The sequence below is a fragment of the Arthrobacter sp. OAP107 genome (assembly GCF_040546765.1).
GTDB lineage: Bacteria > Actinomycetota > Actinomycetes > Actinomycetales > Micrococcaceae > Arthrobacter.
Map to the genome: position 1 here is coordinate 1 of NZ_JBEPOK010000003.1, position 52644 is coordinate 52644.

The following is a 52644-nucleotide window of genomic DNA, read 5'->3' on the forward strand; positions in this document are numbered from 1 at the left end:
TAGGCGAGGACGAATAGTTCTTGCGAAGGGGCGTAGAAATCCTCGTTCGGAGTCCATGCCGCCTTAGCCTTGCTATCTGCCTGGTTATAGTCCAATGTGACCTGCGGCTCTGCCCACCGCTCCCGCCACCACTGGCGCCGCGGGCGCTCGTCCTCACGGTCCTCTGCCATGACCATCCCTTGCATCGCCCACCAAAGGTCGAGCAGGCCATCGGCGTCTAGTTCCAAAGCGTCAGCATAGGCGCGGACGATCGCTTCGGTCTTGGGTGGACGGTTCCCGCTTTCTGCCATTGAGACCGCAGCGATAGACAGCTTGGGGCTGAAAAAGCCAGCGACATCAGACTGGTTCTTTGACCTGTCCTTGCGCACGGCCTGCAACACGGCTCCGAATGCCACTGCCGAACTAGATCCTGGTTTCACTTCTCAAAATCCTCCTGAATCGGCTAACGTTGATTTCACAACACGAGCAACTCGTGAAAGTGAAATATATCATGAGGCGTCTTCTCGACCAGCGAGTCCGACGCCCTCCCGCAAGAGAAGGAAGTTTGGACATGAATCACGGGTTCTCATTCACGCGACTCGTCGACAGCATGGAGCAGCTGTCTCACGAGCTGCCTCGGGCGGTCACCTCAGCGAAGGCAATCGTGGGTGAAGTGAGAGAAATCTACTGCCTCGTATCCCCGCTGCTCGAGCGGTTCAACGCGAAGTAGGCCGCGGGCAACACCCGCCTAGATGCAAGCCGCCTGCGGACGACGGCACGCCGTAAGCCATGAACTTCGGTCGGTTCCCTCTACAACCCAACACCGGCTACTCCTGACAAGGAGTCATCATCACCTGCGGGCGGCCGAAAGTTGCCGAAGCGCGGTCGTTGTGGTTGCTAACGCTTGCTGGATACTCTGTGCATTCACAAGCGCGGTAACTGTTAACGGAACTACGGATCACTTCGAGATTTCACAAGATGATTCGAGTTACTAACCAGCGAGAGACTAATTAAAATTGCCGAAGCGCGGCCGCTCTGGTTGCTAACGCTTGCTGAATAGTCTGTACATTCACAAGCGCGGTAACTGTTAACGGAACTACGGATCACTTCGAGATTTCACAAGATGATTCGAGTTACTAACCAGCGAGAGACTAATTAAAATTGCCGAAGCGCGGCCGCTCTGGTTGCTAACGCTTGCTGAATAGTCTGTACATTCACAAGCGGGGAAATGATTGAAGGAACTACGGGTGGTTTTGAGATCTTTAAATACCGATTGGACTCCGTAGTGATACTCTTAGATTGTTCATACGGTTCAAACGGATTGATGCCACTGATCCGTATGGATTGACTTCTACGGAACCTCGGCCACGCTAGTTGTGGTGCAGAGTCCAAGGAAGGATAGGTGGGCGCCGACCAGGAGTGCTAGTCCGGCCGACGCCCGCAAGGGGATGATTGGCTAACGGAAAAGCCAGTTGTTCACTGACAGGAAAATAGAAATTGCCACGATGAGACGCTCGCAGGCCCTGAGAAGCTGCACTATCGTCGTGGCGTTTCTATGCGATCCAGAGCGCCTCGCCTTTCTCTTCTTCTTGCTCAATCCTTCTCCCCCCTTTCCTTACCACTCGGTACCTGCACTGCCTGATGCAGTGGAAAGTACGACCCGGAAAGTGGGTTGTTAAGATGTTACTGCACATTCAAAGACAAATTGATTTTTGGGGCTCGAATTTTCAAACTCGACCCCCGATGATGCAGCGGCCCTAGCCGTATTAGTGACTGCTCATATCTGCTTTTCCGAGCCCATGCACTGATCTGCTTGGCGCTGCCCAAAACTTGCTCCATCGCGGTAGGAAGGGCCTACTACAGCGGACGGCTCTGAGCACACCTATCCTGCGCGTTCGCCACGGCCATCCCTTCCAACCCAACCGAACACGACACCGCTTTGAAGAAGGCGAACGCGACAGGTTCTCAAGGAAACCGGAAGATAGCCTGCCGCGCCCCTGCCCCAAAGGGGCCGGGGCGCAACGCGAAGGCGACTTCAGGCTAGCTGGGTTCGCACGTCAGGGAACCAGCCGATCGGTGCCTTTTTCGGTTCCAAATGGACCGGGTCGCGGTGTGACTTCATGTCGCATTTGTGGAAGGGGCCGCGTGGGTCCAGAAGAACGCTCATGTGGTGGTCTGCGTGGTCTTTCCACCAGACACTGATTCCTGTCGCACCGTCGAGTCTTAGGTGTTCCCAGGCCCGCCACAGCGCTTCTATGCGGGAGACTGCTTCAGGGTGGAAGTACCATTCGATGCACCACTGCGCCGAGCGGCCGTCGACGCTGCGCACATAGGTTGGCAGCAGCTGCTCATGCAGGAACTCCTCGGCCGAGCCGTAGACCAGTTTCAGTTGCTTCTGTTCCTCCCCTGCATTGTCGGCGGGCTCGGTGCTGGTGCTGGCGACTTCGCCGAATCGGCCAATTTCGATGGTCATGCAGAATCTCCTACCCGGTTACCCAAGGATTAGCCGAAGGTGCCGCTGCTACCGTTACGGGTTCTTCCTCCGGCCGCGGACTGTACTTCTCGATTGACGCCTCCACAGCGTCCTTGTGCGTCCCCGTGTACCAGGGCGTGGTGCGGACCAGCGTGGCCGGCGCGCCTGATGCGAGGACCACGGCGCGGCCGCGGTCCAGTTCGGCGAGGTTGGAGACATCGAAGATGCGCTCCTTGCTTTCCTGACGGGAGCGGCTGGAGCCCGACTTGCCGGAGGAGACCGAGACACTGATGTAGCTGTAGTCCCCGATCAGGTCGGACAGCGCTCGGAGGAATCCTTCTTCGGCAACGCCGCCTCCGTAGACCTTGACGTTCGCGGCCGACCAGATTTTCCGCATGTTCGCCTCGCCCCACAGCTCCACACCCTGGGACCAGGACTGCAGGATCCCCATCACGATCAGGCCCTTGGAGCCGTAGTGGCTGAACTGGTCTGGCAACCCGGCCCATCGGACAACGTTGGCCAGCTCATCGAGAGCGAACAAGGCAGGCTTAGGAAGCCGACCGCCGCTGCGTTCGGCGCGTTCTTCCATCGCCTCAGCGATCGCCACGGTCAGGGCCGTGGTGAGAGGGGCGGCGGAGCCGGCCCCTTCCTTGGAAAGGATATAAATGGTCTCTTGGGACGCGGCGAAAGCGTGCGGGTTGAACTGGCGGCGGGTATCCGTGGCCACCGTCGCCCCACCAGTGGGAGCGACCCATCGCAGCGTGTTGCGGCTCTTGAGGCACTGGATCATTTTCTCGGCGGTGCCGAAGATCCCGTCGCGCTGCTTGTCAGCGAGCTTCAGCGTGGACTCCAAGCCCTTGTACTGCAGCTCGTAGTCATGCTGCCGGAGGATTTCGATGGGTTCCTGGCTGACCTGCTCCGTCACCCACAGGTAGATCTGCGTGATGGGAAGGTTCCCGAGAGCGGCGGCGAGGAAGTAGGAGGACAAAATGTCCTCGGCTTTCGGGTCAAAGTAGGCGTCGGGCTTGGATCCAGGAACACGGGAACCCATGGAGAAGTGCTGGGTGAGTTTGTAGGCTTTCTCTTCATCGGTGACGTAGGAGAGCGGGTTCCACCACCAGTCCGGATCCTCCTGAGCGATCTTCTGAGGATCGAACACCCACACCGGTGCGGTGTTCTCACGGACCCCGCGGGTCCCGTCCACGACGTCGCGCTTATTCGACGTCGAAACCACCGCACCGGGTGCGTCCAGGATGGCCGGTATCACTCGTGATGTTGATTTACCGGTACGGGGACCCCAAATGTCCAGGGACAGGTCTTCCCAGGACTGAAGGAACTTTTGCCCGGTGGCGACGACTTTGCCCACGACGATGCCTGGCGTGTCCGTCACGCCCAGACGCTCGGCGGTCGCTTTTGCTCCCTTCTCGGTGAACGCGGCCAACGCTTTGCCGCGGCCCAGGTAGCGGGCGGCTTTGTCGACGCGGGCACGCTTGGACGCGCCTTGCCGCCACGCCACGAGCACGACGATGGCCAAAGTCAGGACGAGCCCGGCCATGACGCAGACAACGACGGTAGCCTCCGTAGGCCACGGCACGCGGCCTTTGATTAGACCGGCGATCAGATCGATCGGGTGCGCCGGTGGGGCGGCGATGCCAGCCATCCACGAGCCGACGTGCAGGGCGGCGTAGGTGCCGCCGACGAAGACGACGATGAAACCGATGACCAGCCAGACCAGCAGGGCATCACCGACGCCGATTCCTTTGCGATTGGGCGCGCTCATTCTGATGCTCCTTCACTGGGCAGGGCCCTGGCCGCCGGTTCAAGCAGGGCCTTCGATGTGGTGCTCCACTTGGCATTGGTGTCGTTGATGCCTTCTGGGCCTTTCTCCAAGGATGTGAGTCCGACCTGAACGGGGATTCCGGGACGTCCGCCGACCTTGATGAGGAACTTTCCCCGGCCCGGAGGCTCAACATCGACGCCGCGGGAGTCCCACGCGGGCGGGTCCTGCCAGCAGATGAGCTTTTGCTGCTCCTGGCGCGAAAGCGGGATGGCGGAGGTCAACTGGGGCATTTCCGAGGCCGGCAGGCCGCCGCAGATCACCATGCCGGAGCGTTCGACGAATCCGCGGGCTTTCATCCGGTCCTCTTCTGCCGGCAAAGCCAGCAGGTCGGACATGGTGTGGGAGATCATGATCTGCCCGACACCGACGGAGCGGTTGAGCCGGGTCAGAGCGTCCACCCGGTCCACCATGCCCTTCCCGGCGCGCAGGGCCCGCCACAGTTCATCCAGGACGACGAAGTAGTTCCTGCGCGGTTCAAGCCCGGCGTCTGCCAGGGCATTGGCAACATTCACCGTGCCGAAACCGTAGGACCAGCACGCCAGCAGTACCGCGGCCTGCAAGTCCGTTTCGGTCTCATCAATGCTGGAAACGTCAAAGACCACGGCACGGTCGCGCACCATCGGCTCTGAAGTGTGGCGGGAGAAGATTTCCCCGAGCTTCCCGCCCCCGGTCAGCCCCAACAGGGTGGCCTCCAGCGCACGGGTCTCGCGCAGGTAGACAGACTTGTCTCCCCTGTCCAAGGCGACCTGACGCAGCTCGTCAGGCGCGGACACGATCACGTCCAGCAGGTCTTTCAATACCGGAACACCGTCAAAGCGTTCATCGAGGATCCGCAGGGCACGATCCAGGATCGTCTGTTCCTGATCGGTGGGTGGGCTGTTGCGGCTGATCGTGATCAGCGAAACAACCATGGTCAGGCGGCGGCCGTGCGCGTCAGCGCGGACCCGTGCCGCGTCCTCAGGATGGCCGTTGTCTTCCAGGATCTGGGCGGCTTCCACGGCCTGGCCCGGGTCAAGGATGTTCAGGTAGCCGACGCCGCGGCCAAGCCGAATCACCTGCCCGTTCAAGGCCTTGACGGCTTTGACGTGCTCGCCCTTGAGGTCGCCCAGGATCAGCGGGTGCACACCTTGGGCGGAGAGTCCGATGAACATCCGCCGCACCACAGTGGACTTCCCCAGACCGGGCTTGCCCAGGATGAACGCCGAGGGGTTGGAAATCAGCCGGGCCCGCTGGAACCAGCTGATCGGGTCGCAGCAGACCGTGGCCTGGGTTTCCTCGTGGCGTCCGAGCGGGATACCGATCATGGGTGAGGACGCACCGGAAGAGAAGGGCCACAGCCCGCACACCTGAACCGTGGTTCCCCGGTATTCCTTCACGGACGGAACCAGCTGTGCCATGCCCCCGCCCCGGCCGGGCCAGCCACGGGCACCCGGCGCAGCCTCGCGAGGCTGCTTCGCCGTCTTCTTCGGGCCGGCAGCGGTGTTGTGCTTGAAGGGGCGGGTGAAGAGCTTTGCTCGGGCCATTACAGGGCATCCTTAATCTCGGACGGAACCATGCTGTGCTTGGGCAAGACCAGCCCCAAAGGGAGGGACGCGGCGAACGCGGTGTCCTGGGATCCATAAGCGCGGCGCAGCAGCACCCGGGCGGTGCCGGAGGTCTGCTCGATGGCAGCGACGGCATCAGGGAGGCGTTCGGCGTCGGTGACGGTGGCCGTGACGACCATGCCGAAGTTCACCAACCCTGCGCCCTGGGCTTCTTCCTGGGCGGTTTGGGCCGCTGACCGGGCATCGACCAAGGCGCGGGCCGATGGCCGCGTGCCGGAAGTGACGCGGACATTGGCGTTGTTCTGGTCCCGCTCGACCACGGCTGCGGCGCGGGCCGAGTCCATGGGCCGGTACAGCAGCGAGATTCGCTTGCGGTCAATGTCCCCGTGGGGTGCCAGCAGGCGGGACAAGACGGAAGAGTTCACCGATCCCCGCGGTGCACCAGTCATGGTCCAAGATGCGGAGAAGGCGGAATCGTGCCGGTAGTCATCCCAGCTGGCCTGCGTTGCTGTAGGGCCGACTTCGCCCCAGGTCAGGGACACCGGGGAACCGGCGGCGTGGGCTTCATCAATGATCAGCGCCGCCGGAGGATCGTAGGCGACGCGCACGACCTCGCACAGCTCCTGGGCGGACATGGGACGGGCGATCCCGGCGCCGGTGGATTGAAGCCGTGCCGAGAGGCCCGGGATCCGGGACGCGAGGTCGCGGGCAACGTCTTCCGGGGTCCGCTTCTTGGCCCCGGCCCGAATGGCGGAGTTAAACGTCAAGGACACCCAGGCCCGTACCGTTGCCGATCCCTCCGGGTACGTGTCCACGACTTCGCCCAGCATGGCGCGGGCGAACTCGGGGGCGTTCGGGTCGATGTTCATCATGACTTCATTCCGAAGTCGGTAGCCGGAGTCAGGAGCGGTCTCTACCGTGACAGCCGCGGCGTCCAGGCCTGCTTCATCGGCCAGGGAGGCGAGCCAGCCGCCCCAGTTTGCCACCCAGGCATCGACCTGTTCCGGGTCAACGAGGGAGGCTCCATCAGGTTCAGTCGAGAAAATCACGGTGAAGTGATCCGTTGCGGGGACGTGCAGCAGGGCGAAGGGCCGCTTGTAGGAGTCGGTGAACTCGTACAGGGTGGACTTCGCTGCCAGCCCGGGAAGCTGGTACATGCCCCACTCCGTGACGCCCAGAGGGCCAGAACGGTAAAGGTTGGTTCCGGAGGACCGGGAGAGCTTGAACGCCATCCGGGTGCTGAACCGGTCAACAATGGACTGGCCGTGCTTGTCCTTGACTGTCAGCAGCAAAGCCATGACACCGGCAAAGGCAAGAACGCCCAGGCCCGCGAGCAACCCCCACAGAGCGAAGCTGACGATACCCATCAGGAGCCCGGCAAAGACAATGGCCGTACCGATCGCCCCAAGGTTGGCCAGGCCAGCTGAGCGCGGTACGCGCCAGTTGCCGTAGGAGGGTTCTTTGTACTCGGTGTTAATTGCTGCCACTGGGGCCCTCCCCTGCTGAATCCTGCGCTGTCTTTTCAATTGCCTGCGACGTCGTGGACGCCAACTTCGCGCCTGTGGCTACAGCCACTCCGGCTGGCCCAGCTGCCGCTGCACCGCCACCGGATCCTGCCGCTGACACCGCTCCACTGGAGCCAGTTGCTGCGGCCGTTCCGGTCCCTGCCTTGGCTGCTGCATCAGTGCTGGCGGCCCCGCCAGGTCCGCTGCTGCCCGGAGTGGGTTGCCCACCTCCGCCCCTAGGGCCGGCGGGTCCGTCGCTGCCCTTCGGCGAACTGCCGCCGTGCATGCTCTGCGTGTTTGACGTGCTCGTTGACGATGCGGGAACGGGGGATGCATTGCCCCTGCCGTTGCCGCCCCGGCCAAGTGAAACCGCGCCAGTGGCGATTGCTCCGACAGCTGCTCCCGCACCTGCGCCTCCACCGGAGGCAACCGCACCGACCATCGGTGTCACGAACCGCATCAACGCTGGAAGTGCGAACAGGGCAACGATCATCAGCGTGCATCCCGTGATCGAACCGACCAGAGCGTTCCCGCCGCCTTTGCTGTCCATGAGGAGGAATGCGACCGAGTACACGATCGCCGCGGCTGGCTTGTAGAGGATGAAGGCGATGGTCCAACTGACAGCCTTTTGAAACCACTGTCGGCCCATCTCCGTGTTCGTGAACGCGGCCGTGGTTGGGAGGATCCCGGCGAGGATCACCAACATACCGCTGCGCACCACCATCAGTACGACCTGGACCAGGGAAGCGATCAGTCCGATCAGACCCAGAACGATCAGGATGAACACCCCAACGCCGGTCTGGTTGGTCATCACCAGGATCTTCAGGGACTCCGCGAAACCCTTACCGTCGGTCGCACGATTGATGACCACCGCGGAAAAAGCGTCAGCTGCGACCACCAGAATGGAAATGACGCCCAAACCGAGGCCGGAGACAAGCGTCAGGGTGAGCAAGGACCGGAGCAGATCCTTCAGGGGCGCACCCCGCTGTTCCCAGATCAACCTGATACCACCCAGGATGACCGCCAAGACAGCAAGGGCCAGAGTCCACGGCATCAACTCACTGTTCACCACCGAAACAACGGGGCTTGCAGTTCCGTCCATGCTGGCCAAGTTCACGGTCGGCATCGAAACCCAGAAGGTCGACAGCGTGGTCACCATCTGGCTCATTCCCTCCATGATGGCTTTGGCGAGGTTGTTGATGGCATCGTCTGCAATTCCCGCGGCAACATTGCTGGCACCCTGTTGGGTCCAGCAGAGGGCGTTCCAAACTTCGCACTCTTTATCTGCCATGTCAGACGCCGGCCCAAGGAATGAATGAACTCAGGTCACTGATCTGCCGAACTCCATTTCCACCTGCGGCGGGGATATCCATCTTCCAGTCGCCGTTTTCCCACAGCAGGGAGGTTGAGAACGCGCCATATCCCCCGTCGCTGCTCTTGATTGCTAGCTCTACAACCGCAGCTTCAGGCGTATACGAGTGGATGATGAAGCCGGCGATCTGTACGTTCGGAGAGGTTCCCCCTCCGACGTCCTTGCCCTCCCTTATTGCCTGTACTGCTTTGTCCCGAGTGGGACTGTCAGCTGAGAGTTCCAGGTAAACCTGCTCCGCATAGCCATTGAACGAGGCAGCCCAGATGTTGGCCGTGGCGTAGAGCGCTCCTGTGGGCGACTGCGCGAAGCAGGACCTCAGCCCGTCCTTTCCTACCTTGCCGGGGCCTGCGGTGGATGGATCGGTCGGGACGGCCATGGTTCCCACTAACTCCCACTTGGACCTCGGTGCAGTACCCAGCGCTGTGTCTTTGCTGGCAGGGAGTCCGCAGGCACTCTCGTTAGAGGCAGTGGGCTTGCTGGGGCCAGCCGGGGCGGAGCTGGCCTGCGTGGGTGCTGGTTGGGCGTTTCCCTGTCCTTTGGGGAGCAGGAAGATGACGGCTGCTGCTGCGATCAGCGCGACCACCAGCGCGGCCGCGATGATGAAACCGGGCTTGGTGAACGGATTGCTGTCGGTGCTGCTCTCTGGTGATTGGCTCACGGTGAACCTCCCGTTGTTGGTGCTGGTTTAGACGAAGGCGCGGACGATGCCTGAGGAGCCGGTGATGATGATGCAGCCCATCAGGACCCAGCCGAGTTTGGCGATTGATTCGCCGCCTTCTCCACGACGGAGCTGGATGACCATGCCGATGCCGACGATGATCACGCCCAGGACGCCAAGGACGAGGCCGATACCGGAGGCCCAGTTCAGGACGGTGAGCAGTCCGCCGGCTTCGGCGGGCACGACGGGGGTCGGGTTGGGGATGACGCTCGCGGCAAGAGCGGAGAAGGAGTTCATGGTGAGACCTTTCAGTGGTTAGTGCTTTGGGTTAGGTTCCGTAGCCAGAGCAGCTACGTCGGTGATGAAGCGTTGATATTCCCTGCCCGTTGGCGTCGTCGTAGAGTCGCCGTGCCGCCATGCCTCGACCCAGGGGAGGAGCCAGAGGCGCGGTGCTCCCCCGCCGATAATCGCTGCGAAGTCGCGCAGTGCCTTGGGGGTCTTTCCGGGTGCGTCTGCCAGGACGGCGAGGCCGATAAGGTCAACTTCGGGTGTTGCTCCTGATGCCCATTGGGTCAGGGCGCTTTGCGCGGTGGTGAGGCCGCGTATATCGTTGCGGCAGACCAGCAGCACCCGAGGCTTGCTGCCGTCCTGCAAAACAGGCCAGCAGTGCCCGGTAGGGCGTGCCCCGTCGATCAGGTCTGCGGTGCGGCTCTCACCTGCTCCCCCGTGGCTACCAACAATCCACAGCAGCGCTGACCCGGACACTACGCGGTTGGCCAGTCGGTCTGCGGTGTCCGGTTCGACCATGCCCCTCAGCGGTGTGCTGATAACGGCAGTAGGCGGGACGTGCACCTCGGGTGCCTCCTCGTCGGAGCTTTCGGCTGAGCTGGTGATCCATGGGTTCAGAGACAGTTGCATGGTTCCTCCTTCCTTTCGTTCGCTGTTGGTTGTTAGAAGCCCTTGGCGACGGCCGCGGCCGCAGCCAGCCATGCCCGCTGGGTCGCGGGCTGGAGCGCTTCGTAGCGGATAGGACCGTTCACCAGGGCGGGGTCGTACGGGATACGGACGACGGCCCGCACGAACGGCTCGAAGCCGTCTGCGATGCGCTGTGCCTCGGCTTTGGCGCGCTTGAGGGCGTCCCCTGTCATGCTGCGTTTGGCGTCGGTGGATTCGGAGACGATCACGACGGCGTTGCGTGCCAGTTCGGCGTCGTGGCCACCACGGGATTCGAGGGTCTGCAGCGTCAGACGGGCTGCTTCTGCACGGTCCTCGATGGCGGTGACCGGGACGACGAGCTGGTTCGTGTGGTCGATCATCCGCCGCCAGTTCGCGGCGCGGGCGGTGTTGCCGGAGTCCATGATGACCAGGCGGTAGTAGCGGGTGAGGACCTGGTGGGCGATGTCCACTTCCTCGGCGGTGACTTCATGGTCGCCTTCTTCGTTCTCATCCGAGCGCAGCACGTCGAACTTGTCGGCGGTCTGGTGGTGGACGAACTTGGCGATTTCGGCCGCGTTCGTGGAAGGGGACAGCAGCTCTGTGGAGGAATCGATCAGGTCCAGGACGCTGCGGCCGTGGGCGCCTTTCTCGGTCCGCCATCCCAAGGTCCCCTGGGATTCGTTGTTGTCCCATGCCACCGTTGCCGCGCCACTGTACCGGGCGAGGATCGCCGAAAGCATCACAACGGTGGGCGTCTTGTTGGCCCCGCCCTTGCGGTTGACCACGGCGATGGTCCGCGGGCCGGGCCAGTGCTGGCTGACGGTGCGGATGTCTTCGCGCTCGGACAGCTCCTCCGCTGAGGGGTCCATCCGCAAGCCCAGGCGGGTCAGGGTCCCGCGCCAGCCCTGCGTGGCGGGCTCCAGCACCGGGGCGCTGACCAGGAAGGAGGTCTCCTTCAAACTACGTCGGGTCACCGGAGCATCGGCTGCAGCAGCCTGCTCGGGTGCCGCGGCCTCGGCCAACGTCGTCTCCCCTGGAAGGGGCGGCCAAGGCTGACTGTCCGCCATCGGCTGGGCAGCTTCAGGCTTCGCCACAGGCGCTGCGATGGGAGCGTTCTGAACGACTTCCGGTGCGGCCGCTGCTGGCGTACTGGCTGCACTGCCGGTGCGCCGGCGGGCGGCCCGGGGCTCGTAGGAGACGGATTCGACGTTGCCGTCCGGGTGGACAATCAGTTCCCCTTGGCCTTCGGGATCCTCGATGCGGACCCGGACGGGGCGCTGTAGCCTCCTGGCTTCGGCCACGACAAGGGCCAAGGCGTTGTCGCGCAGATCCTGCAGCGTCTTCCCTGCCGGGACGACGCGGGAATTTCCTGCGACGACGACCTCGGCAGTGCCGTTGTCACCGATGATGGCCTTGATGTTCGGGAAGGCCAGGACCTCTGTTGGTGTGGTGCTCATGAAACCTGATTCCTTACGTTGACGGGGTCGGTGAAGTGCGGGCGCTTAGGAGGTGGGCGGAGTGAGCCGGTTGACCTTCCACGGAGCCTCCGGGCCGGTGCGGAGCAGCTGCAGGGTGTAGGTCCCGGCATCGGTGGGAACGGCTGCCATGACCCCGTAGCCGTTGGCCTCATCGACCGTCAGCCTCGCGGGTCCCGTGACCCGGGTGGCGGGGACATTGGCCGGATCCACAGCGGAGTAGTCGGCGGTGGCCTGTGGTGTGAGCCACCGGGCGAGGTCGTTGGCCCACTGACTGTCCTCCAAGCCCGGGCGGGCGTAGTCCGACATGGCGTTCTGGGCGATGTCTACGGCGGCGTCCTTGCTGGCCTGATCCCAGCTGATGCCGATGGTGGCCGGCACGGTGCCACCGGGCGCCTGGGGGCCGCTGCCCGCGCTCAGAGAGACCGGAGCGGAAGCAGTGGCGACTGTGCTGGTCGCCGGGGCCGGTGTGGTGTTTGCTGCCGGTGCGCAGGCCGTGCACAGCAGCACCGCCGCCGTCAGTGCCAGTGATTTCTTCACTTCTTCTCCTCTTGGGTGGGCAGGTACAGGAAGGCTGACGGGGCCGTGTTGCTCACGGTGCGGGTGTAGTAGTTGTGGTCATCCGGTGGCGGGTTGCCGTTGTAGCCCTCTTCGACGTAGGTCCCGTTGTCCTTGACTTCCTTCACTACGGCGACGTGTCCATAGGTCGGGTCCGCTCCCCCCGGCGCCGGGCGCGTACCAAACGACCGCGCCCACTCTGGGCGTACTGCCGGTGGCCCAGCCCTTGGCGTCCCAGCCGGCCTTCCAGGTCAGAGCGGAACCGAGGCCCTGTCCGTCTGGGCGGAAGGTGCCGTTGAGGAACTTGAACGGCGCACTGGTGGAACCCATCTGCTGGTTCACCCTCCACAGGGCAAAGTCCACGCATTCGCGGTAGAACATGCCAAGCGGCGAGGCCGCCGCTGCTCCCGGTCCGGCCTGCATCCAGGTGGGTGAGTTCTTCCACGGGTAATCGTCCCCGGCGCCGGACTGCCCAGGAAGCGAGCAGCCGCTGCCTTCCAGCGAGAACTTGCCGTCCGAGAGTGCCTGGACGAGCTTCACGGCTTCGGGCCAGTACTTCTGGTAGTGGTACGGGTCCGCGTTCCGCTGGACCTTGTTCCCGGCGATGGTCGGCTCCAGGAGCTCCCAGCCCGGTACAGCCTGCAGCGCCTTGATGAAGTTGGTCGCGCTGATGCCCGGGTCCATCCGGTCCGCGTAGGAGCCCCAGGCGCCGTTCCCACGCTGCTGGAACAACCCACGGGAATCCGGCCCGGCGGTGTCACCGCGGTCCAGAACACGCAGCCCAGATTCCCCCAGAGCGACCATGACGCTGATCATTTGGCCCTTCACGGGAAGGTCGAGCACCTTGCCGGCACCCATGATCGCCGCCGCGTTCTTCAACTGCTCCTGGGAGTACCCCTCGACCTTCGTATCGCCGCTGATGGTGACTGAACCGGTCGGGCCGCAGTCCGCAGCGGCCGGCTTCGCCGGGGCAAGGAGTAAGAGGATGGAAAAGACCAGCCCGACCAAGATGCTGGGGACCGCGATCATGGCCGCGAGGCCAAACGACTTCCGCTGCATGATCTTCCCCCTTTGAGCCCTTAACTGGCCCACACCAAGACTACCCACCTGTAGTGGACATGTGCAATGTCTGTAGTGAGCATGCTTCATACATATCCAAGGGTTAGAGGACCGTTTACGATGATTGGGCTTCGTTACTCTTCCCTGATCGGCGCTGGAGGGTGGGACTTGATGCTGAGGACACGGCGTGGCCTCGTCTGCCTGGCGTTCCTCGTACCCGCGGGCTCACTATTCGGATTCGCGGTCATCATGGCCCGCAAGATCGTTAAACGGGGTCCAAAGGACTACCGTCGTGCCGTGCTGACAGATGATGGCCGCGGAGTCCGCATCGACTTGGATGACTACACCAAAGCCAACGGTGACTTCGCTGTGTTCGATCCTGCGGCTGAGCGCTACATCAGGGTCGGGGAGGTGACGCTGATCGACGAGGATCATAAGTTCGTGGAGCGTCGAATTCATCCGACAGGGTCCGCGCCGATGACTTTGGGGCCCGTGGTCGACTGGACGCCCGACGTGTTCTTCGAACCCTCCGCCGTGGCCGGGCGGTTTGAAGAGGTCCACATCCCCACCGCCTACGGTGCGGCGCCCGCATGGCTATTCGAAGGTAAGAACGCCGACACATGGGTGATCCATATCCATGGCAGCTGGACGGACCGCTCGATCATGTTCCGTGACGTCCATGCCTTCAGCCCCTTGGGATTCACCTCTTTGGTGCCCTCATTCCGCAGCGACCTGGAGGTCAGCCCACCGCAGGCCGAATCAAGCCACCTTGGGCAAACGGAATGGCGTGACGTGGACAGCGCTGTGGCCTACGCCGTTGCTTACGGTGCGCGGCGAATCATCCTCTCGGGCTGGTCAATGGGTGGGACCATTGCCCTGCTCACAGCGGAGCGCAGCGCGTACCGTGACCGGATCGTCGGGATCGTCCTGGTAGGACCGGTCACGAGCTGGCGTAAAACCATCACGGCGGGAGCGGCGGCCGCCGGCGTGCCTGCGGTAGGTGCCGGCCTTGTCATGTCCTTGCTGCAGGCTCCTCCATTCGCGAAGATGCTCGGGCTGGAGGAACCGATTGACTTCAATGCCCTTGAATGGGTCGACGCACCTAACCGGGTGTCAATTCCGACGCTGGTCCTGCACTCGAGCGCGGATCAGGAGGTTCCCTGGGAAATCTCGGCGGCGTTCCAACGCGCGAACCCGGACACCGTCACCCTGATTCCGTTACCTGAGGCGCACCATACCCAGGAGTGGAATGCCTCGCCTAGTATCTTCACTGACGAACTCACGAGTTGGATCAGCAAAACGATCCTGACGGAAGGCTAAACCTGCGCGTCCAGTTTGGCCTCGATCTGGCTGATCCTGCCCTGAACAGACTCCGGGAACGGGCACATGTTCCCGCGCTGGTAGTTGTGCAGAACAATGAGGCTTTTGTAGACCCCGTTTTCCAGCGTTTCATTGAACAGGTCCCAGGCCGGGCTAACCCGGGATTGATCTGCCTTTACCCGGACCCTCAGCGCGGTAAGCCAAAGCGCATCGATCATCCAGAGCCGCAATTTCGGCAGCTGCTTGGACAGGAGAAGAATCAGCCACCCCGCAGCCGTCACCGAGAGGCCGGCATAAAAAAGCCGGTCAAACCAAGCTCCGATCGCCTCCGCGACAGCATGCCAGGGCGTGAAGTGGAACAGCAGCACATATGCAATGTGGCACGAGACGGCCGCCGCAACGACGAGCAGGCCCGCTGAGAATGTTGCGTACAGGCCTCTGGCCTTGTGCCGGAGCATGTAGATGATCCTAAGCACGGTGAATAGCAGCGCGAGCATGTACGTGCCGCTGTAGGTGGCAGTTGCGAGTTGGTCCATGCGGTAATCAATGAAGTCCGCAGAGGTTGGAGCTTTGTCCTCAATAAGGGCGAAGCTGACAATCATGATGGGAATGCTCAATAACGGAGCATAGTAGGTCCACCTGACTGGTACGTTTGCTAACCGCCGCACGCTGTCGTTGAAGAAGAAGATTGCCAGCAGCGCGAAGATGGCTTGAAGAAGGTTCGTCACGTTGATGCCACCGAGGTAGCTGTCGATGGACGCCAGCGGTGTGACGGTCCCCAGGACATAGAGCGCGGCGAGGCCGAACATTGATGCCACCCACGAGGCCCGGGCCTCAACCACTTTAACCACCGAGGGGATCCGGAGGAGGCAAAGGCAACTAAGCAGCGCAAAGAGCAGCAGTTTCATGGTCTAGAGGAAAGGCTCAGGCGTGGACGAGCTGCGTGCACGGGTCTTCTTGGACATCTCGAAGGCGAACTCCTCTACCCACCGTTCGACAGGATGATTCGGAACAGACCTGCAGGTCACACTAATTGCGTCCGCGGTCTCCCGCAGCATCTCCTCGGAGAGATTCGGCAGAGTCAAGGAAGTCCCAAAGCTTTCCAGATATATGTGGCCGAGCTCGTGATAGATGCAGTGAAATTTGTACTGCTGCGATTTCTGCGGGGGGAAATAGACATTAATGCGGTCTTCAAACTCGGCTTTGAAAGCCGTCAACGCGCCCCAGGACTCATCGAACTCGATCAAGTTGATCGGCTTCTCACAGATCACGGTCAAGCGCTCAACAACTTCGTCCAGCGACGTCGTGCCGTCTCCGCATAACTCCCGGACCTTGTCTGCGACCGGCGGGAGTCCCATTCAGTCTTCCTCTTCGCCGTTCATCGACGCATCGATGATCCTGGTAATCGTCCGCAGCATTTCGGGCGAGGTGGCCCCCAGGTTTCTCGCCGCAAAGTTCTTCACCTTGAGCTTGCGCATCTGCACAAGGAACTCCATGCGCGCTTCCACCTCAGGGGGAGTCTCACTGTTGAGATCACACAGGTAACTGGCGGGTACGGCAAAAACGTACTCTGCTATGCCCTTCAGCAGTTCCTGATCGGTCACTAAGCTGCCGGTGCCATTGATCAAGTAGGACCATCGCGTCCGGGACAGGTGGATTCCGTGCGCCGAAAGTGCCTCTTCCACATGAGGGTACGTGAGCGCACTGTTGTTATCGGACTCCCAGATATCCACCAGGATGCCCATGCGATCCGCCAAGCGCTCTTTCTTCTGTTGCTGCGTGAGAAACACGCTGCGGCCCCCGTTTGCCATCTATGTAGCTCCTTAGCAGCTCAGCCTCTTGTGTGTACCGCCACACAAAGCAGGCGGGCAGCTGACAAAAATGTTACCCGATGGCTACCGCACGGTACAGGCAGTGAGTTGTGCATGTGCGGAGCATGTATGTAGTCTGGCGATTGCTTGGCCTTTTGCGAAAGAGCACCAAGCGCCATCGCGGCAGAACCTATAGGACTACAGGTTCTCTGGAACCGAAGTGAGGGTGAGTGATTTGGAGGAATACCGTCCACCCAAGCTGCTCGGTAAGAAGGCGCCGCTGAACTGCCTTGTGCTCCCGGATCAGCACCACGCCGCATGGAAGGCGACGCAGAGATACAACATGTCCTTTGGCGAGTATGTGGGCGCTTTGATAGACCGCGCTGAAGGCCGGCCCAACAAACTTGATGGGATGCAGCAAAACGCATCCCCCCTTGAAGAGCGTTAGGACCAGCAAATGCCACAACCGCCGAAAAGAGCGACACGCCGCCGCCGCGTGCCGGGTTTCGTTTATCAAAACCGCTTAGATAGCACTATGGCAATTCAGAAGCTCGCCCAGGGAGGCCGCCCTTCCAAAGGACCCCGGCACACGTTCGTCGTAAAGCCCGATCTTGCACGGGCAGAAAAGCTGAGGGCAATCATGGAAGTTCTCGGCACGAATGCCGTCGATTACCTGACTCCTCTGGTTGCCGCCCACATAGATTCCATCGACCTTGAAGAACTGCGCAATCAGGAGACTTTGCCTATACCGAAGGCCAGTTAATAACTGAAGGCCCGCACATGGCGGGCCTTCGTTAAGTATCTAGTTCAGATCTCGTTCTTGGCGGGATGTCGGTCTGAACTTTTATCCAACACCCACCCAGTGGGTGGATCTTGCCATTCCCGAAAGGGGAACTGCTGTCTATGGTACCGGAAGTCAATTCCGCGTCAACGCATGCCCGTGAGAGTGTCGTCGCTGCGCGTCAAGTCACGCCGCAAGATGCCTGGGTCCTGGCTCCCCTGATTGCCGGCGAAAACTCGTACCGTGTTGGCCGATGGATCGGGACCAGGTTCCAGTACCCCCGGCCAGCAACCCCACATGCGATTACCACGTCGCTGCCCGACCGCCCTGCAGCGGTCATGATCCATGGCGCGGACGGCTCCGTAGCCACGCTCTGCATCGACCTCGATACCTCCAAAGCACTGAAGAGCGTCGTGGATTCAGACGCCGCCCGGCTGAGGAAGCTTCTGGATGAAGCCAACGTCGGATTCGTGGAGGATTTCTCCCCCAGCGGCGGAAGGCACATCTACATTCCCCTCCAACAACGCCTCACCGCCGCCAAAGCCCGCGAGCTCGTCGAAGCCCTCGGCCTTCTCGCCGCAAGCTTGGACCCGAGTCCCCACCAGAACATCACCGACGGATGCATCCGAGTCCCCGGGTCAAGGCACAAGGCCGGCGGCTACCAAACCCTCATCACTCCCCTGGCCAACGCCTACGCCACACTCCGCGTACGCAACTCACCACACGCCGTAGCAGCACTGGGAGCCGCCTTGGCCCCCGAATTGGCCCGCAACAAGGCCATCCAGGAACGCCAAGCCAAAGCAGCAACGGCAGCACGGACTACTGCTGCACAGCTGCCCCTTGTGGGCCGCAGCGAGTCCCCCCTGCGGCGGATTGCACGCACCGGGCTCTACGACACTGCCAAGTACGCCAGCCCCTCTGAGGCACGCATGGGCGTACTGGACCACTTCGCTGGCTGCGGGTGGTCCCTTCAAGACGTGGAAAACGAGCTCAACGGCCAGTTCCCCGGCCTCGCGGCGCTCTACGGCACGCAAGCCAACCAGGCGCGGCTCCTCCCCACTGAATGGGCCAAAGCCCAGGCCTACACCAACGCTGGCAGCACCCAAAAACGCAGGTCCCGCGAAACCGGGAAAGACAATGCCCTTATTAACAACACAAGCCCCACAAAACTCACAGGGGGGGCAACCGACCGCAGCGCCACTGCAATCCACCAACTCGTGAACGACTTGGAAAACGTCCTGTACGCCGTACTGGATCACCGCTTGGCCGCCAGGGGCAGAGAAGGAGTAGGCCTCCGGCTTTTGATGCGCGGCCTACTCGGCTACATGCGGGCGAAAGAAACGGACCTTCTCGACGTTGGCTGCCGCACGCTTGCTGTCGCCCTGGGAAAACACCACGTCACCATCGCTCGACTGCTGCCCGTACTGGCCCAAGCTTCAGACGGGATCCTTACAAAAGTTGCAGACGCCCGCCACAAGACAGCAGACGTTTACCTTATCCAGCTCCCCGAGCACTACCAGAAACTAGCGAGGGAGGTGACCTGGCGCAAAGGGCGGATCCACGCTGTACGACCTGTCTTCCGCCATCTGGGAGACGTTGCAGCTCTCGTATACGAGGCTATTGAACGAGCCAGGCACTCCCCGACCACCGCGGAAATCGTCCGCGCTACAAGCATCAGCCGCAACGCTGTATCGACCGCTCTTGCCGATATGGAAGCCCTTGGCATGATCCGCCGCGACCACGGCCAGTGGAAGTGTGCAGCAGCTAACCTCACCGATTTGGCAGCGCGCTTGGGCGTACTGGAGGACTACCAGAGCCAGATCAGCCGTTACCGGTTCGAACGCGCTGCGTGGCACGCATATCTCGACCGATTCCTCACTAATCGGATCGAGGAACATGACCTGTACGATCCAGAGCGGGACGAGTACTGGTTGCCCCCTGGCGAATCTCATATCTGGTTTGCCGCGTAAAGCAAGAGAGCGCCTCCTCGCAGGCCGCTGACCAGCAGCACGCGGTGAAAGACTGTTCCCTACGGTCCGAGACTTCGGCGGCCGTCCCCGCCGCCTCGCGGCCGGGTTTCTTTCAGCAGGGAGACCACGCATCGAGCGTGCGGAGCCGGGGTCTTAGAGGCAGCGGAACCACTCTCCGGGGCGGGTTCTGAGGCAACAGATGGATCACCAGGGGCAGGCAAATTACACTTGCGAAAATTGCGTATACAGGGAAACAAGTTGATCTTTTTTTACTGGTTTGACTTTTTTCACAAGTGAAACAAGTCAAAGCAGGGTAGCCAGCTTCACAAGTGAAAAAAGTAAAGACACGCTAGCCAGCTTCACAAGTGAAAAAAGCTTTGCTGTTTACGCTTGAAACACTTGTGAAAGGAAGGGCTCGATGAAACACGACCTGGACCGTGGCACGCTCAGCAGGGTAATCGCGGTAATCAACGGCAAAGGCGGGGTCTTCAAGACCAGCCTTGTAGCCAACGTCGGTGGACTCCTTGCAGAGGCCGGCTCCCGGGTACTCCTCGTGGATCTGGACCCGCAGGGCAACCTCGCCGAGGACCTGGGTTATTCCGACCAGGGGGACGGTGGCAGGAGTCTTGCAGCTGCCCTCTGCTTCGGAGCCGAGCCTGCCTTACTGCCGAATGTTCGACCTAACCTGGACGTCATCGCGGGAGGGCCCGAACTTGACGATGCAGCAGCATTCCTTGGTGCCAAGGCCCAAAAGGACCGCGACGCAGCTCATCTAGCGCTTGCGAAGATGCTGGCCACCATCGCGGGGGAGTACGACCTCGTTCTTCTTGATTGCCCGCCGGGCAACGAGCCACTCCAGGCCGCGGCCGCCGCGGCGGCCCGGTACGCCCTGGTGCCGCTGAAGACGGACCTGTCCAGCCGCAAAGGTGTCGCTGCGGTGGCAGCACGTATGGACAGCGTTGTCGGACTCAACCCAACACTGGATCTCTTGGGTGTCGTACTGGTTGGAACTGGAACCAATTCAAAGCAGGTCCACAAGGTCACCCGCGATCACCTCATTGCCGACTTCGGTACGGATGAAGTGCTGTTCCCCATGACCATCCGTCATGCAGAAGCGACCGCCCAGGCCTGTAGGGAGCGAGGGCTGCTTGCGCACGAACTCGAACGGGAACTTAGCAAAGCACCCAAGTGGTGGGAGATTCGCCGTGGAGAAGCTAAGGCCACGAATTCAGGGCCAAGGTCTGCATCCAGCGTTGCTGAGGACCTTCATGCGGTCGCCATGGAAGTAACGCGGCGAGTAGCCGCTACAGAATCCCAGGGGGTCAGCGCATGAGCACCGCAGACAACACCAGCCGGCCCGCACTAGGGTTGCCACCGCGTCCCACGGCGGCCGCGACGACCGATGCGCCACTAGCGCGCATGCTCTCGGGTCGCCGCCAGGAGGCACCGGCGAAGAAGGAGGAACCAAAGGGTTCCCCAACTGAGAACATGACGGTAAGCATCCCGACCGCCCTGCGCAATCGTGCCAAAGCCGCCTACAAGGCGACCAGCTACGCCGAGGGCGACAACACCTGGGCACACTTCGTTGCTAAGGCCATCGAAGCAGAAACCCGCCGCCGCGAAGCCGAGCATAACCAAGGCGAGATGTACCCATCCTGGGGGGAGAAGCTGCCCGGCGGCCGGCGGCTGAAGGACAGCTGATGCAGGTCCACAAAAAGAAGAGCACGGAACCTTTGGTTCCGTGCTCTTCTTTGTTACACACGATGCCGTGCTACAGGAGACAGCCGCTCTACCACTGAGCTACGTCCCCGTGAACGTGGAGACGAGGGGAATTGAACCCCCGACGGCGCTGTTTTGTGAGCAATCCGGCCGCGAACCGGGCGGGGACTCTACCCTTTGCCCTAAATCAAGCGGACGCTCTACCACCTGAGCTACAGAGCCATGAAGTGGCTCCGGAGGGGCTCGAACCCTCGTCCTTCCGGTTAGCGAACAGTCCGGTCATGAACCGGACGGGGTCTCTCTCCCCTGCCCTATTACTACTATTTTATCATGTTGTCAACTATATTTCAAGTCGAGTTGAAAATCTCCCAAGCATTCAAAAACGACCGATTTTAGTACCTCAAATTCGCCCCTCAGCGCATGCGCTCGGCGAGCTGGTCGAAAAACTCGGCCACCATCCTGTCTGCGTCGCGCTTCATCAGTTCAGCCCCGCCAAAGCGGTAGACCTCGTAGCCGGCGAGCCTGAGCCGTCGGTCCTCAGCGACCATATCGCTATAGAGGGCTGGGCTCGCGGTATCGCCGTTCGCGTAGTGCTGTTTCCCGTCAACTTCGAGGACCACTCGATGCCTGCTTGAGAACAGGATGAGGAAGTCCATCCGCTGCCGCGCCAACGGGCTGCCGTTCTGGCCGGCAGATCGGCGGGACAACTGGGAGGCGGGGTCGAAGTGCAGGTAGACCTGGGGGATCAGCGCTGGGATGGCGAATCCATAATCCTTGTAGCGAGCTGCATAAGCGTCAAAGACGCGGAGTTCGACCGGGTTGTCGTCAAGGGAAGCCCGGAGGCGGTTGTGCAGGTCCAGGCCGACATCCCGCGGTGATACATCGTCGGCGAATCCCTGTCGCTCTCGCCACCACTGAATCAGATTGCTGTATGTCAGACCATCAGCAGGGATCGGCCGGTCATAGATGAGGCAGTACTCCCCGTTGCGGGTGATCTCGATGTCGTTGTTGAGGGCATCACGCAGCACAAGCTCGGGCTTGGGCCCGTTCGCTGCGAAGATCAAATTCTTGGCGGGTGTGCCGACGCCTCCGCCGCGGTCGTAGTCTGCGAGCAGAGCAGTTAGGTCGGCGAGGAGCATGTCGGTTACCTCGAGCTCGGTGACCATACGGCGCGCCAGGGCTACGAGCCGGGGGAGATCCCAGCCTTCTGTGTACCCCTTGATGATGTCGCGCTTGGTGTACTGGCTGTCGGTTGGCTGGTGATCCGTCTTCGGCCACGACAACTTGAGCTCTTCGGAGAGCACAACCTGAAGGTCCTGCCGAGTGTAGGTGTGGATGAACGCTTCTTCGATCGCATTTCGGAACGAGCGCGACGACGCCTTCACCGGCACCCTCGGGGCGTCGGTGACACTCTCTGCGAAGAAGTTGAATCCGCTCATCCCACCATTGTCCTTGCCACCGTCGACAGTCTGACACCGATAAAGCCGAAGCCAGTATCGGCTATCGCCTTTCGCTGACGTCCTTGTAGTGGTCCGCGGTCCAGTGACCGGCGTAGAATCCCCGGTCGTTGCGCCGGTGCATACGCGTGTCGACCAAGGGCGAGGCGAGGATCGAGTCGCGCAGCGGCGCCAGCGCGTCCACCACGATCGTTCCGAGGTGGGCGAGGATCTCGATCTGACCGGTCGAATGCCCGAGGAGCAAGGGGGCCGCTTTGCCCAGGACGTAGTCGGGCTCATCCTTGGGCACGCCGAAGTGGACGCCGCCTTCCACGTTGGCGTAGTACTTGACCACCTCGAGGACGGTCAGTGGCCGTCCCTGGACCTGCCCCACCCTTGCCCCGATGAAGTGCTTCAGCTTGGGCAGCACGGGGTCCTCAGGCCCGCCGACCAGCTCTGGCCCGCCGAGCCGAAGGAGATATGGCAGGTCCGCGTCGTCGCGGCCGACGAGAGGAGCGGTCCACTGCTTGATGCGAAACTCCGTAGGCACCTCCGGGCGAACGGCCCGAACAGCATTAAGGAGAGGGCTGGCATCGATGAGGAGCTTGCGCAGAAGCGGCGCGATCCCGAGCAGCTCGTAGCGGCTCCGCGCCCCCGGATCCTCGCTCCGCCGTCGGACATCGGCGACTGTCTCCACGAAGAGCCATTCGGCCAGCATCGTCTCGGGGCCTATCTTCGGTGCCATGTTGCCATCTTCTGCTGGTCAGACGGATCGCGGTCACGTTCTCTATTGCTGACCACCGGAACCAAGTGTATTCACGCGCATGTCCATCCATTCCCCGGACTATCCCCTCGCAGAACTGCCCGATGGTGTGGTTCTTTAGCTGCAACATTCAAAAACGACCGTTTATGACCTGCTCCGGCACGCCTCCCGGAAACGCCGAAAAAGCACTCATATCCTTGGTCAAAACTGGTTGCCGAAAAGAAAACCGGTCAAAAGGGCAGTGGAAGGGTTTTTGACGTGTCCAGAAACTTAGTTGGCTATGCGAGGGTCAGTACTCGTGGTCAATCGCTCGATTCGCAGGTGGACGCGCTGGTAGCAGTCGGAGCAGTCCGGGTCTTCCAGGAGTATGCCTCTGGTGCTACCCAGGCAAGGGAGCGGTGGAAGGACTGCTTGGATTATCTGCAGCCGGGCAACGTGCTGTTGGTCGCGGACCTAACCAGGCTAGGCCGTAGTACCTCCGACCTTGCCGACATCGTCACAGTGCTGGGTCGGCGGGGAATAGGCTTCCGCTCCCTGGCTGAACCTTGGCTGGACACAACTAGCGCCCACGGCAAGCTCATCTTTGACATGTTCGCTTCCCTCGCAGAATACGAACGATCACGGCTGTCCGAAAGAACTAAGGCTGGGCTGGCTGCAGCTAAAGCGCGAGGCCGGCTCGGCGGACGCCCGCGGTCGATGACGCCTGGGAAGTTGGAAACGGCCCGGCAGTTGCGCAACGAAGGTAAAACGTTGAAGGAAACGGCTGAGCGGCTTAGCGTCAGCGTTTCGTCACTGACTCGGGCCCTTACCTCTGAAGGAGCCAGCTCCGGTCTGGAGCGCCGGTAGCTCAACGGATAGCGGAAGGACGTACCGGACTTGGCGGCGTTGGTCGACGGACCACGCCAACGACGACTGTAACTAGTAGCGTGAGATCGTGGATGATCTCAACGTCGAGGCCTTGGCGCTTTCGGAGCTTTTCTCGCTGAATGCTCGCATCCAGAGAGAACTTGGTAGGCGCGGCGTCGTGCGCACGTCAGGCGCTATTCAAGGCGAGATCGGGGAGGTGTTGGCACTTGCGGTCTATGGCGGTGCCCTGCCTGCGCCTGGAACGAAGGCATATGACCTTGTCGACGGGCGCGGACGACTCATTCAGGTGAAGACCCGCACGTTGCCGAAAGGCGTGCAACGGATCTTCCAGTTTCACAATCTCGACTTTGATGTCGCGGTCTGTATCCGATTCGACCGCCACTCGAACGATCTTGAGTGGGCGCGCGAGTACGACGTTGAAGAGCTTCGCCCTCTCGTCAGTCCGCATGCGCAAGGTCCACGGCTCCCTACTGGTCGAGCGGAGGGTAATGGGCGTGACGTCACCGCCACATTTCAGGCTGCTTACGATGCAATGCGTGCTGTCGAATCTACGTAATGCGCCGTTCCAAGAGGATGGCGGCCAGGTACGGCCGCTTCTCGGACGCCCTCTCTCTATTTGAGAGCAAACTTCGACGTTGAACAAGGTGGGTTACAACCCCCCTTGACGTTCTCGACGCCAAATGACAGGCTCGAATCATCAAGCCCAGTTGTAACCGCCCTTGGAGGACCTCCAAATGATTATTCCTATTACTGTCCACGTCCCCGAGCACCGCGTTGAGGACTTTTACATTCGCTTCGGAGAATTTCTCGCCGATGTCCCCGATCCGGACGCGCCCACGCAGCTACCGTCGGGGATTGTTCCTAGTTGGGTGGTCACCGACCAGGCGCAAACAATCGCCGCGACACTGTGGAAGGAGATATCCGGGCCAGGGCAGTCGGTTCTCCGATACATGGCGCGTGCGATCGACGGCGAGACTAAACACTTCCTGCCGGACGAGATCGCCGACGGAATTAGGCATCCGAAGGGTAAAGCAGGGGTGGCCGGCCTTCTTGGTGGCGTAGGGAAAGCAATCCGCCGCGCTGGCCTTCCTGTCTACACAACCCCAAGGGGCAATTCCTGGCACTACATCTGGGACTGGGACGGTGAGCGGTATTGCATGACCCCAGAGGTCGCACAACTCCTGCGCAGGGAAGCGCAGCCGGGAGGTTCGGCGGGATAAGGGGCTCGGGCTACCGCCCCCCAGGTGCAGGCATTACTGGTGCAAGCAGTGTCTGCATCCACTCCAAGCGATGCGCGATGCAAAACCGCCGTACGTACGGCGAGTCAACGGCAAACATAGTTATACGTACCGGGATTGACATGTATAGGAGGCTTCATCATACTTTAGCTTCCCGGGAACACTAACTATGCTTTTGGAGATTAGGAGCCAGCGATGCTGCACATTACCGTTACCGCTAAGAAGTCCGTCGATCCTGAGCAGGATGGCCTCGGCCGGCCTTTCGTCGGCTATGAAAGGGGCATGACTCAGGACGAAATGTATGAGGCCAACCATGGCGAGTGGGCCATCGGCGCCCGAGGCAGGGCGACAGAGCACTATGCTCTGTTTTCCTTTGGCCGGACAGTTATCCAGGCTGTCGAGATTGAGGATTTCGAGCTAACAAAGGAGTTCGAGAAGACACCGGAGGAAAAGCGGGACGACCGTTACACGATCCACGGAAAGATTCTCGGGCAGGGCCATCCGGTCTATGACAAGTACGTTGGCAAAGAGACGCCTGTCAGCATCGCTCGTAACCCCGTGCGCTACTTCCATGATCCGGAGTTCGATGGCGGCTCCGGCCAGCCCTGCCGCTGCGGTTGTGGTGAGTTGACCACTCGCGGTGATTTTGTGCCCGGGCATGACCAGAAGGCCATCCATGAACGCATCGCTCGTATCGGCACCGTTGCCGAGTTCTTGGAGTGGATGGACGTCGTCCGGCCGGCGTCCCTCCGCTCTTAGGAAAAACGGTCCGGGCGCAGCAATTCAGCATGTGCCGGACCGCGCCTGAAGGGTAGCGGTGCCAGGAAGGCTACGCCTTGTGATCCATGTCCTTGGATGCTTGAAGAGCTGCTATCTCCTGGAGCGGCAAGTACCCATAGTCGTCGGTCTCGCGGAGCGCTAGGAGGCGTTCGCGCATGTCTGGACTGGCTGCCAGCCAGAGGGAATCCCTCTCTCGAAACAGGTAATGCAACTCAAGCCATCGAACCTTTGGGTCCCAGGGACCATGCCTTACGGGCCATGGATGCTAAAGGTGAGAGGTTAGGAACGTGAACATTGAGAGAGCTACCGCTGACCAGCTTTACCGCCTGCTTCTGGACGTCCAGGACCAACTCAATGAGCTGTTGGCAGACGACCGGTTGACCCTAGCAAGGGAAGCGGAACAGACGCACGGCACAGCCCGAAAGGCTGTCGGCGTGGTGCTGGAGCATCTGGACGCCGCCCGTCAGGTGCTAGCCGTGCTTGAAACGGCGGAATAGTTGGGCCTACGGTGGCAAGTCAGTCGGGGGACTGCCGCCTGCGAATCCAGCTGTCGGGCAAGGTCCTGCTTCATCGTCGACACTCGCGGGTACCCAATATCCATTCGAGCTCCGTACCGGAAGTACCCCGAGCGTCTGACGCCTCAGCACCTCGAAGAAATCTTTGGGCTCTCCCGGAACACCGTGTACCGCTGGCTCCAAACCGGAGTGATTCCTGCTTACCAAGTCGAGAAGACGTGGGTCTGGGAAAATCGGAACACCCTCAGGAGGGGCCAGGCGCCGGAAGTGATTGAGGACCAGCCCCAGAGCGAAGATGCCGAGCAGGTGTGAAGGGTGGCACATGTATGCCAATGGCCATGGCGAGCACTGGCGTGCTGCCACTGAATATGTCCTCCGAAACCAAACAACCTGGGAGCAGGCCCCTCGTATAGCAATACCCCTAAAATCGGCAAATGGACGACGCCGCGACTCGACAAAGCCCTTATTCCACCGAACGGCCGCAAGCGCCGCGGTCAAGACTCAGGCGATTCCTAGCTGTTGTTGGTTCAGCGGTTCTGGGCGTCGGTGTCTTCGTGGGCATCACGGGGCGATGGGGCCCTTTTGCGGGGATAAGTGCTGATGTCTGGCTTAGTTTTTGGGGATCCCTAATGAGCGCCGGATTCGGAGGTCTGGTCGCCGGAGTTGTGCTTCGCACGCAGCTAAGGGCTCAGGAACGGCTACATCAAGTGCAGTTACAAGCCCAGGAACGCTTACACCGGGAACAGGTTGCCGTTCAGCGCAGATTGCACCAAGAAGCACTCCACGTTCAGCGAGATGAGGCTCGAAAGGAACGGGAGATAGCAGCAATGACAGATTTAAGGGCCCATATCGATGAAGTCAACGAATACGTTCTCGATCCTTTACGAAGTGCTATCCCTGACGGGGAACTTCAGAGGCGGCGACAGCTTATCGAACGCGATATTAGGTCGTGGATGCTTAACTCGGTCAACTCACGCGCAATTTGGAGGGTTCTAATTGATGGGACGATGCGCTTGTTCTATGTCTATGAGGAGCTCCGTGAGCCGCTGCAGGAATTGGCAGAGGACGCCCTGAGTCATTACCGCGTGGAGGCGCTTCTATGCGTGAGCAGCATTTCCGATTTCATTCATATGTGGAGTGAAGCAACGACTGACGGCGAACGCCAAGAAGCCATTGCCGTAGGCGGTAGGGCTCTCGCTATGCGAGATGTCACCTTTAAACTGGGTCCGAGACCGGGCCCGGCCTGACCTGACCAAGCCAGAGGCCGGAATGTCTTGCCTGTCCCGGTTCCAAGGAAGTGGGACACTTAGAGTCAGCGCCGCTGTGAGAGCGCCGTCGAACCAGGACATTGAAATTACGTACAAGGTGGCGCCGGGGGATTGCCCGAGGAGGGTCCCTGATGGAGATTCAATGCAACGCATGCAAACATGTCGAGACCGTTGAATTATGCGATGGCTACGTCTGCCCGGAATGTGGCAGTATGCAGGGCTTCACGATGCGTGTAGTGATCAACGAAACGCTCGGGATACACGAAAGCATAAGGTACAAGGGTAAGTCGGAAGGCGAGAAGCGCCCCTACGTAGAGGTCCATCTTGGTGCGGATCTACATGAGGACAGTGGTGAGTTTCGTGAAGTTACGCAGGTCGTCGACCGCAGAAACAATCTCTACAAAAAGAAGGTTGTCCGCCCAATTGGTGAAGTCGTCAAGGACGTCGAGGGGCCGCTAATAGGACACGATGGCGGATCAGCGCAGCGGCGGAGGCCGAGGGCGGCTGATTCAGCAGCTGCGGATGACCAGGATAAGGACGCAGGCGACCAATAGGTTGGGACCAGCTGCCCGTGCTGGCTTCCGCTACTGTTCAGTCATGAATCAACCGCCAGTTAGCAATGCTCGCATTGTATGGACGACCATCCTTTTGACGTTCTCTGTTGTTGCTATAGGTCTTGCCGTGGTCGTCATTGTGCAGCCTGCTTGGAAAGGCATTAACCCGGCAGCATCTGCCAGAACCGGCTCGGCCTCGCCTACTTCAAGCACACCTTCTGCTTCGCCGCTGGCTAGCGCACCGGTTCCGACGCCTACCGTCACCGAAACCTCATCAATTTCGTCGCCATCGGTTCCGCTCCCCGGCCCTAACCTCCTGGCTGACATACAAACCGCGCAAAGGATCACGGACAAATTTTGGGCACGTCATTGGGTCGAATATTTTCCGGGTCGGTATTCGCCGCCCAACGTTCTCGGGACGTACGACGGCACTTCACCCAACGCCCCTTATTGCGGCACTGCGAAGTTGCCGGCGGAAAATGCTTCATACTGCAAGCCTGACGATTCGGTTGCCTGGGATATAACCCTGATGAACAGTGGGTACCAGCAAGGTGACTCCTGGCCGTACCTCGTCATCGCACACGAGTGGGGCCATGCAATACAAGCCCGTCTAGGTAACTCAGTTACTAACGTCGCGAAGGAACTTCAGGCCGACTGTTTGGCAGGCGCCGTGTTGTTCGGCGCAGCTGCTGATGGTGATCTCGTTCTTGAAACCGGAGACCAGAAGGAACTCGCCAGCGCACTGAGCACTCTGGCCGACGAAACATCTTGGACCAAAAGTGCTGATCACGGAGACCCGTTCGAGCGGATTGGCGCATTTGATGCAGGTAGGCTCCATGGCGTTCTGGAGTGCTTCCCGAACCTCAAGCCGGCCCAGTTTGGCAGTTCCATGCGTTACGAGAGTGGAGTTTCCGTGTCAGTAGCTGCGGCAGGATATAGGCAGCTTACGCCGAACCCTGAGACCACCGGCCGAGCAGCAATCTTTCAAATCACGGTGTACAACGGCGGAACGACTCCATTGAATGCGTCACACATGTCCAAACTTGTAATCAAATTCGGTGAGACCGGAGTGGTAGGGCAACTTGTCCCCGACCCGGACGCCGTTCTTGGCCCTAGTGATTTGGGAACGATTGGTCCAGGAGATACGAAAAGCATTTATATCGGGGCCGCTGTCCCAAAGGGCCAAGTTGGCCAACAAGTTCGGGCGACCGTCCCTGGACCGGACCCGGAAAAAGACTTTTCTGCCGCGTTCGAGGGCTCCTAGCGTTCAAGCCGCTCTCGGAGGGGCATACGGGCGCAACAACCACGCGGCCCGGTCCGGATCCCTGATTAGGTCGAACGTGACTAGCTCGCCGCCCCTGCCAAGACGTGCCTGGACGCGCCACACTTCAAGGTCAATCCGCGGCGCATTTTCGCGAGGATAGCGCTTGAACTCGCGCCACCACTCGATCCGCTCATACCAGCGCACCGGATCAGCAGCCACGCGCCAGGTCCGGCCCTGGTACTCAAAACGCATCGGCATGCCCGCCGCTGTCTCCACTAGAACTTGTTGCACCCCCGAAGGCTACGGCCGGGCCCTGACAGCAGGATTCGGGGCATCCCACTGGGTCTCCTTACGCGGCGTCTGCCGCCCATGGGCAGACGCCGCATTGTCAGGATTAGGCCAGGAACACCATCATGAAGCCGCCGCGCACGATCAGCAAGCCGGTCACCGCAGCGATCAAGCACATCACCGCCCCGCCGTGCGTGGCCGGCGTCAGCCCGAACCGCTTAATGCAAGGCACCGACAGGTCGAACAACTTGATGCCCGCCGCGATCAGCAGGGTTCCGAAAAAGAGGGTCAATGTCGCTCCAAACCGCGGGCATTAGGGCCTAGCCCGCGCAGGCAAAGGCGCGGCAGCGCCTCTACCCGTTTGTGTGCGGCTGCCGACGAAAACGCGGGCGAGCCCTTTGAGTCCCAGTTGGAACGGGTCCCCGAGCGGCTCTTGGGACCGGCATTTCACATCCCCCAGGAATGTCCGCAAAGATCATTACGGTACCCTCTGCACGAAAGGACAAAGATGACCCCGAACAACAGCATTAAGAACTCTGATTCCCTCTCAGTACAGCTAAGTACCATTTCACGGGCTGAGATGACTTCGTGCGGTGGGACGGACTGAGCGTGGACCCCAAGTACCTTGAGGCTCTCTTCGCCAAGTACCCCGAGCGTCTGACGCCTCAGCACCTCGAAGAAATCTTCGGGCTCTCCCGGAACACCGTGTACCGCTGGCTTCAAACCGGAGTGATTCCTGCTTATCAAGTCGAGAAGACATGGTTGATCTCCAGAGATCAGGTCAAGGACTGGGTCTGGGAAAACCGGAACTCCCTCAGGAGGGGCCAGGCGCCGGAAGTGATTGAGGACCAGCCCCAGAGCGAAGAGGCCGAGCAGGTGTGAGGGTGGCACATGCAGATATAAGGACGCTGGGTGAGAAGTCCTTGAAATGTTCCTCCTCTAGTCAGTCAGGCGTCCAGATCAGGATGTCTGCTAGACGTAGGAGCGACAAAGAGCGACCATCGGGAGTTCGCCTTATCGCGGCGAGGTCCGTTAACCACCCTGCGTTCTCTCGGATGTCTTCCCAGAGTGCCTTTCGGACGGCGCCTGGGCGCCTTGTGCCATAGAACTCATATACCCTGCTGTCGATCAGCGGCACTATCTGTGGACGCCGGCGGTGAAGGACCTTTGAGACCGTAATGGCCGTCCACCACTTAACAGGGACGGCGGCGCTGTTGGCAGCGGCCAGGCTTTCGACAGCTTGTTCGAGTTCAGACAGATCCTCATATGACTCAAAGCTTTTGGCGTCTCGGAGTTCTAGCAGCGCTGTGTCGAGAGCTTTTCGGAGCAGCTGCGCCGGTCCATCTCCGTCCGTAAAGAGTGGAATAACGTCGCGGGCACTGAGCTGAAGGCTAAGGAGATTTGCCATGAGCACATCGGCGGGTCTTAGAGGCGTATCAATTTCGCCCTGATGGTCGTAAGTATTGAAGGCATACTCCAGGTTCGTTGAGGTGTATCTCTCCAGCTTTCTCTGTGCTGAGCTCCTCAGCGAGGCCAAACTGCTGGCAGCCATGTTAATTCCCCCCTCAAACACCGGCGTTCACCGCTATTCGGATGTTGATGGTGATCACGTTACGCCCGGCCTGACTAATACCAGCACTGAGAGGCGCTAGATGTCACAGGCATATGGTTTCCTGATCACGGGAGCCACGTCCGGGTGGCGCCTTAGAAAACATCATTTCCTGGGGGAAGGGAATCAATGCCGCTTGCCGCTTACCTGTCAGAGAAACGTGTCGAGGCGCCATTCGTGACTGACGAAGAGTGGGAGGATCTGAGGCGGCGATGCAAGGCGGGGGAGCCTTTGACAATGTCTTGCGGTCAGCCTGGTAAACCCAGGGTCTCTAAGAACGGTCTGAAGCACTTTTATCATCATGCGAAAGCAAACTGTTCGCTGCATCCTGGTGGGGAATCTGCGGATCATCTGGAAATGAAATCCTTGGTTGCGGCAGCCGCGCGTGAGGCTGGCTGGGACGCCATCATTGAACAACCAGCGCATGATCGGTCATGGATTGCCGACGTGATGGTAAGTAAGGGAGGCGAGAAGCGCGCCCTAGAGATTCAGTTCTCCCGGCAAGACGCGGACGAGTTTCGCCGACGGCAGCAACGCTACGAAGCTGACGGAGTTCAGTGTCTCTGGTTAGCTGCAGAAGTAAACCGTGAAGCGGCCGAAGTAGTGCCCTCGGTGATGATCGGCGGGGCGCCGGGTGCAAGAACACTCACTTTGCCGGATGCCTTCAGCGGCCCTGTCGCTACGGACGCGGTCGAAGCGATCCACCTCTTACTAAACGATAGAATCAAGCTTTTTATCGAGCCAGTCGTGCGGGCTTATTCGCTAGATACTGCCATGCTCAAATGTTGGAGGGAGGGCTGCAATCGGTGGATCACTGCATGGAGATTGGAAGATTTACAGCTTGAAACAAGATGCGGGCGCACTGGAACCCTATTGGCACGGCACTACTATGAAGCACGCATACATCTCACGGACAGAATTGAGCGGATCATCGCCGATAGAGTGATGCCACTCCTGGGACAGGCAGATCTGCCCGCACCTATGTATCTAGCTACGAGATTCAGCAAAGCTGCCGGATGCTCCTACCTCGCCTTGTGCTGCCCGTTCTGCAACTACATTCAAGGCGATATTCCCCTCAACCATCACAGCGTCACCTGGCGCCGCTATGTCGTGGAAGGTTGGCTCCCGCTACCCATCAAGAGAAACGTGCTTGGCCGTGAACATCAATGCATCGATATTGGCAGGGGCCAGTGCTCACAGAACCCTCCAGAACCTGAGGGCCCTGCCTTTCCCGACAGCGAACTCGTAACGTCGGGCGCAACCTCGGATCTACTGACCAGTGAGCTACCACCACTTCCAAAACGGGGAGTCGGGCGGCAGGGACTCCGTAAGCCAAGCTAGTAAAGCGGAATGTGTTTCATTGCATGTGGCCGATGACCTCGCTACGCGGATCCTTTGTCTAGCAGCCCGGGAGACTACTCGGTCAGTGCCCGTGCCCGTTCCTGCCCACGCTTGGCCTTGATGAGACGCACATGGTCCCATTCACGGGCAATGCCTGCTAGGACCGCAGCAGCGCCGCCCCTGAGATCGGTTTCATTCAGGAACAACACCGCGAGGCTTGTCTCCTGCATGTAGACATCCGCAGCGCGCCGGGCCGCTTCACCGACCTTTTTGGCGGAAACGAAGAGGATGACGTTGCTCTTGAGCGACTGCGCTACGCCGACTTCCCGGTCAATAATCTTGCGGCCATCGATTGCCGAGGCCTTACTCTGCAGTTGGATCAGCAGATAGGGGTCGTTGGAGGTCTCGGCCACCAAGTCGACTTCTGCACCAGCCGTTTCGTCGCCTCGGACACGCCAGCCGAGGAAGCGCGCCCCGATGATTCGTATCACCTGAATGCATACGCCCTCCAGCGCGAGGCCGCGTGCATGGTTGGTTTCGTTTTTTGCGTCATTGACGACCGCGAGTAGCTCGCTGAGAGGTCGGCGGAGCGAGACAGGGTCGGGGAAGTGGGTCTGCTCCAGCACGGCCTTCATGAGCGGTTCGCTGATGATCTCCCGGAATTTCTTGGTCGGTGTGACGCGGCCTGACTTCGCCCCACGGCCGGCGGTAGCCTTCTCGTTCACGAGCCAGCCGTTCTCTGCGAGGCTCTTAACCACGCGCTCAGCGAAGGTTTTGGTGTCGAATCTGACACCAGGGGCCTGCCCCTCAGCGAGTGAACGGACCTTAGATGCCACTGGTGATTCCTCGTCGGTGTAAGTGGCCAGCGCACGCAGGAATGCTTGCTGAGGTTTGCTGAGGCCCACGATCTCAACTATTTCCCCTGTGGAGGCGCCAGTGAGCTTTTTCACGACGGCGGCATTAATGGTCCATTGGCCCTTGCCGGTGAATACTCCGGCGCGCTCCAGCAACAGGCGTAGTGGGTTGATGTTCTCGCCGCTATCACCTCCCGAGTCGATGCCCAGGGTGGTGAGTTCTTGGGCGACAGCCGCCACGGTGACCTTGACACCGCCGGCCTGGAGCGAATGCACTGCTTCGACGACCTGGAGACCGTGAAGGTTCAAGAGAATGTGCTGACCGAGCCGCTCATAGAACGCTTGCTCATCTTCCGTCTTGAGTAGATCCTCGCCAAGCGAGCTGAGCCCATACTCGTTATCGTCAGTCGCCAAAAGGCCATAGTGACGCATTGACAGGAATGCGTTCATGCCCAAAGTTCGGCGGATCTTGTCGTCACGGTCTGGGAAGAATGTATGCCCAATTGCGTCATACAGGGCCCCCACGTCGCCGGGGATTTCTTGTACCAGTCCCAGTGCCAGACGGAGGTTTATCTGGTTTGGGCTGATCTGCTTCCCGTACGGGAGACGCTCATCTGACACAAAGAAATACATTAGCGGCCGTTTCGCTCACAGACGGACCTCCGGCAGCAACGGCTCACAGGGCTTACCAGGGGCGGGGGCCCACCATCCACTCAGATCGCCGTGGTCTGAGATGAGGGCAAACCAAAATCTCAGAGATTGTGATTTGAAAGGAACACCGCCAGTTCCTCATCCGTGGGCGGTCTGACTTCGACCGGCACTATGGCTGCAGTGGGGGAGAGGTAGTCGTTGATGGACGTCTGACCATCAAGTTCAGGGACTAAGTCGCTCCAGTCGTTGTTCCACGTCATGCTCGATCCTAAACGGCCCACTCAGTGAAGCCTGACGGTTTCGTTCCGGGTGTCGCCCATTCGCTACTCTTGGGTGTTCGGAAACAGATCGTGACGGCCATTTCTGCTGCCCAGCACTACAGCCGTCGCGGGAGTGGCACAGAGAGACGGATGAATGGGCCGCAGCACGGCACCCACAGGGTTCACGGCAATCTTGTTCAATCCTCCGTTGTCGACCGGCGCCAGAACCATAGCCCGTGTTGCTCTCGCCGCCAAGCTGCTTGGGCACGAAGAGGCAACGATTGCGAATCTCTTTCCACTTCCAACCAAGAGTGTTCTTGAAGTCAACGCGATTGGGAAGGACTTCGCCCTGTGGCTTTCCGCTCGGGCTGAAATCAGTGAGCGCCTGGCGGTTAGCAGGGACATTCTGCTGGCTTATGGCTGCCAGGAACCCGTCGGGGAAGTGCGTGCTCATTTCAGGGCGCAAATCGCATGGCTTCGGCAGGAGATCTGTGCCTCCGACAGCAAAGTATGGTCGGTCAGCGACGAGCCCCGCCATCCGTCCAGGTGGCAACGTCACACGGCGCGGGAATATCCCGGACTGCCGTTTAATGCGGCCCTGGAGTTGTCACTTCGGCAGCTTCCATCAGCGTGATGAGGCGAATGTCTCAAAGGGCGGGTGGCGTGTCGATTCGATGCCCTTCGCATCAGCTCATAGCATAGGAGCTGTGCCACTCCTTCAAGACAAAGCCCCGGAATCGCCCAAAGAATGCGGTCCCACTCCCCCTGAAATCGCCACCATGGTGCGCCTGAATCGCGAGAGTCAGGGACTTACTCAGCTTCAGCTTGCGACCCGGATGGGGTCCACGCAGTCGGTGGTTGCCCGCTGGGAAAGAGGAGATCATGAAATTACCATGGCCAACTTGGCACGGATCGCCGATGCTCTGGGCGTTGTGCTCACGGTCCGCTTCGGCACGAAAGATTCCCAGAAATGAGCCGAACGGTAACGGAGCCGTACAGGCAGGAAATCACTGGGGCGAAGGGTTCCATCTTCTACAGGGCACATAGCTACCACACCAAGGTCCCGCCTGAGGGGATCGCGCCTGTTATCGAGCACTACACCAACCCCGGCGACACAGTTTTGGATCCTTTCTGCGGGTCGGGGATGACTGGTGTTGCGGCCCTGCTGACTGGCCGCAAGGGGCTGCTGTCGGATTTGGCTCCCGCAGCTGTCCATATTGCTTCCGGATACACAACCCCCAGTGATCCTGTAGCGCTGGCTGAGGCAGCACGCGATTTACTGGGTAGCCTCGCTGATCTGGAACAGGAGCTCTACGGGACAAAGTGTTCACGTTGCGAGGGCGATGCTCGCATTGAGTACACGGTCTGGTCTGACACCGTTATCTGCCCAGGCTGCAATCATGAGGTACTTTTCTGGGATGCCGCGCGGCAACCGGACGGGACAATTTCAAAGAACCTGGTTTGTCCCTTGTGTTCCGCCGGTTTCCGCAAGGGAGACACTGAAATACTCCCGGGCGCTCCAGTCCTGGTCTCGGTGGCCTGCTTAGGGTGCAAGAGTCGGGAACAGCGGCCACTCACAGCGATAGAGCGGGCCATTGCTCACTACCCTCATCGAGGCGAGATCACCGACTGGTATCCCACGGCGCCATTGGAGAGTTGGCGCGAGATGTGGCGCGGGCAGCACGGCAAGATGGGTATCGCCACAGCTGCTGACTTTTTTACTGATCGCAATCTGCGGGCCCTGGCGGCGGTGTGGAGGTTGGCCAGTGATTCATCGGAACGGACTGGTTTGCGGTTCGCTACGACCGCCATCGTGAACCGGGCATCACGTAGGTATCAGTGGAATCCCAAGCGCCCCACTAACGTGCTTTCGGGGACGCTGTACATCGCGTCCATGACGTATGAGTTCAACGTCTTTTCGCTGCTTCGCAGAAAGCTCAGCGCCGTCGTTCAACTGGCAAAAAAGGTGACCGAGGCTCCAGGGCAATGCAGCGTCGCCCAATCCTCTGCCACTGAGCTCAAGCATCTCCAGGACCAGAGCGTGGACTATGTTTTTACTGATCCTCCCTTTGGCGCGAACATCTATTACTCCGATGCCTCCTTCCTGTGGGAGTCCTGGCTGGACGACTTCACTGACACGACTAATGAGGCAATCGTGTCGACTTCCTTGACCGCTGAACACGGCGGAAAGAGTCTCAACGATTACGAGAAACTGATGTCAGCCAGTTTCGGAGAAATCGCCAGGGTGCTTAAGCCGGGCGCCTGGGCGAGCGTCATGTTCCACAGCAGTGATGATGCCGTTTGGAGCAGCCTTGAACGCGCCATTGAGAGCGCTGACCTGACCCTTGAATCTGCTGTTGCTTTCGATAAGTCCCAGCCCAGTTTCAAGGGGGTCAAGCAAATGACGAACCAGGAACGGGTATCAAGCTTCGACCTTGTGCTTCATCTTCACTCCACTCAGGGAGGGGTTGCCAGACGCCGTCAGTCAACCGTCAAGGCAGTGGCCGAGACAGAAGTGGTAGACGCAATCAGAACCCATCTTCAGACCGCTTCTCAACGACAGCGAACCACGCCCTACCTCCATTCTTTCGTCATGAGGTTGCTGCTGGAGCGCGGTGCCTCCTTCGCCGGCTATTCCTACGGACAGGTTGAGGTTCTCCTAACAAAGACCTTCCTGTTCGAAAAGGGCGCTTGGAGTCCCTTGCCGGCCGCCGACACTTCACCCGATATCAAGCCTGAAGGAATCTGATGACCCTCACTGCCAACATCACTGAGCTGGACATGGATCCACGGCTTAGGGAAATACTTCGCGAAACAGGGGGCTCTGCCCGGCGATCCATCCCAACGGATACCTCCTCTTCGAAGGGCAGCAGCGCCTATCAAGTGCACACCTACCCGACGAAAGTACCGCCGGGAGCCATCGAACCTTTCATCCTAGCCAGCAGCGAGCCCGACAGCGTCGTGCTCGATCCCTTCTGTGGATCCGGCATGACCGGACTTGCCGCACTCAACACAGGGCGGCGAGCTCTGCTGTCGGACCTTGCTCCGGGTGCAGTTCACCTGGCCCACAATCACAGTCATCCCGTACCCCCGACAGTCATCGCCGCAGCCATGACCTCACTAACCACGGCCATGACACCCACGGAAGTGGCGCTCTACGCATCGAACTGCCCTACCTGTGGCCGCTTGGAGCGCCTGCGGCACCAAGTATGGACGGACGTCCATACCTGCACGCAATGCTCAGAACCCATCCGCGTCTGGGACCAAAAGACTGAAAGTGGCAGCAGTTCCCGCACCCTCATCTGCGGAAAATGCGGTAACGAGCAGACCCGGTCAGGTCTTAGTGGTGTGCCCAGCCAACCTGCAGAAAAAGCCGTTGCCTGCGGTTCTTGCCGCAAGCTCCAAAGAGGGCCAGCGGATGAGCACGACCTCACCCTGCTGGCAGCAATTGCGCAACGGCCCGTCACTCATTGGGTTCCTAACGTCCCGCTGGGCCCGGACCGGGAGATGTACCGACGCTCAGCCCTTCATCTCCGCAATGTCACTCAGGTGGCTGACTTCTGGAACCACCGCAGTCAACTCGCGCTCAGCGAGTTGTGGCACTACATCACCACCAAAGCGGACCAGAAAGTGCAGTCCGCTCTGAAGTTCGCCTTCACCAACACGGCATGGCATGCAACCCGTATGCGGCGCTACAACGCCTTTGGCGGCCAACGTCCACTCACCGGCACCCTGTACATCCCACAGCTGATTGCAGAGGGCAACGTCTTCGAAATCTTCCGCCACCAAGTTGCGCAGGTAAGTCGCTTCTATTCAAGCCATCCCGCTTTGGAGAACCTGGAAGGCGGAGTCGACCGCGCTTTCGCTCGCCAATCGTCGGCGACAGATCTGTCGTGGCTCCCAAGTTCAAGCATCGACTACGTCTTTACCGACCCGCCCTTTGGAGCGAACCTGTTCTACGGCGATTGCAACGTCGTCTGGGAATCTTGGCTCGGCGACGTCACAGATCTCACCGAGGAAATTGTCGTCAACAAGTCGCTTCCCTCGACTGCAGGCGGGAAGTCCCTCGATGACTACGAGAAGCTGCTTTCCGGCGCATTCTCAGAAGTTCGTCGCGTGCTTGCGCCAGGGGCTCGGGCAAGCGTCGTTTTCCATAACGCCGATGACAAAGTGTGGTCGGCCCTGCTCGCAGCCACCGACCACGCCGGACTCGTTCAAACCGACGTGAGCGTCCTGGACAAGATGCAACGCTCAATGAAGGGCTATAAGGGCCGCAGCGGAGCAGAGCTCGTACCGTTCTTTGACCTTGTCATCACTTTTACCGCCGGCGCTAAAGGAGACGTGCAGAACCTCAACGGAGCCGGCGAGATCGCCCTCGAGGCCATCCGCCGCCACCTAGCCACTCTGCCCCAGGGTGACAAGAACGAAGTCACCCATCAGCGCAGCCTCGAATACCTTTACTCACTCTCAATTGGGGCCGTCATTGCCAATGGTGCAAAACCCACGGGGTTGTCTTTCAAGGCTCTCGAAGAACTGCTGAATTCAAACCTGGCAAACAAAGACAGGCACTATTACCTGAGCTAAAGGCTCTCGCCCAGTCGACGCAGTTTCTCCGTCGACTGGGCATATCTGTACTGTATGCAACGTGAGCGCGCTTGATGTAGTTCTGGAGAAATTCAGCGAGACAGGGTGGAGTGTTGCCGCGCGCGAAAGTGTCAGCGGTGGCCGCAGCGTCAACCCTTCACGTGTCGATCTTGTCCGAGGTAAGCAGCGCTTTCCGCTGCTCGCCTATGCCTGGAAGATCACCCACGAAGGCAAAGGCCGGACGGGCATGAACTACCGGATTCAGACAACCCGCTCTCACGAAGGCGATCTTCTTCATGAGGAAGGCCGGCAAACAGTTGGGTTCGGTGTAGACGCCGACCGCGAAGTCATTGCGGCCTTTGACGGCTGGACGAAGCGCGCCACCGGCAGCTCATCGAGCGTCCACATCGACAGGGCGACCCTAGACAAAGCTGCAGCTGACGGATTCGCCGTTGAAGAACCTCACTGGGACAGCCGGGCAGCGGCACGATATTCAGACGTTCACCTGCTGCTGCCGTGGATCTCCGACCAACAAGCGACTCGTACTGCCGCCGTTCAACCCCTCGAGCACGCCATTTCGGACGACCAGGCAACTGTTGTGGCTGACCTGTGGAATTCCGCACCCGCCGCGTGGCTGCGACAGAACGACCGTCTTGTCCTGGCCAACCGGGAAGGCAATGACCTGCTGGATACGGCGATCTGGCGGATTACCGATCTCAAGGTCAAGACCGTTACCAAGGAAGGGCGCAACCCCCGTCGAAACGTGACCTTCACCTGTCGGCGCTATGGCCGCGTCACCACCGTCCATAAGGCCACTTTTCTAGCTGGCCTGACCAAGAGGGAGCCCACGCCATGAGCCTCGCCGACAACGCGAATCTCTTCTACTTCGATGAAGACCATCGCGCCGCCGAAAAAGTTTCGAAATTGCACCTGGAGTCTGCTGACGTTCCAGCGCTGACCGCCCGTGCCAAGAAGCTCGCGGCGGAAAAGAATCTGTTGCTGCCGGATGCGGATGCCCTCCTGGAGCGCTGCATCGTAGCCTTGCTTGGGGGACACATTGTGCTTCAAGGCCCGCCAGGCACCGGCAAGACGACCTTGGCCTACGTGCTGGCAGAGACGTTCAGCGCATCAGCCCACTTGGAGACTGCTACCGCCGACTGGAGCACTTACGACGTCATCGGTGGGCTGCATCCGACGTCGAAAGGCGGGATTGAGACACTGGTGCCTTGGCTCGGGCATGTGCCACGGGCTGCCCTGGAATGCGCAAGCGTAATCAGTCGGCACGCGGATGAGGAGGAGGGCAAAACCGAGCCCCACCAAGCTCATTGGCTCATCATCGATGAATTTAGCCGCGCTGAAATAGATAAGGCCATCGGCCCCCTTTACACAGTCCTCGGAGGTGGGGGCGAGGATGTGCCCCTGCCGCTGTGGTTCGGGGATTCTGAACAGCGAAACGCGGTTTGGTTGCCTAAGCGGTTCCGGATTATCGCAACGATGAATACCGTGGACACCAACTACGTGTACACGTTCTCCCAAGGGCTCAGCCGGCGGTTCCAATTTATTTACGTCGGAGTTCCACAAAAGGAACAGGTGCCGGATGAACTGCGGCAGGCGCGCGTCAGCGCGGCTAACTGGTATGCCGAGACTTATGGAGACGAGCAGTTCAACCACGATGATTTCGTAGCTGACCCGCGGTTGGTGCAGACTTCCACTGTCTTAGCCGATCTGCTGTCAACGCTTCGCTATGGAGATGAGGCAACCAACCGTCCCGGCTGGCCCCTTGGTACGGCACAAATTGTGGATGTTTACCGCCAACTCGCGCTGAGGCTCCCCGCGACCGGCAACGCAACAGACGCTCTGCTTCCTGCCCTTGATCTTGCCCTAGCAGATCGAATCATCCCGCAAGCCGGCAATCTCACGAAGATACAGCTCGACACCGCTGAAACCTGGTTGCAGACGCAAAAGCTACCGCGGACGCGTGACGCCCTGCAGCATCTCCGCATGGCCTCCAGCACAGGCTACTGAGCAAGTGACGCAGGCAACCGACGAAGAACTGGCTGACGATACCGTAGAAGCGGAAGGAGGTCGCTTTACATCGGCTGGACGCCGCGCGGCCATCAACGCATCGTTGCCCTTGCTGGCCACATACTTCGCGGATGCCCCCACCTGGGAGTTGGAAGTCAGTCAGCAACTCGCCACCACGCCTGATGAAAAGGCTGTTGATGACTTGGCGATGGCCGTCAGACTGCGGGCCTCACTGGCAGCGGCGGAAAAGTTGCTCCGCATCCTCGGCGACGTAGCGGCTCGTCCCACCTTCCGCTATACCCAGGTGAGCGCCGAATCGGTTGGACAAATCCGTGGTCGATTGGATCTGTCTCGCTACAGCCGAGAGCACGGCAGGATCGCTGTTCCTAGACGTTATCCAATCCGTCTGGTGGAACGGGAAAATGCCACTCCCGAAAACGTTCTGGCGGCTTATGCAGCGCACTGGCTTAGGCGAGATCTGGCGACCATTCCCCGAGACCTTCTTCCCGCCAGATCGCCGGAATTTAGGGATCTCCAACGTCTCCAGGATGGACTGGGTCGTAGTCTCGGCCTGCCACTGCTTGGAGGAACCAGCGCACTCGCTTTAGATGTGTGGCGGCGCTCGGCACTTCCGGACCTAATCGAACGGGTCAATGCCCGGCTGGAGGCCGGGCATATCGCATCTCCGGAACCTTACAAGGAACTGGCTGACTGGGTGGCGGCAACGCGAAACGGAACGGCAGTTGCTGATGTGGGAAACCGTGAATGGAGCTTCTATGACGCGCGCTTTGACACCAAATTGTTTGAGATCTGGTGCTTGCTGAAGTTAGCAGACGCCATCACCTCGCTCATTGGAGTTCCCGCGCTGGCTGCAGAGAGCCTCGCGCAGCGTCACCAAGGTCCCATGTATGCCTGGAACATCGGGGCCGGCAGTCTGCAACTGCACTTTCAAGCTTCGCTGGCAGCACTGACAGAAGGCGGCGTGGTGTGGTCTTTCGATCCAGGTCCGGCCAAATTGCAAGGCTTTCCCGACCTAGCAGTTACAGCCGACACGATCGCTGGGCGCGGACTAGCTATCTTCGACCCAAAGCTGCGACGGAGGCCGAACAAAGTACCTACTGAAGAGCTTTATAAACTGCTGGGCTACTTCGGAAACTTGGAGCACTCAAAGCCGCCCATTGGAGCAATTTTCTACTACAGCCCCCCAGGCAGCAACCGATTTCACGCTGGTCAGCGCTGGCGGGGGAGAGCTTCATGCACTCGGACTTGACCCCGAAGCTGCCGCCACGAACCCCTTTGAGACAGCGGCACAGCTGGCGCTGAAAGCTGCCGGCCTAGGCGAACGCTCCTTGACCCTTCTGAAATCGCCGAAACCGGAGAGCGCCGGTGACTCCGGGGAACTAACGGCCGCGATTCACCAGGAGGTCGCCGTTGACGCAATGCAACGAGAAGCCGACAGATTGCCTGCCAACACTCTTACACCCACCAGAAAAGCAATCGCCACTTCGCTGCGCGCCGTATGGCCACAGCTGGATCAGCAGGCACAGACGATGATCGTCACGGCCGAATATTTCGGACTTAATGCTCCGGAAAACGCCGATCACTCAGGACCATTGCTGGGGCTGGCGGCGGCGTTCGAAAGAGTCTTGAACGAACAGATTTTTCATCCCGCGGCAGCACAGCAGCGCGGCGTCATAAACCTCACCCAGACGCTCGGTGGTCGTCTGCACACTCTCGATGCGGCCCTTCGCGGCCGTAACGAACCTGAAGCAAGAGCCATCGCCGCCTTCTTGGAGAGCCAGCCAACGATCGATACAGCAAACCTCCAGTCCATCCTTCGCGATGCGAAAAACATGAACAGGCTTTACCGCATTCCTGCTGCCCATTCAGACATCGTGACAGCCGGAACGTGGGCAGACGGCCGAGACATTATTCTGGATGCCCGCCGGGGGTTGCTCGTCAGGCTAATGAAGTCCTTTGCATGGGATGCCACAACAGAGACTGCCGACTGAACACGCTGAAAATGGGGGACACCCGCTTAGAGCCTGTCTATCCACGTTTCTTCTTCCCGGTTGTCCCAGGCAGAACCTCCGACTATTTTCGGCTTGGCCTCTTTGCGCTGGCGGAGGAGATTCAGAAGCCGGTGAGCGTCAGTCGCATGGAGATCCCGCAGGGAGTCGACTTTGCGAACCACGTATGACTCTATGAGAGCCTTCCGCTCATACTGCTCATGGATGCCCGCGTCAGCAAAGGCAGCGCGTAGCTGGGCCACCTGTTCATCAGTGATAGGCAGGTGCTTTAGCGGGACCGTGCTCTGCGGTGCATCAATTTCAAACAGTGAATCAGCCATCCGTTCAGCCTATCCCTCGAAGGACACGTCTATCCGTTCGTGCACCAGGCCGTCCGGCCCTGTGGGTGGGGAAGCTAAAACGCTCCTTGGGTGTGCGTCCATGTGGAGGCCCAGTTATGGGGCCGGGCTGTCCTTCGGACCTTCGGAGGTATCGTTCATGACGCTGTCGATCGTCGCTGCGATTGTCGCCGAGGGTTTGGCTGAGTTCACGCCATGCCGATTTCAGGTATGCCCGCTCTGTAGGCGACAGCGGGCTCAGTCTCCTCCGTGGCTGCTGGGCCAACCGAGGCTTCGGCTGGAGTGCTTCGCCCATTTAGCAGGTTCCAAAGTCCCATTGGTTTGCCCTTCCTCGGAAGATCATCCCGCCAGGAACATGGGGGAAAGACCTGGCGGGACGGTGCCACAGTATCAAGTTCAGGTCGGCGCCAAGCTAGTGCAGGCGGAACACGTCACCGCGATGGACCGCCTCAGCCCAAGCCCGCACGGTCACATCCGGTACGACGAATCTGATTGCTTCCGCTTCGCGCCTGATGGCCGCCGTGATCTGAGGGACTGGCCGCCCCTCAAGCACGGCGATCTTCGCGGTCATCCTGGACAGGTCCAGCAACGTGCTAGCTCGGTTCACGGCAATCTCCTTCGGTTTGTTCTGACGCCAATGCGAACGTAAGTCCGGATTTCAAAGGAGTGGGGGACGGCGGTCGTGTCGCCGGATCAGGGGCAGGGTGCTCGCGGGCGAGCACTGATGGGCGTCCTCTCCGCTTCGCTCCGTGGCCGGCTGTTGGGTGCTGCCGGTCCGTCGCAGAGCTCCTGCCCGTCATCACCTGTTCCTTACAAGCATTTTTGTGGCTGTCCTGCGGATCATACGGTTCCGCTCCGGCTCTAGCTCCTGCCCCCTCCGCAAGCTCCGGGGCCCTGCGGCACTGGAATTCTTCGACGGCGCTCCTGCGTCGCTTATTTCCTTTCGAAGATTTCCAGCACCTTGCCCTGGCGGGAGGAGTCGCCTCCGTCGGCTCCGTAGAGCACTACGTGCCAGCAACAAAAAAGCAACTGGGAGAGGGAAGCTGGCCGGTCACCTGAGCCGCCCGACCCGCCCACCATTTCGGCAAAGAATGGAGCACCACCACATGAACGCAGTCATCAAGATGACCGTTGCCACCGTCGACACGGAGGAAACCATTCACGACGTCCCGGTGCTCGTGGATTACCACATGAACGACGGGTACGACTGGATGGACGTGATCGGCGAACACGGCTGGGTTGTGATCCCCAGCTGGGGCTGTGACGGCTGGGACCTGGGCCAGTGGCCCTATGTCATGGTCGCTGGGATCCGCACGGCAGACGATATCGGGAACCTGTTCGGAATGGCCACCTACTGCGAGGGCGACGTGAGGACCACGTTTTACCGGACCAAAGCCGCTTTCTGGACCGCGATAAGTGAGCAGGCGTTCTTCCACTGGAAGAGCGGTCAGGCCCAAGGCCCGGACGACCTGCCCGAGGCGGCCGCTGAAATGCCCAGCCGGTACCGGATTCCCTGCACCGTGCCGGACGCTGCTTAGCCGTTAGAAGCGGTGCCCCGCCCGGACGGGGCACCGCTCCACTCAATGAGTATTTGAGTAAAAACTCATCCACTTGCCATTGTTGAAGGACAAGCCCGTGAACACCTGCACCGCCCTGATCATCCCCGCCAACCTGGCCGAACCGGCCCGCGTCGAAACCATCGACACCGCTTTAGACAACCTGCAGACCCTCGTGGCCGGAAACATCGAAGCTCTCACCATTGATGACTGGCACTTCTACCTGAATGAAGAAGGCAAGATCATGCAGCTTGCACCAAACCGCCGCGCCGCCCAGCTGGGTGCTGGAAGAAACCGGCGTTCTGACAGATGTGTACTGCGGCGACGTCGTTGTATTGGGCGAAACCGCTGACGGCGACGAAGCAGACGTACCCGAACATCTGATTGACAGCGCGCAACAGCTTTTCGGACTCCACCAAACCACCGCCTAGACACGCTGCGGGCCGTTCGCCTTTGTGGGCGGGCGGTCCGCCGCAAGTGGCCGCCTGGGTGGGTGGTTACCGGCGCCGGACCGCCGTTCCCGCGTCAGGGCCGACGCTGGTCACCTGGTGCGTGCGACAAGCCCACGCTTGCGGTGACCTGGGGCGCAGGGGAGGGGGCAGAGAAAGCGTGCTCGCGGGCGAGCACTGATGGGCGTCCTCTCCGCTTCGCTCCGTGGCCGGCTGTTGGGTGCTGCCGGTCCGTCGCAGAGCTCCTGCCCGTCATCACCTGTTCCTTACAAGCATTTTTGTGGCTGTCCTGCGGATCATACGGTTCCGCTCCGGCTCTAGCTCCTGCCCCCTCCGCAAGCTCCGGGGCCCTGCGGCACTGGAATTCTTCGACGGCGCTCCTGCGTCGCTTATTTCCTTTCGAAGATTTCCAGCACCTTGCCCTGGCGGGAGGAGTCGCCTCCGTCGGCTCCGTAGAGCACTACGTGCCAGCAACAAAAAAGCAACTGGGAGAGGGAAGCTGGCCGGTCACCTGAGCCGCCCGACCCGCCCACCATTTCGGCAAAGAATGGAGCACCACCACATGAACGCAGCACCCACACTGGAAATGCTCGATCCCAGTACCTTGAGCGTGGATATCAACGTCCGCAAAGACGCCGCCCTTACCGCTGACTTCGTTGCCAGCATCAAGGAACACGGCGTTATGGAACCTGTGATCGCCCATCGCAAGGACGACGGTGCAGTGCACGTGCTGATGGGACAGCGCCGCACCCGCGCCGCCGTTGAAGCCCAGCGTACGGAAATCCCGGTGATGATCATCGAGTCCCCGGAAGAGGCCGAACGGATCGTGAGGCAGGTCGTGGAGAACATCCAGCGCGCGGAACTGACTCAAGCGGACGAGGCAGATGCCTACCACCAGCTGTCTCTGATTGGTGTTTCAGCGGCGTCGATCGCCAAGAGGACGGGACGGAAGAAAGCCGCCGTCGAGGGTGCGTTGAAGGCCAAGGCATCCGCTGCCGGGACCGCCGCCCTGGACAGGGGATGGAGCATCGAAACTGCCCTCATTATGGCCGAATTTGAGCAGGACGAGGCCGCGACGGCCGAGCTTGAATCAGTCCTCATGGACGACCCCGACCAGATCCTGCACGTCGCCCAGCGGTTGCGGGATCAGCGCGAGAGCGCCGCAGCCCTCGCCGCTCTGATCACCGAAGTCGAAGCCCAGGGTAAGACGATCGTGGAGGACGCCGGACACTACGCCGACGACGACAATCTCTACGTCACCGCAGCCAAAAGGGACAACGGGGAACCGGCCAGCGAGGAGGACGCCAACGCCGTCCTGATCACCACGGACTACCGTGGCCAGCACCGGACCCACTCAGTTATCGCAGGGTGGAAGGAGACGGGCTTCGCGCCGAAGTACGACCGCTACGACGGCGGCAGCAACGTCCAGAAAGGCCCGATGACCGAGGAACAGAAGGCCGAACGGAAAACCCTGATCGCCAATAACAAAGCGGCCGAGTCGGCCACCATCGTAAGGCGTGAGTTTGTCCGCACCCTGTTGGCGAAGAAGCAGGCGCCGAAGGGCTGGCAGCACTTCACCGCGTACGCGCTCACCCACCACCCTGAAACGGCCAGCGGCTACGACGGAAAGGTGGCCGCTGAGATGGTTGGAGCGAAGTCCGACGAGTCCGACCGGTGGGGATGGAACCCACTGCGGGATCATGTAGCCGCGTCCACGGCACGGCCTGAGTTCTCTTTGATCGCACTGGTGTGCGCCGGGTATGAGAAGACGATTGCCAAGGACTCATGGCGGTCCCCGTCGCAGACACACCGGGATTACCTGAACCAGTTGGTCGTGTGGGGATACACCGCAAGTGAGACCGAACAAATGATCATCGACAGCGGCAAGCCAGCCGAAGAAAACGAAGCGGCATAAGACCCCTTGCCGGGCGGCACCCCCACCGCTCGGCAAGGCCCCACACTACCCACCACGGGCAGAACCAGGAACCTCCCGCAGGGCGGGCGGTCCGCCGCCCAGGGCGAACCAAGTTGCCACTTACCAGCGGCGGACCGCCATAAACGCACCCACCAATCCTGAAAGTAAGTGCCGCGACTTCACGACAGTCCAACACCTGTTCAGTTGTAATCATGTGTACAGCTTCAGCTAAGCTGAAGCCATAGATTTCCTTTTTTGCCGAAGGACACGAAGGGCCGGCTAACAAGCCGGCCCTTCGTGTTTAAGTCTGTCTTTCAAGAAAGTGGACCCTGCGCCGTTCCTGGTTGTGGTGATTCCCGCCAGTAGCTCGCTGGGAGCCCCCATGTGCCTTAGAACCTGGCCACGCTGCCCCGGTTCCTGTGCCCGCCCCATGCCGGCCCCGCACGTTGGATAGGTGTCGTCCCGGCTGAAAAGAAGCCAACCGAGACGGTAGGGGAGACGGCAACGCTCAGGCCTGGACCATGGGCAACTGTTCCGGTTTTCCCCGCCCGCAATGGACAGAGGCTGTGCACGGCCACCGCTCGCCCAAGGCAAGGTGTGGGCGGTTGGTGACGTGGTGGTTGGGTGCAGCCGGTTCCGGTGGGTCCTGTCGTCCACATGTGTGCGGGGCAAGCCCGGAGGAAATAGCTTGCGCCGTGCACATGTGGGCGAGGGGTGACGCTACCAGTTTTCGCTAGTTGTCCCGATCAGTTCCTTCTCACGTGCGGCATCATTAGCTGGCCTTGACGGGCGCGTCGTCCTAGCGCCTTTGGGGCGCCCGCCGGCCTTCTTGGCTGGTGCGTCCAACCCGAAGCCCCGCAGGTCAGATTCAGTCCAATCGGCCCTGAGGGCTGCCTGGTAGTCCTTCGCATACTTTTGCTCTGCAGCTGCGAGCAATTGCACGGCTTCTTGCAGTTCGACGCTGCTGGCAGCAGCGTTCTTCACTGCGTTGACTCTTGCGTCCCTGACGGCGTCAATTTTCGCGGCCGCCTTAGCGGCAATGTTGTCGATATCCATGCCGTCAGCCTATTGGCTGAACGTGGCACCAGAAGCAAGGTTTTCCGGCGAGTTTCACGATTGGTGCCGAAACCTCCCGACGAAACCATGCGGAGCAAGGTTTTCCGGCGAGTTTCACGATTGGTGCCGAAACCTCCCGACGAAACCATGCGGAGCAAGCTATACATTTACACGGGTGTAAATGGGCGTGTCCTGCACGGCTCCTGCGTCGCGGTTTGGCACACTGGCTTGTGGGTCCCTTTGGGGTCGCTGCGCTGGGCCTTTTGGAGGGGGAGTGGAATGCCGGACGAGGAGAGCTCACGCCGTCCCAACCTGTCCCGCCGCCGTCGCGAGAACACTCCCGCGGGGAGCAAGAAGCGCCGTGACGTGTGGGTCACGGTGGAAGAGGAAGCTGCCCTCGTTGCCCGGGCGGAGCGGGAGAAGGTCACGGTGCCGAACCTGCTGGTCTCGGCCGCGCTCTCAGAACAGACTGATTCGCCGACGGAGCGGCGTGCTATCGCGGCGGAGCTGATGGGTCTGCACAACCTGTTGGCGCGCTCGTCGAACAACATCAACCAGCTCGCGCGGCAGGCGAACGCCACGGGCGAGTTCCCGGCCGAGGCACGGGAGGCGTTGAAGTTCATCCGCTCCGTGGCGATGCGGATCGACGATGCGATCGATGGGTTGATGTAGATGATTCCCAACATCACCCGCGGTTCCCGGATGGCCGGCCTGATGGTTTACCTGGCATCGACTGATACGGATAAGACGAAGAACGCGCACACGGAGCCGCACCTGGTGGCCGGCGACGCCGCGATCATGGCGTGGTACGACGACGGTGTCCTGGACAAGGACGATGCCCTCGCCATCGCGAAGCATTTGGACCGGCCGCGCAAGGCATTCGGTGTGTCGGTGCAGATCAAAGACATGCAGTGGGATCCGGCCAGGAAGGAGCGCGTCCACGTCGGGTACAAGGACGCCAGCGTGTGGCACTGCTCGCTGAGTCTGCGTGCGGAGGAAGGTGCGCTGACGGACCAGCAGTGGGGCGATATCGCCAACGACTTCGTGGACGCCATGGGCTTCACCGAGACCAGCGGCAAGGCACGCTGCCGCTGGGCGGCAATCAACCATGGGACGAGTGAGAACGGCAACCACCACATCCACATTGCCGTGTCCCTCGTCCGCGAGGACGGCACCAAAGCCTCCACCCACGGTGACTACAAAAGGGCGCAGCAGACCTGCCGGGAGCTGGAAGTTAAGTACGGGCTCGAACAGCTCTCCAGTGTGCACGCCACCCGCGGTTATGACCGGGCCGAGAAAGCCACGGCAACCCGTGACGAACGGGAAATGCACCGGGCCTCCCTGGGACGGAAGGTCCGCGCCTGCGCCACCTCTTCGGCGACCGAAGGAGAGTTTGTCCGGCGCGCCCGCGAGGCCGGAATGCTGGTCCGTCCCCGCTACGCCAAGAACACCACCGACGTCATCGTTGGCTACTCCGTCGCCGAACGCCCCCAGCGGGGAGAGCGGCCCATTTGGTTCGGAGGCGGCACCCTCGCCTCCGACCTGCGACTCGGTGCCCTCCGTGAGGAATGGATGGACTCGCCCCAGCTCGCCACCGAAGCCGCAGCCGAATGGAACGCCGCGGCCCGCAACAAACGCACCGTCTCCCGGACAGGACCCGAGAAAGCAGAACCGCCGGCACAGGCATGGGTGGACTACACCCGCAACGCCACCGCCCTGGCGGACCAGCTCCGCGCCATCCCGCGTGACGACCATGCCACCTGGGCCAAGGCCGCACGGGAAGTTTCCGGTGCCTTCGCAGCCTGGTCCTACCGCCTTGAACCGACACCCGGGCCGCTGGCCGCCACCGCAGCTGAACTGTCCCGCACAGCCCAGCTGCGGGCACCACGACAGCACAGCAAACCCGTCCCTCTGCCGTCCATTGCCGGTACCGCCATGTTGTTCATGGCCGCGTCGAGCAAGAACAAGACCGCGGCGCAGACTGCCCTCATGGTGCAGCTGATCAACACCGCCTTTGCCGTGTACGAGATGCATGCCCAGTCAGGCCGGGCACGGGAAGCCCAGCGCATCCGGTCAGTGGTGGAGAACCAGCTCGCCCCGTTCACCGCCACCATGCCCAAGGCTGTGCCGGTAGGAGCGGAACAGGCACCGGCCGAGGCAACAGTCCCGCGTGCGGTGGATATTGCCCGCCGCGGCATGGCCCCCATCCGCCCTGGCTCGGTTGTGCCGACAACGCCCACACCGGCAACACCGGAGACGACCTATCAGCCCAGCCGGCGCGACGCCGGACCCGGACTCGACCGATAAGAATCACACCACTAGTGCAAGGGGAAACACGATGAGTGAATCAGACGGCATGGACGACTTCCTGGACAACGGAATACGGCAGTCTCTGCTGATCGCCTCACGCATCGCCGAGACGCTGGCGCGCCGGCTGCAGGAGACCCAGCGACAGCAGGAACACCACGACGCCCAGACAGCGCACGAAGCCCACGCACGCCTCGCGGTCGAGCGCAGCGAAGCCCACGCAGCAATTGCAGCCGTCCACAAGGAACAGTGGTGGGACAACGCGGACCCGGCCGACATCGCCACCGCACACGCCGTCGCTGAGGGCTGGAAAGACCACGACCCCACCGCCCTGGAAGCCTCCGAAAAAATCCGCCAGGAAGTCCTCAGCCGATACGGCATCGACACCCGCGACGTCGGTCCGGACACCGCCTACCTCGAATCGGGCATCGAGACCATCACAGCCGAGAAGGCCCGGCAGGAGGAACTTGCGCGCAGCCAGGAAGAGCGACGCAAGGAGGCCGTCGAACACGAGAAAGCCATGCAGCTGCTCGCAGCAACCCGGGCCGAAGAACTCCGCACCCAGGCGGCCAAACTGGCACCGGAAATGGAACGCCACCACGTGCCCGTTGAATACCTGGCCAACCCCGAACTGGCCCAGGCGCTGCAGCGGGCCCACACCGCAAAGACCTCCAAAGCAGTGGCCATCGCCGACGCTGACATCAGGGAACGGATGTTCCTCATCAGCAAAGACGGCATCAACGGCCCTGACATTGACCAGCTGCGGAAGGAAACCACCGCGAACATGAACGGTGCCGGAGCCGAACACTTCCAGGACCCCGCGTTTGTGAAGGCAGCCAAGGAGATGCACGAAGCCAAGCTCCTGGCAGAAGGCGGTTTCATAGGCTCCCAGTTCGCCTCCGTGGAACAGCGGTACGAACGGGCCGAGAAGGAACTCTTCACCCGTCTCGAGGACGTCGGCCGCGAGATCGAAAACCGGGTCACCGGCAACGACAGCAGCCGACTCCAAGACCAAGGACTGAAGGCAGAAACCGCATCCGCGGCCAGCTACGGCTCAGCCGAACACCACGAGAAGTTCGCTGACTCCCTGGAAAACACCGGCGCAAACGAAACTCAAATCCGAGGCCGCCTCGCCGCCGCACGCAGCGAAGCCACCCATCCCATTGCAGCCGTAACCATGGGCAAAGCAGCTAGAGCCCGAAAGTCCTCTACAGGGGCAGCAATCGGGGCGGAACGAGGGAAGAGCGGGCTGTCCAGATAAACGAAACGGGCAATGAAGGGGTATCACCTCGAAGGTGATACCCCTTCCGTCTGGTCAGACGTACTGGGTTCGCGGTCGGAGAAGAGGTTAGCTCCCTCTCGCAATCCATGGATAAATCCGGCGACCGCTGCTCGTTCGCGGGCAGGCATACCCTCGACGGATGAAAGAATCCATGCCACGTCCGGCGGCATGGCCTCGGGCTTCGGGCGAGCTGCCGCATCGGGTGGGGCGGGCCGGGTCACAGGTTCGGGGCAAGCAAAGGTGGCAACCAACTTAGGGGACTGCCGCGAGTCGCCCTCATCGTGATCACCAGTCTGAAGCTCGATCATGACTGCCGCAGGCCGCCCGTCGATAGGTTCCCGGAGGCCTATCTCTGCTTTGTAGCTCACGTTCCATGTGTCGCCCAGCAGGCGTCTGAGGACTCCGCAAATCGCG

General features: G+C 60.7%; 56 protein-coding genes. 31 read left to right on the forward strand and 25 right to left on the reverse strand.

Going from position 1 to position 52644, the window contains the following annotated elements; all coding sequences use genetic code 11:
- Positions 1–395 (reverse strand): helix-turn-helix domain-containing protein (locus ABIE00_RS25630; protein ID WP_354263766.1); only part of this gene is annotated, 395 nt, incomplete at its 3' end.
- Positions 396–550: 155 nt separating this feature from the next.
- Between ABIE00_RS25630 and ABIE00_RS25635 the strand changes: the two genes are divergently transcribed.
- On the forward strand, positions 551–709 hold the full coding sequence (locus ABIE00_RS25635) for a hypothetical protein (protein ID WP_354263767.1): 159 nt from the start codon (positions 551–553) through the stop codon (positions 707–709).
- 1305 nt (positions 710–2014) lie between these two features.
- Here the strand turns inward: ABIE00_RS25635 and ABIE00_RS25640 are convergent.
- From ABIE00_RS25640 to ABIE00_RS25690, 11 genes are all read right to left on the reverse strand, one after another.
- On the reverse strand, positions 2015–2452 hold the full coding sequence (locus ABIE00_RS25640; protein WP_354263769.1) for a DUF4913 domain-containing protein: 438 nt from the start codon (positions 2450–2452) through the stop codon (positions 2015–2017).
- A gap of 10 nt (positions 2453–2462) precedes the next feature.
- Positions 2463–4232 (reverse strand): type IV secretory system conjugative DNA transfer family protein, encoded by a 1770-nt coding sequence (locus ABIE00_RS25645; RefSeq protein WP_354263771.1) that lies wholly within the window; start codon positions 4230–4232, stop codon positions 2463–2465.
- Positions 4229–5815, reverse strand: a complete 1587-nt coding sequence (locus ABIE00_RS25650; RefSeq protein WP_354263772.1) for a putative type IV secretion/conjugal transfer ATPase — start codon at positions 5813–5815, stop codon at positions 4229–4231. Before ABIE00_RS25650 ends, ABIE00_RS25645 begins: the two co-directional genes overlap by 4 nt.
- Positions 5815–7323, reverse strand: coding sequence for an SCO6880 family protein (locus tag ABIE00_RS25655; protein WP_354263773.1), 1509 nt, complete (start codon positions 7321–7323; stop codon positions 5815–5817). The genes ABIE00_RS25650 and ABIE00_RS25655 overlap by 1 nt, the downstream gene beginning before the upstream one ends.
- Positions 7310–8632, reverse strand: a complete 1323-nt coding sequence (locus ABIE00_RS25660) for a TrbL/VirB6 family protein (RefSeq protein WP_354263775.1) — start codon at positions 8630–8632, stop codon at positions 7310–7312. The genes ABIE00_RS25655 and ABIE00_RS25660 overlap by 14 nt, the downstream gene beginning before the upstream one ends.
- 1 nt (position 8633) lies before the next feature.
- Positions 8634–9371, reverse strand: a complete 738-nt coding sequence (locus tag ABIE00_RS25665) for a DUF8175 domain-containg protein (protein WP_354263776.1) — start codon at positions 9369–9371, stop codon at positions 8634–8636.
- 27 nt (positions 9372–9398) lie between these two features.
- Complete coding sequence (locus ABIE00_RS25670) at positions 9399–9668, reverse strand: hypothetical protein (protein WP_207597822.1); 270 nt, start codon at positions 9666–9668, stop codon at positions 9399–9401.
- Between the two features lie 18 nt (positions 9669–9686).
- A complete protein-coding gene (locus tag ABIE00_RS25675; RefSeq protein ID WP_354263778.1) occupies positions 9687–10289 on the reverse strand; it encodes a DUF6668 family protein in 603 nt (200 codons plus the stop codon).
- A gap of 32 nt (positions 10290–10321) precedes the next feature.
- Positions 10322–11764 carry a chromosome partitioning protein ParA gene (locus ABIE00_RS25680; RefSeq protein ID WP_354263779.1) on the reverse strand — a complete coding sequence of 481 codons (1443 nt, stop codon included), beginning with the start codon at positions 11762–11764 and terminating at the stop codon, positions 10322–10324.
- A 45-nt stretch (positions 11765–11809) separates the two neighbouring features.
- Positions 11810–12322 carry a hypothetical protein gene (locus tag ABIE00_RS25685; RefSeq protein WP_354263780.1) on the reverse strand — a complete coding sequence of 171 codons (513 nt, stop codon included), beginning with the start codon at positions 12320–12322 and terminating at the stop codon, positions 11810–11812.
- A 78-nt stretch (positions 12323–12400) separates the two neighbouring features.
- A complete protein-coding gene (locus ABIE00_RS25690) occupies positions 12401–13399 on the reverse strand; it encodes a CHAP domain-containing protein (RefSeq protein ID WP_502914308.1) in 999 nt (332 codons plus the stop codon).
- 249 nt (positions 13400–13648) lie between these two features.
- Here ABIE00_RS25690 and ABIE00_RS25695 point away from each other — a divergent pair, with 249 nt between their 5' ends.
- Complete coding sequence (locus tag ABIE00_RS25695; protein ID WP_354263781.1) at positions 13649–14719, forward strand: alpha/beta fold hydrolase; 1071 nt, start codon at positions 13649–13651, stop codon at positions 14717–14719.
- Here ABIE00_RS25695 and ABIE00_RS25700 read toward each other — a convergent pair.
- Genes ABIE00_RS25700 through ABIE00_RS25710 form a run of 3 tightly spaced genes read right to left on the reverse strand, consistent with a single transcriptional unit; the run spans position 14716 to position 16530 of the window.
- Positions 14716–15627, reverse strand: coding sequence for a hypothetical protein (locus tag ABIE00_RS25700; RefSeq protein WP_354263782.1), 912 nt, complete (start codon positions 15625–15627; stop codon positions 14716–14718). The genes ABIE00_RS25695 and ABIE00_RS25700 overlap by 4 nt on opposite strands.
- Before the next feature lie 3 nt (positions 15628–15630).
- The gene (locus tag ABIE00_RS25705) at positions 15631–16077 is read right to left on the reverse strand and encodes a hypothetical protein (RefSeq protein ID WP_354263784.1); all 447 of its coding nucleotides are present in this window, start codon (positions 16075–16077) and stop codon (positions 15631–15633) included.
- Positions 16078–16530 (reverse strand): hypothetical protein, encoded by a 453-nt coding sequence (locus tag ABIE00_RS25710; RefSeq protein WP_354263785.1) that lies wholly within the window; start codon positions 16528–16530, stop codon positions 16078–16080. It abuts the gene before it with no gap.
- Positions 16531–16756: 226 nt separating this feature from the next.
- Between ABIE00_RS25710 and ABIE00_RS25715 the strand changes: the two genes are divergently transcribed.
- From ABIE00_RS25715 to ABIE00_RS25735, 5 genes are all read left to right on the forward strand, one after another.
- The gene (locus ABIE00_RS25715) at positions 16757–16978 is read left to right on the forward strand and encodes a hypothetical protein (protein WP_354263786.1); all 222 of its coding nucleotides are present in this window, start codon (positions 16757–16759) and stop codon (positions 16976–16978) included.
- Between the two features lie 87 nt (positions 16979–17065).
- Complete coding sequence (locus tag ABIE00_RS25720; protein ID WP_354263787.1) at positions 17066–17293, forward strand: hypothetical protein; 228 nt, start codon at positions 17066–17068, stop codon at positions 17291–17293.
- 356 nt (positions 17294–17649) lie between these two features.
- On the forward strand, positions 17650–19281 hold the full coding sequence (locus ABIE00_RS25725) for a hypothetical protein (protein WP_354263788.1): 1632 nt from the start codon (positions 17650–17652) through the stop codon (positions 19279–19281).
- Positions 19282–19699: 418 nt separating this feature from the next.
- On the forward strand, positions 19700–20614 hold the full coding sequence (locus tag ABIE00_RS25730; RefSeq protein ID WP_354263789.1) for a ParA family protein: 915 nt from the start codon (positions 19700–19702) through the stop codon (positions 20612–20614).
- On the forward strand, positions 20611–20982 hold the full coding sequence (locus ABIE00_RS25735) for a ParB family protein (RefSeq protein WP_354263790.1): 372 nt from the start codon (positions 20611–20613) through the stop codon (positions 20980–20982). The genes ABIE00_RS25730 and ABIE00_RS25735 overlap by 4 nt, the downstream gene beginning before the upstream one ends.
- A 431-nt stretch (positions 20983–21413) precedes the next feature.
- Here ABIE00_RS25735 and ABIE00_RS25740 read toward each other — a convergent pair whose 3' ends face one another.
- Positions 21414–22439 (reverse strand): putative endonuclease domain-containing protein, encoded by a 1026-nt coding sequence (locus ABIE00_RS25740; RefSeq protein WP_354263791.1) that lies wholly within the window; start codon positions 22437–22439, stop codon positions 21414–21416.
- A gap of 61 nt (positions 22440–22500) precedes the next feature.
- Positions 22501–23181 carry a hypothetical protein gene (locus ABIE00_RS25745; RefSeq protein ID WP_354263792.1) on the reverse strand — a complete coding sequence of 227 codons (681 nt, stop codon included), beginning with the start codon at positions 23179–23181 and terminating at the stop codon, positions 22501–22503.
- Positions 23182–23457: 276 nt separating this feature from the next.
- Here ABIE00_RS25745 and ABIE00_RS25750 point away from each other — a divergent pair, with 276 nt between their 5' ends.
- From ABIE00_RS25750 to ABIE00_RS25785, 8 genes are all read left to right on the forward strand, one after another.
- Positions 23458–24045, forward strand: coding sequence for a recombinase family protein (locus ABIE00_RS25750; protein WP_354263794.1), 588 nt, complete (start codon positions 23458–23460; stop codon positions 24043–24045).
- Positions 24046–24133: 88 nt separating this feature from the next.
- The gene (locus tag ABIE00_RS25755; RefSeq protein ID WP_354263795.1) at positions 24134–24622 is read left to right on the forward strand and encodes a DUF6998 domain-containing protein; all 489 of its coding nucleotides are present in this window, start codon (positions 24134–24136) and stop codon (positions 24620–24622) included.
- 178 nt (positions 24623–24800) lie between these two features.
- Positions 24801–25286, forward strand: a complete 486-nt coding sequence (locus ABIE00_RS25760) for a hypothetical protein (protein ID WP_354263796.1) — start codon at positions 24801–24803, stop codon at positions 25284–25286.
- A 213-nt stretch (positions 25287–25499) separates the two neighbouring features.
- Complete coding sequence (locus ABIE00_RS25765) at positions 25500–26063, forward strand: hypothetical protein (protein WP_354263797.1); 564 nt, start codon at positions 25500–25502, stop codon at positions 26061–26063.
- A gap of 308 nt (positions 26064–26371) precedes the next feature.
- Positions 26372–26581 carry a hypothetical protein gene (locus ABIE00_RS25770; protein WP_354263798.1) on the forward strand — a complete coding sequence of 70 codons (210 nt, stop codon included), beginning with the start codon at positions 26372–26374 and terminating at the stop codon, positions 26579–26581.
- The gene (locus ABIE00_RS25775; protein ID WP_354263799.1) at positions 26582–26911 is read left to right on the forward strand and encodes a helix-turn-helix domain-containing protein; all 330 of its coding nucleotides are present in this window, start codon (positions 26582–26584) and stop codon (positions 26909–26911) included. It abuts the gene before it with no gap.
- 1087 nt (positions 26912–27998) lie between these two features.
- Positions 27999–28421: a hypothetical protein gene (locus tag ABIE00_RS25780; protein ID WP_354263801.1), complete on the forward strand. Its 423-nt coding sequence runs from the start codon at positions 27999–28001 to the stop codon at positions 28419–28421.
- A gap of 43 nt (positions 28422–28464) precedes the next feature.
- Positions 28465–29685 carry a neutral zinc metallopeptidase gene (locus ABIE00_RS25785; protein WP_354263803.1) on the forward strand — a complete coding sequence of 407 codons (1221 nt, stop codon included), beginning with the start codon at positions 28465–28467 and terminating at the stop codon, positions 29683–29685.
- 3 nt (positions 29686–29688) lie between these two features.
- Here ABIE00_RS25785 and ABIE00_RS25790 read toward each other — a convergent pair whose 3' ends face one another.
- Positions 29689–29976, reverse strand: coding sequence for a DUF6504 family protein (locus ABIE00_RS25790; protein WP_354263804.1), 288 nt, complete (start codon positions 29974–29976; stop codon positions 29689–29691).
- Positions 29977–30079: 103 nt separating this feature from the next.
- Entirely contained in the window at positions 30080–30265 is a 186-nt protein-coding gene (locus ABIE00_RS25795) for a hypothetical protein (protein ID WP_354263806.1), read from the reverse strand.
- A 317-nt stretch (positions 30266–30582) separates the two neighbouring features.
- On the opposite strand from ABIE00_RS25795, the gene ABIE00_RS25800 reads away from it, so the two are divergent.
- Positions 30583–30855 carry a helix-turn-helix domain-containing protein gene (locus ABIE00_RS25800; RefSeq protein WP_354263807.1) on the forward strand — a complete coding sequence of 91 codons (273 nt, stop codon included), beginning with the start codon at positions 30583–30585 and terminating at the stop codon, positions 30853–30855.
- Positions 30856–30916: 61 nt separating this feature from the next.
- Here ABIE00_RS25800 and ABIE00_RS25805 read toward each other — a convergent pair whose 3' ends face one another.
- Complete coding sequence (locus tag ABIE00_RS25805) at positions 30917–31525, reverse strand: DUF6308 family protein (protein WP_354263809.1); 609 nt, start codon at positions 31523–31525, stop codon at positions 30917–30919.
- Between the two features lie 234 nt (positions 31526–31759).
- Between ABIE00_RS25805 and ABIE00_RS25810 the strand changes: the two genes are divergently transcribed.
- Entirely contained in the window at positions 31760–32923 is a 1164-nt protein-coding gene (locus ABIE00_RS25810) for a competence protein CoiA (RefSeq protein ID WP_354263810.1), read from the forward strand.
- A gap of 74 nt (positions 32924–32997) precedes the next feature.
- Here ABIE00_RS25810 and ABIE00_RS25815 read toward each other — a convergent pair whose 3' ends face one another.
- Both ABIE00_RS25815 and ABIE00_RS25820 read right to left on the reverse strand, forming a co-directional pair.
- Positions 32998–34227: a hypothetical protein gene (locus tag ABIE00_RS25815; protein WP_354263811.1), complete on the reverse strand. Its 1230-nt coding sequence runs from the start codon at positions 34225–34227 to the stop codon at positions 32998–33000.
- 302 nt (positions 34228–34529) lie between these two features.
- Positions 34530–34688, reverse strand: coding sequence for a hypothetical protein (locus ABIE00_RS25820; protein WP_354263812.1), 159 nt, complete (start codon positions 34686–34688; stop codon positions 34530–34532).
- Between the two features lie 154 nt (positions 34689–34842).
- On the opposite strand from ABIE00_RS25820, the gene ABIE00_RS25825 reads away from it, so the two are divergent.
- The 8 genes from ABIE00_RS25825 (at position 34843) to ABIE00_RS25860 (ending at position 43309) form a co-directional block, all read left to right on the forward strand.
- Positions 34843–35322 (forward strand): DUF1643 domain-containing protein, encoded by a 480-nt coding sequence (locus tag ABIE00_RS25825; protein WP_354263813.1) that lies wholly within the window; start codon positions 34843–34845, stop codon positions 35320–35322.
- A 73-nt stretch (positions 35323–35395) separates the two neighbouring features.
- Positions 35396–35662 carry a helix-turn-helix domain-containing protein gene (locus ABIE00_RS25830; protein ID WP_354263814.1) on the forward strand — a complete coding sequence of 89 codons (267 nt, stop codon included), beginning with the start codon at positions 35396–35398 and terminating at the stop codon, positions 35660–35662.
- Positions 35659–37437, forward strand: coding sequence for a DNA methyltransferase (locus tag ABIE00_RS25835; RefSeq protein ID WP_354263815.1), 1779 nt, complete (start codon positions 35659–35661; stop codon positions 37435–37437). Before ABIE00_RS25830 ends, ABIE00_RS25835 begins: the two co-directional genes overlap by 4 nt.
- Entirely contained in the window at positions 37437–39272 is a 1836-nt protein-coding gene (locus tag ABIE00_RS25840) for a DNA methyltransferase (RefSeq protein ID WP_354263816.1), read from the forward strand. Before ABIE00_RS25835 ends, ABIE00_RS25840 begins: the two co-directional genes overlap by 1 nt.
- Positions 39273–39333: 61 nt before the next feature.
- Entirely contained in the window at positions 39334–40128 is a 795-nt protein-coding gene (locus ABIE00_RS25845) for a hypothetical protein (protein ID WP_354263818.1), read from the forward strand.
- Entirely contained in the window at positions 40125–41297 is a 1173-nt protein-coding gene (locus ABIE00_RS25850; RefSeq protein WP_354263819.1) for an AAA family ATPase, read from the forward strand. Before ABIE00_RS25845 ends, ABIE00_RS25850 begins: the two co-directional genes overlap by 4 nt.
- A 4-nt stretch (positions 41298–41301) precedes the next feature.
- Complete coding sequence (locus ABIE00_RS25855) at positions 41302–42567, forward strand: hypothetical protein (protein ID WP_354263820.1); 1266 nt, start codon at positions 41302–41304, stop codon at positions 42565–42567.
- Positions 42568–42646: 79 nt separating this feature from the next.
- Positions 42647–43309, forward strand: coding sequence for a hypothetical protein (locus tag ABIE00_RS25860; RefSeq protein WP_354263821.1), 663 nt, complete (start codon positions 42647–42649; stop codon positions 43307–43309).
- A 26-nt stretch (positions 43310–43335) separates the two neighbouring features.
- Here ABIE00_RS25860 and ABIE00_RS25865 read toward each other — a convergent pair whose 3' ends face one another.
- Positions 43336–43647, reverse strand: coding sequence for a hypothetical protein (locus tag ABIE00_RS25865; RefSeq protein ID WP_354263822.1), 312 nt, complete (start codon positions 43645–43647; stop codon positions 43336–43338).
- A gap of 430 nt (positions 43648–44077) precedes the next feature.
- Positions 44078–44272, reverse strand: coding sequence for a hypothetical protein (locus ABIE00_RS25870; RefSeq protein WP_354263824.1), 195 nt, complete (start codon positions 44270–44272; stop codon positions 44078–44080).
- 499 nt (positions 44273–44771) lie between these two features.
- On the opposite strand from ABIE00_RS25870, the gene ABIE00_RS25875 reads away from it, so the two are divergent.
- The 3 genes from ABIE00_RS25875 to ABIE00_RS25885 all read left to right on the forward strand — a co-directional run bounded on the left by ABIE00_RS25875 (position 44772) and on the right by ABIE00_RS25885 (position 47585).
- Positions 44772–45203 (forward strand): hypothetical protein, encoded by a 432-nt coding sequence (locus tag ABIE00_RS25875; RefSeq protein ID WP_354263825.1) that lies wholly within the window; start codon positions 44772–44774, stop codon positions 45201–45203.
- Between the two features lie 97 nt (positions 45204–45300).
- Positions 45301–45573, forward strand: a complete 273-nt coding sequence (locus tag ABIE00_RS25880) for a DUF3846 domain-containing protein (RefSeq protein ID WP_354263826.1) — start codon at positions 45301–45303, stop codon at positions 45571–45573.
- Between the two features lie 659 nt (positions 45574–46232).
- A complete protein-coding gene (locus ABIE00_RS25885) occupies positions 46233–47585 on the forward strand; it encodes a ParB/RepB/Spo0J family partition protein (protein WP_354263828.1) in 1353 nt (450 codons plus the stop codon).
- Positions 47586–48305: 720 nt separating this feature from the next.
- Here ABIE00_RS25885 and ABIE00_RS25890 read toward each other — a convergent pair.
- On the reverse strand, positions 48306–48641 hold the full coding sequence (locus tag ABIE00_RS25890; RefSeq protein ID WP_354263830.1) for a hypothetical protein: 336 nt from the start codon (positions 48639–48641) through the stop codon (positions 48306–48308).
- A 279-nt stretch (positions 48642–48920) separates the two neighbouring features.
- On the opposite strand from ABIE00_RS25890, the gene ABIE00_RS25895 reads away from it, so the two are divergent.
- The 3 genes from ABIE00_RS25895 to ABIE00_RS25905 are packed head-to-tail and all read left to right on the forward strand — an operon-like array spanning position 48921 to position 52209.
- Entirely contained in the window at positions 48921–49313 is a 393-nt protein-coding gene (locus tag ABIE00_RS25895; protein WP_354263832.1) for a MobC family plasmid mobilization relaxosome protein, read from the forward strand.
- On the forward strand, positions 49314–50948 hold the full coding sequence (locus tag ABIE00_RS25900) for a relaxase/mobilization nuclease domain-containing protein (RefSeq protein ID WP_354263834.1): 1635 nt from the start codon (positions 49314–49316) through the stop codon (positions 50946–50948).
- A 31-nt stretch (positions 50949–50979) separates the two neighbouring features.
- Positions 50980–52209 carry a hypothetical protein gene (locus ABIE00_RS25905; protein WP_354263836.1) on the forward strand — a complete coding sequence of 410 codons (1230 nt, stop codon included), beginning with the start codon at positions 50980–50982 and terminating at the stop codon, positions 52207–52209.
- Positions 52210–52644 lie beyond the last annotated feature (435 nt).

Excerpts from the sequence above, each read along its gene's own strand:
- ABIE00_RS25705 (WP_354263784.1), bottom strand. The coding sequence starts at position 16,077 with ATGGGACTCCCGCCGGTCGCAGACAAGGTCCGGGAGTTATGCGGAGAC.
- ABIE00_RS25780 (WP_354263801.1), top strand. The coding sequence starts at position 27,999 with ATGGAGATTCAATGCAACGCATGCAAACATGTCGAGACCGTTGAATTA.
- ABIE00_RS25840 (WP_354263816.1), top strand. The coding sequence starts at position 37,437 with ATGACCCTCACTGCCAACATCACTGAGCTGGACATGGATCCACGGCTT.
- ABIE00_RS25700 (WP_354263782.1), bottom strand. The coding sequence starts at position 15,627 with ATGAAACTGCTGCTCTTTGCGCTGCTTAGTTGCCTTTGCCTCCTCCGG.
- ABIE00_RS25670 (WP_207597822.1), bottom strand. The coding sequence starts at position 9,668 with ATGAACTCCTTCTCCGCTCTTGCCGCGAGCGTCATCCCCAACCCGACC.
- ABIE00_RS25805 (WP_354263809.1), bottom strand. The coding sequence starts at position 31,525 with ATGGCTGCCAGCAGTTTGGCCTCGCTGAGGAGCTCAGCACAGAGAAAG.
- ABIE00_RS25680 (WP_354263779.1), bottom strand. The coding sequence starts at position 11,764 with ATGAGCACCACACCAACAGAGGTCCTGGCCTTCCCGAACATCAAGGCC.
- ABIE00_RS25905 (WP_354263836.1), top strand. The coding sequence starts at position 50,980 with ATGAGTGAATCAGACGGCATGGACGACTTCCTGGACAACGGAATACGG.
- ABIE00_RS25635 (WP_354263767.1), top strand. The coding sequence starts at position 551 with ATGAATCACGGGTTCTCATTCACGCGACTCGTCGACAGCATGGAGCAG.
- ABIE00_RS25725 (WP_354263788.1), top strand. The coding sequence starts at position 17,650 with ATGATCCATGGCGCGGACGGCTCCGTAGCCACGCTCTGCATCGACCTC.
- ABIE00_RS25730 (WP_354263789.1), top strand. The coding sequence starts at position 19,700 with ATGAAACACGACCTGGACCGTGGCACGCTCAGCAGGGTAATCGCGGTA.
- ABIE00_RS25660 (WP_354263775.1), bottom strand. The coding sequence starts at position 8,632 with ATGGCAGATAAAGAGTGCGAAGTTTGGAACGCCCTCTGCTGGACCCAA.
- ABIE00_RS25825 (WP_354263813.1), top strand. The coding sequence starts at position 34,843 with ATGGGCCGCAGCACGGCACCCACAGGGTTCACGGCAATCTTGTTCAAT.
- ABIE00_RS25895 (WP_354263832.1), top strand. The coding sequence starts at position 48,921 with ATGCCGGACGAGGAGAGCTCACGCCGTCCCAACCTGTCCCGCCGCCGT.
- ABIE00_RS25875 (WP_354263825.1), top strand. The coding sequence starts at position 44,772 with ATGAACGCAGTCATCAAGATGACCGTTGCCACCGTCGACACGGAGGAA.
- ABIE00_RS25885 (WP_354263828.1), top strand. The coding sequence starts at position 46,233 with ATGAACGCAGCACCCACACTGGAAATGCTCGATCCCAGTACCTTGAGC.
- ABIE00_RS25675 (WP_354263778.1), bottom strand. The coding sequence starts at position 10,289 with ATGCAACTGTCTCTGAACCCATGGATCACCAGCTCAGCCGAAAGCTCC.
- ABIE00_RS25850 (WP_354263819.1), top strand. The coding sequence starts at position 40,125 with ATGAGCCTCGCCGACAACGCGAATCTCTTCTACTTCGATGAAGACCAT.
- ABIE00_RS25645 (WP_354263771.1), bottom strand. The coding sequence starts at position 4,232 with ATGAGCGCGCCCAATCGCAAAGGAATCGGCGTCGGTGATGCCCTGCTG.
- ABIE00_RS25890 (WP_354263830.1), bottom strand. The coding sequence starts at position 48,641 with ATGGATATCGACAACATTGCCGCTAAGGCGGCCGCGAAAATTGACGCC.
- ABIE00_RS25900 (WP_354263834.1), top strand. The coding sequence starts at position 49,314 with ATGATTCCCAACATCACCCGCGGTTCCCGGATGGCCGGCCTGATGGTT.
- ABIE00_RS25835 (WP_354263815.1), top strand. The coding sequence starts at position 35,659 with ATGAGCCGAACGGTAACGGAGCCGTACAGGCAGGAAATCACTGGGGCG.
- ABIE00_RS25735 (WP_354263790.1), top strand. The coding sequence starts at position 20,611 with ATGAGCACCGCAGACAACACCAGCCGGCCCGCACTAGGGTTGCCACCG.
- ABIE00_RS25785 (WP_354263803.1), top strand. The coding sequence starts at position 28,465 with ATGAATCAACCGCCAGTTAGCAATGCTCGCATTGTATGGACGACCATC.
- ABIE00_RS25740 (WP_354263791.1), bottom strand. The coding sequence starts at position 22,439 with ATGAGCGGATTCAACTTCTTCGCAGAGAGTGTCACCGACGCCCCGAGG.
- ABIE00_RS25640 (WP_354263769.1), bottom strand. The coding sequence starts at position 2,452 with ATGACCATCGAAATTGGCCGATTCGGCGAAGTCGCCAGCACCAGCACC.
- ABIE00_RS25815 (WP_354263811.1), bottom strand. The coding sequence starts at position 34,227 with ATGAACGCATTCCTGTCAATGCGTCACTATGGCCTTTTGGCGACTGAC.
- ABIE00_RS25695 (WP_354263781.1), top strand. The coding sequence starts at position 13,649 with ATGGCCCGCAAGATCGTTAAACGGGGTCCAAAGGACTACCGTCGTGCC.
- ABIE00_RS25720 (WP_354263787.1), top strand. The coding sequence starts at position 17,066 with ATGGCAATTCAGAAGCTCGCCCAGGGAGGCCGCCCTTCCAAAGGACCC.
- ABIE00_RS25745 (WP_354263792.1), bottom strand. The coding sequence starts at position 23,181 with ATGGCACCGAAGATAGGCCCCGAGACGATGCTGGCCGAATGGCTCTTC.
- ABIE00_RS25650 (WP_354263772.1), bottom strand. The coding sequence starts at position 5,815 with ATGGCCCGAGCAAAGCTCTTCACCCGCCCCTTCAAGCACAACACCGCT.
- ABIE00_RS25765 (WP_354263797.1), top strand. The coding sequence starts at position 25,500 with ATGCTGCACATTACCGTTACCGCTAAGAAGTCCGTCGATCCTGAGCAG.
- ABIE00_RS25820 (WP_354263812.1), bottom strand. The coding sequence starts at position 34,688 with ATGACGTGGAACAACGACTGGAGCGACTTAGTCCCTGAACTTGATGGT.
- ABIE00_RS25865 (WP_354263822.1), bottom strand. The coding sequence starts at position 43,647 with ATGGCTGATTCACTGTTTGAAATTGATGCACCGCAGAGCACGGTCCCG.
- ABIE00_RS25760 (WP_354263796.1), top strand. The coding sequence starts at position 24,801 with ATGATTATTCCTATTACTGTCCACGTCCCCGAGCACCGCGTTGAGGAC.
- ABIE00_RS25710 (WP_354263785.1), bottom strand. The coding sequence starts at position 16,530 with ATGGCAAACGGGGGCCGCAGCGTGTTTCTCACGCAGCAACAGAAGAAA.
- ABIE00_RS25690 (WP_502914308.1), bottom strand. The coding sequence starts at position 13,399 with ATGCAGCGGAAGTCGTTTGGCCTCGCGGCCATGATCGCGGTCCCCAGC.